50 protein-coding genes (1 of these 50 running past the window's edge) are annotated in these 57671 nt (G+C 41.1%); 17 read left to right on the plus strand and 33 right to left on the minus strand.

The genetic code is table 11. From position 1 onward, the window contains the following. A partial coding sequence (locus EP737_RS26020) for a hypothetical protein (RefSeq protein WP_205650936.1) occupies positions 1–235 on the plus strand: 235 nt, incomplete at its 5' end. A 108-nt stretch (positions 236–343) separates the two neighbouring features. On the opposite strand, the gene pstA is transcribed toward EP737_RS26020, so the two are convergent. The 3 genes from pstA to EP737_RS12885 all read right to left on the minus strand — a co-directional run bounded on the left by pstA (position 344) and on the right by EP737_RS12885 (position 3125). After that, the gene (gene pstA, locus EP737_RS12875; RefSeq protein WP_129728381.1) at positions 344–1255 is read right to left on the minus strand and encodes a phosphate ABC transporter permease PstA; all 912 of its coding nucleotides are present in this window, start codon (positions 1253–1255) and stop codon (positions 344–346) included. A 3-nt stretch (positions 1256–1258) separates the two neighbouring features. Further along, the gene (gene pstC / locus EP737_RS12880) at positions 1259–2149 is read right to left on the minus strand and encodes a phosphate ABC transporter permease subunit PstC (protein WP_129728382.1); all 891 of its coding nucleotides are present in this window, start codon (positions 2147–2149) and stop codon (positions 1259–1261) included. Positions 2150–2231: 82 nt separating this feature from the next. Further along, on the minus strand, positions 2232–3125 hold the full coding sequence (locus EP737_RS12885; RefSeq protein WP_129728383.1) for a phosphate ABC transporter substrate-binding protein PstS family protein: 894 nt from the start codon (positions 3123–3125) through the stop codon (positions 2232–2234). 481 nt (positions 3126–3606) lie between these two features. Between EP737_RS12885 and EP737_RS12890 the strand changes: the two genes are divergently transcribed. The 3 genes from EP737_RS12890 to EP737_RS12900 are packed head-to-tail and all read left to right on the plus strand — an operon-like array spanning position 3607 to position 5960. Further along, positions 3607–3867 (plus strand): FeoA family protein, encoded by a 261-nt coding sequence (locus tag EP737_RS12890; protein WP_129728384.1) that lies wholly within the window; start codon positions 3607–3609, stop codon positions 3865–3867. Further along, positions 3860–4582: a FeoB small GTPase domain-containing protein gene (locus EP737_RS12895; RefSeq protein ID WP_129728385.1), complete on the plus strand. Its 723-nt coding sequence runs from the start codon at positions 3860–3862 to the stop codon at positions 4580–4582. Before EP737_RS12890 ends, EP737_RS12895 begins: the two co-directional genes overlap by 8 nt. After that, on the plus strand, positions 4560–5960 hold the full coding sequence (locus EP737_RS12900; protein ID WP_129728386.1) for a nucleoside recognition domain-containing protein: 1401 nt from the start codon (positions 4560–4562) through the stop codon (positions 5958–5960). The genes EP737_RS12895 and EP737_RS12900 overlap by 23 nt, the downstream gene beginning before the upstream one ends. A gap of 157 nt (positions 5961–6117) precedes the next feature. Here the strand turns inward: EP737_RS12900 and EP737_RS12905 are convergent, their stop codons facing one another. The 3 genes from EP737_RS12905 to EP737_RS12915 form a co-directional block, all read right to left on the minus strand. Beyond that, the gene (locus EP737_RS12905; protein ID WP_129728387.1) at positions 6118–6642 is read right to left on the minus strand and encodes a phosphatidylglycerophosphatase A family protein; all 525 of its coding nucleotides are present in this window, start codon (positions 6640–6642) and stop codon (positions 6118–6120) included. A gap of 392 nt (positions 6643–7034) precedes the next feature. Then, on the minus strand, positions 7035–8213 hold the full coding sequence (locus EP737_RS12910; protein WP_129728388.1) for a M20 family metallopeptidase: 1179 nt from the start codon (positions 8211–8213) through the stop codon (positions 7035–7037). Positions 8214–8396: 183 nt separating this feature from the next. Continuing rightward, the gene (locus tag EP737_RS12915; protein ID WP_246040250.1) at positions 8397–9065 is read right to left on the minus strand and encodes a C39 family peptidase; all 669 of its coding nucleotides are present in this window, start codon (positions 9063–9065) and stop codon (positions 8397–8399) included. Between the two features lie 669 nt (positions 9066–9734). Here EP737_RS12915 and qoxA point away from each other — a divergent pair. Genes qoxA through qoxD form a run of 4 tightly spaced genes read left to right on the plus strand, consistent with a single transcriptional unit; the run spans position 9735 to position 13516 of the window. Beyond that, positions 9735–10610: a cytochrome aa3 quinol oxidase subunit II gene (gene qoxA, locus EP737_RS12920; protein ID WP_129728390.1), complete on the plus strand. Its 876-nt coding sequence runs from the start codon at positions 9735–9737 to the stop codon at positions 10608–10610. Positions 10611–10640: 30 nt separating this feature from the next. Next, positions 10641–12575, plus strand: coding sequence for a cytochrome aa3 quinol oxidase subunit I (gene qoxB, locus EP737_RS12925; protein WP_129728391.1), 1935 nt, complete (start codon positions 10641–10643; stop codon positions 12573–12575). Between the two features lie 15 nt (positions 12576–12590). After that, the gene (gene qoxC / locus EP737_RS12930) at positions 12591–13202 is read left to right on the plus strand and encodes a cytochrome aa3 quinol oxidase subunit III (protein WP_129728392.1); all 612 of its coding nucleotides are present in this window, start codon (positions 12591–12593) and stop codon (positions 13200–13202) included. A gap of 2 nt (positions 13203–13204) precedes the next feature. Beyond that, positions 13205–13516, plus strand: coding sequence for a cytochrome aa3 quinol oxidase subunit IV (gene qoxD, locus EP737_RS12935; RefSeq protein ID WP_129728393.1), 312 nt, complete (start codon positions 13205–13207; stop codon positions 13514–13516). A gap of 219 nt (positions 13517–13735) precedes the next feature. On the opposite strand, the gene EP737_RS12940 is transcribed toward qoxD, so the two are convergent. From EP737_RS12940 to EP737_RS12955, 4 genes are all read right to left on the minus strand, one after another. Continuing rightward, complete coding sequence (locus tag EP737_RS12940) at positions 13736–14200, minus strand: DUF2178 domain-containing protein (protein WP_129728394.1); 465 nt, start codon at positions 14198–14200, stop codon at positions 13736–13738. Then, complete coding sequence (locus tag EP737_RS12945) at positions 14197–14421, minus strand: helix-turn-helix transcriptional regulator (RefSeq protein WP_129728395.1); 225 nt, start codon at positions 14419–14421, stop codon at positions 14197–14199. Before EP737_RS12945 ends, EP737_RS12940 begins: the two co-directional genes overlap by 4 nt. Before the next feature lie 301 nt (positions 14422–14722). Continuing rightward, on the minus strand, positions 14723–15973 hold the full coding sequence (locus EP737_RS12950) for a 3D domain-containing protein (RefSeq protein ID WP_129728396.1): 1251 nt from the start codon (positions 15971–15973) through the stop codon (positions 14723–14725). Positions 15974–16281: 308 nt separating this feature from the next. After that, positions 16282–17232 carry a DMT family transporter gene (locus tag EP737_RS12955; RefSeq protein ID WP_129728397.1) on the minus strand — a complete coding sequence of 317 codons (951 nt, stop codon included), beginning with the start codon at positions 17230–17232 and terminating at the stop codon, positions 16282–16284. Between the two features lie 146 nt (positions 17233–17378). Here EP737_RS12955 and EP737_RS12960 point away from each other — a divergent pair, with 146 nt between their 5' ends. From EP737_RS12960 to EP737_RS12970, 3 genes are all read left to right on the plus strand, one after another. Further along, complete coding sequence (locus EP737_RS12960; protein WP_129728398.1) at positions 17379–17849, plus strand: PH domain-containing protein; 471 nt, start codon at positions 17379–17381, stop codon at positions 17847–17849. Continuing rightward, positions 17842–19227: a PH domain-containing protein gene (locus tag EP737_RS12965; protein ID WP_129728399.1), complete on the plus strand. Its 1386-nt coding sequence runs from the start codon at positions 17842–17844 to the stop codon at positions 19225–19227. The genes EP737_RS12960 and EP737_RS12965 overlap by 8 nt, the downstream gene beginning before the upstream one ends. Positions 19228–19584: 357 nt before the next feature. Further along, positions 19585–19809: a YjcZ family sporulation protein gene (locus tag EP737_RS12970; protein ID WP_129728400.1), complete on the plus strand. Its 225-nt coding sequence runs from the start codon at positions 19585–19587 to the stop codon at positions 19807–19809. A gap of 295 nt (positions 19810–20104) precedes the next feature. Here the strand turns inward: EP737_RS12970 and EP737_RS12975 are convergent, their stop codons facing one another. Then, positions 20105–21736 (minus strand): PAS domain-containing sensor histidine kinase, encoded by a 1632-nt coding sequence (locus tag EP737_RS12975; protein ID WP_129728401.1) that lies wholly within the window; start codon positions 21734–21736, stop codon positions 20105–20107. 238 nt (positions 21737–21974) lie between these two features. On the opposite strand from EP737_RS12975, the gene EP737_RS12980 reads away from it, so the two are divergent. Further along, positions 21975–22487: a processed acidic surface protein gene (locus tag EP737_RS12980; protein WP_129728402.1), complete on the plus strand. Its 513-nt coding sequence runs from the start codon at positions 21975–21977 to the stop codon at positions 22485–22487. Next, positions 22484–23095 (plus strand): class D sortase, encoded by a 612-nt coding sequence (locus EP737_RS12985; protein ID WP_129728403.1) that lies wholly within the window; start codon positions 22484–22486, stop codon positions 23093–23095. Before EP737_RS12980 ends, EP737_RS12985 begins: the two co-directional genes overlap by 4 nt. A 206-nt stretch (positions 23096–23301) precedes the next feature. On the opposite strand, the gene EP737_RS12990 is transcribed toward EP737_RS12985, so the two are convergent. The 3 genes from EP737_RS12990 to EP737_RS13000 form a co-directional block, all read right to left on the minus strand. After that, positions 23302–25260 carry a beta-propeller fold lactonase family protein gene (locus EP737_RS12990; RefSeq protein ID WP_129728404.1) on the minus strand — a complete coding sequence of 653 codons (1959 nt, stop codon included), beginning with the start codon at positions 25258–25260 and terminating at the stop codon, positions 23302–23304. Between the two features lie 19 nt (positions 25261–25279). Then, positions 25280–27337 (minus strand): hypothetical protein, encoded by a 2058-nt coding sequence (locus tag EP737_RS12995; RefSeq protein WP_129728405.1) that lies wholly within the window; start codon positions 27335–27337, stop codon positions 25280–25282. A 334-nt stretch (positions 27338–27671) separates the two neighbouring features. Further along, a complete protein-coding gene (locus EP737_RS13000; protein WP_342772906.1) occupies positions 27672–28517 on the minus strand; it encodes a C39 family peptidase in 846 nt (281 codons plus the stop codon). A gap of 380 nt (positions 28518–28897) precedes the next feature. Between EP737_RS13000 and EP737_RS13005 the strand changes: the two genes are divergently transcribed. Beyond that, positions 28898–29398 (plus strand): PCYCGC motif-containing (lipo)protein, encoded by a 501-nt coding sequence (locus EP737_RS13005; protein WP_129728406.1) that lies wholly within the window; start codon positions 28898–28900, stop codon positions 29396–29398. 79 nt (positions 29399–29477) lie between these two features. Here EP737_RS13005 and fdhD read toward each other — a convergent pair whose 3' ends face one another. From fdhD to EP737_RS13075, 14 genes are all read right to left on the minus strand, one after another. Further along, positions 29478–30275 carry a formate dehydrogenase accessory sulfurtransferase FdhD gene (fdhD, locus tag EP737_RS13010; protein WP_246040255.1) on the minus strand — a complete coding sequence of 266 codons (798 nt, stop codon included), beginning with the start codon at positions 30273–30275 and terminating at the stop codon, positions 29478–29480. A gap of 34 nt (positions 30276–30309) precedes the next feature. Next, positions 30310–30672 carry a Na-translocating system protein MpsC family protein gene (locus EP737_RS13015; RefSeq protein ID WP_129728408.1) on the minus strand — a complete coding sequence of 121 codons (363 nt, stop codon included), beginning with the start codon at positions 30670–30672 and terminating at the stop codon, positions 30310–30312. Positions 30673–30761: 89 nt separating this feature from the next. Continuing rightward, positions 30762–31241, minus strand: a complete 480-nt coding sequence (locus EP737_RS13020) for a helical membrane plugin domain-containing protein (protein ID WP_129728409.1) — start codon at positions 31239–31241, stop codon at positions 30762–30764. Continuing rightward, positions 31241–34213 carry a formate dehydrogenase subunit alpha gene (gene fdhF, locus EP737_RS13025; RefSeq protein ID WP_129728410.1) on the minus strand — a complete coding sequence of 991 codons (2973 nt, stop codon included), beginning with the start codon at positions 34211–34213 and terminating at the stop codon, positions 31241–31243. The genes EP737_RS13020 and fdhF overlap by 1 nt, the downstream gene beginning before the upstream one ends. 550 nt (positions 34214–34763) lie before the next feature. Next, complete coding sequence (gene bcbE, locus EP737_RS13030; RefSeq protein ID WP_129728411.1) at positions 34764–36023, minus strand: bacillibactin exporter BcbE; 1260 nt, start codon at positions 36021–36023, stop codon at positions 34764–34766. Between the two features lie 371 nt (positions 36024–36394). Further along, entirely contained in the window at positions 36395–38269 is a 1875-nt protein-coding gene (locus tag EP737_RS13035; protein WP_129728412.1) for a PTS fructose transporter subunit IIABC, read from the minus strand. 12 nt (positions 38270–38281) lie between these two features. After that, complete coding sequence (gene pfkB / locus EP737_RS13040; protein WP_129728413.1) at positions 38282–39193, minus strand: 1-phosphofructokinase; 912 nt, start codon at positions 39191–39193, stop codon at positions 38282–38284. Continuing rightward, positions 39190–39942 carry a DeoR/GlpR family DNA-binding transcription regulator gene (locus tag EP737_RS13045; protein ID WP_129728414.1) on the minus strand — a complete coding sequence of 251 codons (753 nt, stop codon included), beginning with the start codon at positions 39940–39942 and terminating at the stop codon, positions 39190–39192. Before EP737_RS13045 ends, pfkB begins: the two co-directional genes overlap by 4 nt. Positions 39943–40334: 392 nt before the next feature. Continuing rightward, complete coding sequence (locus EP737_RS13050) at positions 40335–41723, minus strand: sensor histidine kinase (RefSeq protein ID WP_129728415.1); 1389 nt, start codon at positions 41721–41723, stop codon at positions 40335–40337. Next, positions 41713–42387 (minus strand): response regulator transcription factor, encoded by a 675-nt coding sequence (locus tag EP737_RS13055; RefSeq protein ID WP_129728416.1) that lies wholly within the window; start codon positions 42385–42387, stop codon positions 41713–41715. The genes EP737_RS13050 and EP737_RS13055 overlap by 11 nt, the downstream gene beginning before the upstream one ends. Before the next feature lie 319 nt (positions 42388–42706). Continuing rightward, on the minus strand, positions 42707–43495 hold the full coding sequence (locus EP737_RS13060) for a hypothetical protein (RefSeq protein ID WP_129728417.1): 789 nt from the start codon (positions 43493–43495) through the stop codon (positions 42707–42709). Positions 43496–43721: 226 nt separating this feature from the next. Continuing rightward, on the minus strand, positions 43722–44891 hold the full coding sequence (locus tag EP737_RS13065) for an ABC transporter permease (protein ID WP_246040251.1): 1170 nt from the start codon (positions 44889–44891) through the stop codon (positions 43722–43724). Next, positions 44839–45597: an ATP-binding cassette domain-containing protein gene (locus tag EP737_RS13070; RefSeq protein ID WP_129728502.1), complete on the minus strand. Its 759-nt coding sequence runs from the start codon at positions 45595–45597 to the stop codon at positions 44839–44841. The genes EP737_RS13065 and EP737_RS13070 overlap by 53 nt, the downstream gene beginning before the upstream one ends. 1 nt (position 45598) lies before the next feature. Continuing rightward, on the minus strand, positions 45599–46588 hold the full coding sequence (locus tag EP737_RS13075; RefSeq protein WP_129728418.1) for a biotin/lipoyl-containing protein: 990 nt from the start codon (positions 46586–46588) through the stop codon (positions 45599–45601). 215 nt (positions 46589–46803) lie between these two features. On the opposite strand from EP737_RS13075, the gene EP737_RS13080 reads away from it, so the two are divergent. Together EP737_RS13080 and EP737_RS13085 are read left to right on the plus strand one after the other, a co-directional pair. Then, complete coding sequence (locus EP737_RS13080; RefSeq protein WP_129728419.1) at positions 46804–48840, plus strand: molybdopterin-containing oxidoreductase family protein; 2037 nt, start codon at positions 46804–46806, stop codon at positions 48838–48840. A 256-nt stretch (positions 48841–49096) separates the two neighbouring features. Next, entirely contained in the window at positions 49097–50356 is a 1260-nt protein-coding gene (locus EP737_RS13085; RefSeq protein ID WP_129728420.1) for an S-adenosylmethionine decarboxylase related protein, read from the plus strand. Positions 50357–50511: 155 nt separating this feature from the next. On the opposite strand, the gene iolE is transcribed toward EP737_RS13085, so the two are convergent. The 3 genes from iolE to EP737_RS13100 form a co-directional block, all read right to left on the minus strand. Continuing rightward, positions 50512–51405 carry a myo-inosose-2 dehydratase gene (gene iolE / locus EP737_RS13090; protein WP_129728421.1) on the minus strand — a complete coding sequence of 298 codons (894 nt, stop codon included), beginning with the start codon at positions 51403–51405 and terminating at the stop codon, positions 50512–50514. A 172-nt stretch (positions 51406–51577) separates the two neighbouring features. Next, positions 51578–52600 carry an inositol 2-dehydrogenase gene (gene iolG / locus EP737_RS13095; RefSeq protein WP_129728422.1) on the minus strand — a complete coding sequence of 341 codons (1023 nt, stop codon included), beginning with the start codon at positions 52598–52600 and terminating at the stop codon, positions 51578–51580. 319 nt (positions 52601–52919) lie between these two features. Continuing rightward, positions 52920–54257 (minus strand): sugar porter family MFS transporter, encoded by a 1338-nt coding sequence (locus EP737_RS13100; RefSeq protein ID WP_129728423.1) that lies wholly within the window; start codon positions 54255–54257, stop codon positions 52920–52922. Positions 54258–55227: 970 nt separating this feature from the next. Between EP737_RS13100 and EP737_RS13105 the strand changes: the two genes are divergently transcribed. After that, positions 55228–55779, plus strand: a complete 552-nt coding sequence (locus EP737_RS13105; protein WP_129728424.1) for a DUF420 domain-containing protein — start codon at positions 55228–55230, stop codon at positions 55777–55779. A 217-nt stretch (positions 55780–55996) separates the two neighbouring features. Here the strand turns inward: EP737_RS13105 and EP737_RS13110 are convergent, their stop codons facing one another. Together EP737_RS13110 and EP737_RS13115 are read right to left on the minus strand one after the other, a co-directional pair. Continuing rightward, on the minus strand, positions 55997–56809 hold the full coding sequence (locus EP737_RS13110) for a BtpA/SgcQ family protein (protein WP_129728425.1): 813 nt from the start codon (positions 56807–56809) through the stop codon (positions 55997–55999). A gap of 77 nt (positions 56810–56886) precedes the next feature. Next, positions 56887–57671: the 3' portion of a GntP family permease gene (locus tag EP737_RS13115; RefSeq protein ID WP_129728426.1), read on the minus strand. Its footprint extends 541 nt past the window's final position; the window shows 785 of its 1326 coding nt (coding positions 542–1326); the start codon falls outside the window, past its right edge — the gene reads right to left on this strand; the stop codon is at positions 56887–56889.

Here is a 57671-nt window from a genome sequence, read left to right on the forward strand (position 1 = left end):
GTTTTGTGTTTTGTTCAGTTTTCAAAGAACTTGTCCATCGCCTGAAAGCGACTTTTACATCTTATCACTTTCAAAACTCATTGTCAATAACTTTTATCAAAAGTTATTTTTTATGTTTGCCGCTCACAGCAGCGAATATAAATATAACAACTTTAAACTTCAAATGCAACCCTTCTTTTTAATTTTTCTCCGGCTCTCTACTTTGCTAATATATTGGATGAAATATGATAAATAACTCCTGAAACAACTCTCACCCACCATATCAAATGATCTTCCAGATGAAAACTTATACTTTCTCAAAAGAAAAAAAGCCATTACCTTATGACAAGTAACGGCTTTTACATCAAGCAGCTTTTGTTTTCGTTTTACGTACCCTTGTTCCAGAAAAACGGCTGTGCAGCACACTAGCTAATAGACGAGCTAGTACATTAAACATAAGAACCATCACAATTAGAATTGCCGCAGATTTTGTTGCAATTAAACCTGCATCGGGTACAATCCCCTCAGAATTTAGCTTCCAAATATGAACCGCCAATGTTTCGGCAGGACGAAACGGATTAAGCGGATGCATTGGACTGCTAAAATCTGCTGCTGAGTTAAGAAACGGAGTTGTTAATCCTGCAGTAAAGATTAAGGCTGCCGCTTCACCGAAGATTCTTCCTGCTGCTAAAATAACACCTGTGATAATTTGAGGCACTGCAGAAGGGATCATAATTCTTACAATTGTCTGCCATTTTGTAGCACCAAGCCCTAAGCTTGCTTCTTTTACACTATTTGGAATATCTACAATCGCATTTTCACAAACACGTGTTAAGCTAGGGAGATTCAAAATCGTAAGCGCAAGCGCGCCGCCCATAACCGTATATCCCCAGCCTGTCAATGTAACAAACACTAGTAAGCCGAATAAGCCTACAACAATAGAAGGAAGTGAAGCCATCGTTTCGATACACAAACGGACAAAGTTTAAAAATCGTCCCCTCTTCGCATACTCTGCTAAATAAATGCCGGCTCCAAGTCCGAGCGGGATAGATATAAGCAGCGTGAGGAACAGCATGTAAAACGAGTTAAGCAATTGTGGGGCAATCCCCCCGCCAGCTCTTGTGTTGCTAGGCTGTCCAAATAAAAAGTCAGGATCCCAGAATCCCCAGCCTTTAGAGAGAATTTGATACATAAAAAAAACTAATAAAACGACAACTAGGGATGCTAAGACATATAAAATCCCTGTCCAAATATTATTGACTGTTCTTGCGTTCATAAGTTAGCGTCCACCTCTTTGACCGATCGCTCGAATGATTAAAATAAAGATAAAAGAAATTAGGAGCAGAATCATAGCTAATGTCCATAATGCATTATTCCATGGAGTACCGTTTAAAGTATTCGTCATATCCATTGTTAAAATGCCCGTCAGTGTTGATGTTGGACTATATAAGCTTGTTGGAAGCTTAATTGTATTTCCGATTACCATCTGTACAGCCAACGCCTCGCCAAATGCACGGGCTAATCCAAGCACAATTCCAGTTAAAATGCCGCTTTTTGCCGCCGGAACAATAGCGCGGCTAATAGCTTGCCATTTTGTAGAGCCAAGACCATAAGAAGCTTCTAAATATTCAAACGGAACAGAACGGACTGCATCAGACGCAATGCTAGCAATAGTTGGTAAAATCATAATGCTAAGCACCACAATTCCTGCCACTAAGCTAAAACCAACCCCCCCAAACGAATCGCGCAAAAGAGGAATAAGAATCGTAACCCCTAATAAACCATATACAACAGAAGGAATTCCAACTAAAAGCTCAAGAACAGGCTTTAGAACCCTGCTTCCAAACTTTGGTGAAATTAAATTCATGAAAATAGCAAGCCCGATTGCAATCGGTGCACTAATAAGAACAGCTCCAATTGATACAACCATAGAACCTACAATAAAAATCAAAGCGCCAAATGCTGGCTGCTCACTATTTGGATTCCATTTTGTAGACGTCAGCATCTCCCCAAAAGAAATACCGCTTTGGGTAAAAGATTGAATACCTTTTGCACAAATAAACCCAATGATTGCCAGTGTAATAGCTACTATTAATATTCCACAAAACGTAACAAGCGATCTTCCTATATACTCGCTTTTTATATAATTGATTTGTTTTTGCCCCTTCATCCTCTTTTATCACCCTATCTACACGATATAAAAATGAACAGGACTAGGACTGGCTTGGTAGCCAGCCCATCACCCGTTTGTATTATTTGTTAAGCTCTTTCATTGGGATATAACCCATTTCCTCTACTTTTGCCGCAAAATCTTCACCAGCAACAAAATCAATGTAAGCTTTTACTGCGTCTTTTGCTTCACCTTTTGTAATCATATACTCATAAGACCAGAACGGATATTTACCTGCAGCAATGTTTTCAGTAGTAGGTTCTGCACCGTCAATTTTCACTGTTTTTAATGCGTCTTTTTTCTCGCCAACCATATAAGACATTGCAAGGTAGCTGATAGCACCAGGAGTTGAGTTAACTGCTTGCTCTACCGCACCGTTAGAATCTTGTGTTGTACCAATGCTGTCGTTCGCTTTTGTGCCATTTAAAATCGTCTTTTCAAATGTTGCACGAGTACCAGAGGATGCAGGACGGTTGATTACGTTAATTTTCTCATCCTTGCCGCCTACTTCTTTCCAGTTTGTGATTTTACCTGAGAAGATATCCGTAATTTGTTGAACTGTTAAATTGTCAACCGTGATGTCTTTATTTACTACTACACCAAACGCGATACCTGCTACTTTATTATCAACAAGCTCTTTTGCCTGAGCCTCATCTTGAATTTTATCCTTAGCTGGAACATCTGAGTTACCGATTTGAACTGCACCAGATGCTACTTGGTTAATACCCGTTCCGCTTCCGCCACCTTGTACTGTAATAGATACCTTAGGGTTGTCTCCCATAAATTCAGTCGCAGCCTCTTCAGCAAGCGGTTGTAATGCTGTAGAACCAGCCGCCGTAATTGTTCCAGACACCTCTTGCTTAGCAGTATTATCAGTCGTTTTGTTGTTTGCTGTGTCTTCAGCTTTTCCGCATCCAGCAAGCGCGCCAGTAATAAGTAAAGCTGCAATCGTGAATTTAAAACCTTTTTTAGCCATGTTTTTTTGGACCCCCATTATTTGCTTTTTCATTTTTGACACTAACTCTTTCGTGCCATCCTCTTAAGCACAACCTCATTGTAGGACAACAATATTATGTTAGTGTTAAGCGTTTTTTAATTTTAAGTAAAGGTGTGTATGTACTGTATTCTTCGCACTACAGCCCATTATATACGCATGAAAATTAAGGATTTTTACGGATAATTCTTAGAAAAATAGACTTTTCTTTTCAAGGAAAAAACCTTTTGTAAACGGATTGTAAACGAAATGTGCTCTTCACGTTCTTTTTCTTTACAAAATTCTCTGCACAAAAAGTTTTGCCTTAGGGCAATTCAGTTAGCACAATTTCAAATTGTAGCGAATACGTTAGAAATATATCTTGACAACAAACGGCTGAATTAAATAATATTTTATTAACGAAAAGTTTCCCTAAGGCAAATTTTTAAGCTTATACTAAAAAAATAGAGGTGGGATAACTCTTATGGATTCAACTAAAAGTCAGCCCCTTTCTCAATTCACAACGGGGCATATCGTCAGATTAGAACGGATTGAGCTTCAAGGGACATTAAAACGTCGATTACTCGATCTAGGATTTATTCCAGGCGCTATTGTTAAGGTGCTTCAAAAAAGCCCGCTTGGAGATCCTGTTGCTTATCAAGTAAGCAGTACAACTATCGCGTTACGAAAAGAAGAAAGCTCCCTTATATTCTGCAAAAGTATAGGAGATGAACAGTATGAGTAAATATCGCATTGCCCTAGCAGGAAACCCGAACACCGGAAAAAGTACACTGTTTAATACATTAACGGGATTACGGCAGCATACGGGTAACTGGACAGGAAAAACTGTAGCAAAAGCAGAGGGAGAATATTTACACAATGAGCAAGGCTATATCATTGTTGACTTGCCCGGCACATACTCCCTTCACTCTAATTCTGCAGACGAAGAAATTGCACGCGATTATATTATTTTTGAAAAACCTGACGTGACCGTCGTAGTGCTCGACGCTACCGCAATGGAGAGAAATTTGAATCTTGCTCTTCAAGTGATGGAAATGACAAACAATGTTGTTGTATGTGTAAATTTAATAGATGAAGCAGAAAAAAAGGGAATTACGGTGGATGCAGGGAAGTTGTCTCACTCGCTTGGTGTGCCTGTTGTAAAAATCTCAGCTAGAAATAAAACGGGTCTGAAGCAGTTACTTGATACGATTGAACTCGTAGCAAAAGGGACATTAGAACCAAAGCCATATCAAGTAAGGTACAGTGATTCTATTGAAAAAATGATTACTGCGCTTGAACCCGAGGTAAAGAAACTATTTCAAGATGCATACCCAATCCGCTGGGTAGCACTGCGTATGCTCGATGGCGATAAAAGCTTGTTGGAAACCCTACAGCAAAACTATAAAACACCATCTATGAAGGAGGTTTTTGTTAATGGAGTATCGTTCAGCCAATGAAGCGCCTTCTCTTGAGCAGCTTGTTCAACATGCAAAACACTTAGCCGGAGAAAGTATCCATGATGATATTGTTGCAAGCATTTACCGCTCCTCGCATAGTATTTGCGAGACGGTTGTTTCTTATAAAGATCGGGAAAGGCTGCGCCGCTCTGAGAAACTCGATAATATTTTCACATCTCCTATCTGGGGATTCCCGATTATGCTTGCCATGCTTTCTGCTATTTTTTACTTAACAATTGCCGGGGCCAATATCCCTTCCTCTATGTTGGCTGAGTTTTTTGGCTGGATAGAGGGTTACTTAACAATTTGGTTCAAAGCTGTGCATGCGCCAGATTGGCTATACGGGGTGCTCGTTCTCGGCCTATTCCGTGGAACTGGTTGGGTAATTAGCGTTATGCTGCCTCCAATGGCCATATTCTTTCCTGCCTTTGCTCTGTTAGAAAACTATGGGTACCTGCCGCGGGTGGCTTTTAATATGGATCGACTCTTTAAAAGGGCCGGAGCTCACGGTAAGCAATCCTTAACAATGGCAATGGGTTTTGGTTGTAATGCCGCTGCGATTATGTCGACACGGATTATCGAATCGCCGCGCGAACGCATACTCGCTATTCTGACAAACAATTTCGTTCCTTGTAATGGTCGATGGCCGACGCTCATCCTTCTTGCTTCCTTGTTCATGGCGGCCGGCTATACAGGTGGTCTACAAACATTTGTCACATCGGCTGTCGTCGTTGGAATGGTTGTATTTGGCATAATTATCACTCTCACCGTATCATGGGTTCTTTCCAAAACTGCATTACGAGGAGTTCCTACTCAATACACACTAGAATTGCCGCCTTACCGTAAGCCGAAGTTTTGGAATACAATTATTCGGGCTACTCTCGATAAATCAGTATATGTATTGAAACGGGCCGTCATAGTAGCCGCACCCGCCGCTATATTAACATGGGTATTAGCTAATATTTATATCGGTGATACAAGTATTTTAATGTATATCGTGAACTTTCTTGATCCGTTTGCTCAGCTTCTTGGATTAGATGGCTTTATTTTAGCCGCCTTCATCCTTGGTCTTCCAGCAAATGAAATTGTCGTACCAATTTTGCTGATGGGCTACTTAGCAACAGGATCATTGACAGAAGTAGAGGATTTAACACAACTGAAGCAAATCTTTCTTGATCAGGGATGGACATGGCTAACCGCATTAAATATGATGTTATTTTCACTCCTCCACTTCCCTTGCGGTACAACATTAGTTAATATTTATAAAGAAACGAAAAGTATAAAATGGACATTTTTATCCTTCGCCATTCCGACAGTTCTTGCTATAGTGATAACATTCCTTGTTGCACAAATTGTAAGAGCGCTTGGACTTGTATAAAGAAAACTTCCTGATTGGCAAATCGCTAGGCGAAGACAAAAACATGGTTGCACTTACTCTTTATTCCTAAAATTTTCTACTACGTAGAATAAACTTCTCGTTAGAAGTTTATCTTCCTAAAAACAGGGACGGTTTAGTCTAGCCGTCCCTGTTTGCTTTAGGAAAGAAAGACGTCGCCTTCCAGTTTCACTCTGTAGCGATGAGCAAGTCGACTTGATGCCGCTGCTGCAATCGCTCCTACTAAGTCATCCAAAAACGCGTGAACCTTTCCAGATGACTTATCATTCAGCTCCTGCAAAACCCCTGTCTTCAACTTATCAATATACCCATAATTTGTAAAACTAATACTGCCGTACAAATTTAAAATAGAAAGAGCTAGTATTTCATCTATTCCATACAAGCTCTCATCTTGTTTAATCAACTGCTGAAGCGGTGCGGATAACTTACCATTTTCAGCCAATAGATCAAGCTCAATCCCTGTTAATAGCGCATGCTGTACCTCTCGCTTCTTTAATACGTGCTCAATGCTCTCTATACAATCCTGCATTGTCAAATCCGGAATATATGCCTTTTGCAAGAACATTGTTAATTCTGCAATATCCTCAATTCGAATCCCGCGCTCTTGTAAAGCCTGCATCGCAGCATTTTGCACCTCATTACTTGGAACAAAAGAATGATCCATATTAACAGCCTCCTTTTCCCTCGTGAATCATTGCTTATATTCTGCAATCAGATTCTCTTCTAGACGAGGAGAATATCTCCTGTGCTGATTCTCTCCCTCACTACGTTCTCCTCCTTTATCATTTTCTCGAAGAAGCCCCCCGCTTCAAGGAGCGGTAGCGAGTAAGCGGTGAGTAGTTCAAGGTATTATCAATATTCGATAATTAAAATTCATCGATAAATAAACCGTTAGGAAAGGACAGAGATGTAGTACTGTATTCCTTAAATTTCCGACTACGTCGAATTGTCTTCCAGCTAGAAATTTATACTTTCTTAAAGTGTAAAAAAAGAACCCTTCAAACGAAAGGTTCCGTAGTTATACATTTTACGTATCATGAAGCAAAGTTATTTCCCCTAGTCAGCATTTGCTTGGAGAAGGCTGAGTGCAGCTTCAACAAATAGAGCGGTTCCCATCGGAAGTCCGTCCTCGTCAATCGTAAACCGCGGATGATGATGAGGATACATAATACCCTTTTCCTCATTGCGAGCACCAATAAAGAAAAAGCAGCCCGGCGCCTTTTCCAAAAAGGCGGAAAAATCTTCGCCTGCCATCGTTGGAGCAAGCGAAACAACATGTTCTTTTCCGAACAGCTCTTGCGCAGTTTTCTCTATATGAGCTGTTACCTCATCGTTATTCACAACAGGACGATATCCATACTCATAAGCAAATGTGTAGGATGCCCCGTGAGCTTCCGTTACTCCCTTGACTATTTTCTCAATACGATTTGCTGTAATTCCCCTCAAATCATGGCGGAGACTCCGGACAGTTCCGGCAATTTCTGCTTTATCCGGAATGACATTATGTGTAGTACCAGCTTGAAATTGCGTTACAGAAACAACAAGAGGATCTAAAGGATTTGTGTGCCGGGACACGATTTGCTGTAATTGCGATACAATATTCATGCCAATCACAATGCTGTCAACCGTTTCATGAGGGATGCCTGCATGCCCGCCTTTTCCAAATACCGTAATTCGAAATACATCAGGTGATGCCATTGCAGAACCATAAACAATACCAATTTTCCCTACTGGAAGCGGAGACCAAAGATGCGCACCAATTACATAATCTACCCCATTCATCACACCGGCTTGTACCATTTCCTCTGCCCCGCCTGGAAAATCCTCCTCAGCATGCTGAAACAAAAAGCGAATCTCGCCGCAAACCTCATCCTTACGCTGCGAAAGCTCATATGCCACACCGAGGAGCATCGCAGTATGTCCATCATGCCCACATGCATGCATTTTACCTGGGTGCTTCGACGCGAACGCAAACTCATTTTCCTCTTGGATAGGCAATGCATCCATATCAGCGCGAATTGCAATCGTTTTCCCTGGCTTTTCCCCGATTAATCGAGCCATTACGCTGTATTTTGTAGGACGCGATACCTCTAAATGTGAGAAGGTACACAACGTATCAAATACAAATTGAGATGTTTTCTCCTCTTGAAAGGATAATTCTGGATACATATGTAGATATCTTCTCCACTGTATAAGCTGTTCCTTTGTCACAATTGCTTTCATGTCTGTTCCCATCCTCCTCATCCCCCTCTTTACCGTTTCCGGTGACAGCTATATTTCCTTTTATTGTACCAAAAAATAGTACACTCTTCTTTAAGAAATGCATAGAAAAAGTTGATACACTCCATCTTTCTAACGACAAGAGCGCTGAATAAATATTAAAAAGCAAAAGCCATCCTCTCTGCTACAGAAAAGTTGTTACTCCGGTAATAAAGAAATGGCTTGCTTTCCCATTTGCACCCACGCTTGTTCAAACTGCTTTCGTGGATGCGCTGTTCTAGGTCCGGTCTCTAATGGATCATTTACATATACATATGTTTCGTCATACCCGACAATTACCACGCTATGTTCATGGTATGTAATTTTCGCCTCTCCTGCACTTGTTTGCCATGTTTCAAATTTGCTATCTGGCAAAGACTGAAACGTAGCATTTGTAATAACCCAAACTGGCGACCCGAGGCCGATCATTTTATATACAGCCTCGATATCACGGCCTGTTAAATCTATCACCTTTCCAGGTGCATACCGTTGCGCGAGTTCATAGATCGGCTTATGATAGACCCCATATCCCGGTTGCGAAAACGTATATATATTCCCAACAAATCCTTCATTAGGATTGCCATGCTTGCCGGCTGTTTGAAATGGAACCTTTGCAATTTCCTGCGCAAGCGTCATTTTGTCAACATTCACGCCACCGTATTGTAACAGCATTGCCAGACTGGTCACCTCGCAGCCTCTCTGCAACTCCGGCAGCTGCTGCAAAAAAGGAACATGCTCAATTGTCGCTTGTTTCTTTAAATATAACTGCAGCTTTGTACCTAATTCCTCTGTTTCTTGAATTAACTTGTCCTTTTGTCTTTCTATCATATCTGGAAAATCAGAGGCACATGCGGAAGCAAAAAGCGCAAATGGCACAAAACTTATTGCATATTTCATCACTTTGAGCATATTGGATACTCCATTTAATTATTTTTCTTCTTATTGTACAAGAGGAAGGACTTCTCGAAAACTCATATTTTTTTCCTGATTGGACCTACAAAGGAATAGCATCTCTCTGCTCCTTTTTACCTGAAAAGAGATTTATGCGGCTTTGTTTTCTTAAAACATATCTCCTATTATAGATAGATATGGAGCAAAACAATTAGACTTCCGTTAAATTGCATTCTCTTAAGTTACAGTAAGGGAATATATTTAACATTATTTCACGAAAGAAGTTTTTAGAATATTAAAACTATTCAAAATAGTAATCTTATCTAAAACCTTCCCCTTAAATATCCAAATAAGAAACATATTATCTATTTTGCCATCACTTTATTCCGAAAGAAAATTTAGAATATGGAGATGCGGTGCTTAAAATAGTATACAATATGGCTGTGCTGCGGATTTAGCACACAGTCTGTAATAAGACTCACAAACAGGGGTTTATTTGTGTCTATTTTTCAACAATATTCGTCACACTATTGCTAATAAAAGATTCATAGGTTTATATTATTTTATTGGCATAGTGACAGTCAAAACAGAAAGGAGATTTATACCGTGCAATCTAAGAAAGCATTTTGGAAACTTGCTTCACTTCTTCCACTATCTTTTGTATTGTTCCTTAGTGGCTGCGATATGAAGATGGCCGTTTTGAACCCACAAGGTCCTAATGCGCAAAGCCTAAAGGACTTGATTAGTTGGTCATTTTGGCTAATGTTAGTGATCATTGTGGTAGTATTTGCATTATTCACGATTATCATCATTAAATATCGTGAGAAGCCTGAGAATATGGGGTATGAGCCTCCTGATCAGCATGGCAACACGCTGTTGGAAATCATTTGGACATTGGTTCCTGTCATTATTGTTATTGCCTTGGCAATTCCAACAGTAAAAACAACATATGCACTGGAGAAACCTCCAGAAAGTACGAAAGACAAAAAACCAATTGAAATTTATGTTACATCCGCAAACTGGAAATGGCTATTCAGCTATCCTGAAGAGGGAATTGAAACAGTCAACTACTTAAAGATTCCAGAAGATACTCCAATTAAGTTTAAACTTACTTCAGTTGGCCCAATGAATGCCTTCTGGGTACCAGAACTTGGCGGTATGAAATATACAATGGATGACATGGTTATGGATTTGTATTTACAAGCTGACCATCCTGGAGATTATTTAGGTCGCAGTGCTAACTTCTCTGGTAAAGGCTTCGCCGATATGGAATTTACAGTTGAAGCTGAAACACAAGAAGGCTATGAAAAATGGGTAAAAGAAGTAAAGGGAACTGCTTCTAAACTAACAAAAGAAAAATATAACGAAATTATTGAGCCTGGTGTAGTAGGTCGGATGACGTTCTCAAGCAACCATCTAAATTATGTAGATCCAGATTCTCTTGAGTATTGTGACTATAACTACTACAAGAACAAGAAATAATAACTTTCAATTAAGATTGGAGTGACTAAAGTGAAGCTTGACGAATTTTTTGTCACAGGTGACCCGATTATTTACGGTGCGGATGCTTCCATCGTTCTTGTAACACTCGGGGTCATTTATGTGCTGACAAAGTACAAAAAATGGAGATGGCTTTGGGACAATTGGTTAACAAGCGTTGATCATAAAAAAATTGGCGTTATGTATATTATCTCTGCCATATTAATGTTATTCCGTGGCGGTATGGACGGAATGATGATGCGTGCGCAATTAACATTTCCTGACTCACCGTATTTAAATTCACAGCACTATAATGAAATCTTTACAACGCACGGTACTGTTATGATTCTCTTTATGGCAATGCCGTTCGTAATCGGTTTAATGAATATCGCGGTTCCACTGCAAATTGGTGCTCGCGATGTAGCATTCCCATATTTGAATGCAGTTAGCTTTTGGTTGTTCTTTGTAGGTGCAATGCTATTTAACATTGCATTCGTTATCGGTGGTTCTCCAGATGCAGGCTGGACAATGTACTTCCCGCTTGCCAGTCCAGAGTTCACACCTGGCATCGGCAATAACTACTACGCAGTTTCACTGCAAATTGCCGGTATTGGTACATTGATGACAGGGGTTAACTTCCTTGTTACGATTTTAAAAATGAGAACACCTGGTATGACACTAATGAAAATGCCAATGTTCACATGGTCTATTTTAGTTACTTGTGTCATTATTATCTTTGCTTTCCCAGTATTAACAGTGGCACTTGCTTTAATGACATTTGACCGTTCATTCGGTACGCACTTCTTTACACTGGCAGACGGCGGTATGCCAATGCTTTGGGCGAACCTGTTCTGGGTTTGGGGTCATCCTGAAGTATATATCGTTATTTTACCAGCGTTCGGTATTTTCTCTGAAATAGTAAGTACATTCTCTCGTAAACGTCTATTCGGTTACAATGCGATGGTATACTCAATGATCGCAATCGCAGTTTTAAGTGCCCTTGTATGGCTGCATCACTTCTTTACAATGGGTAACAGCCCGGCGGTTAACTCGTTCTTCTCCATTTCAACAATGGCGATTTCGATTCCGACAGGTGTAAAAATCTTTAACTGGTTATTCACGCTTTATAAAGGGCGTATTCGCTTTACAACACCAATGCTTTGGACATTGGCATTTATTCCAAACTTCGTAATCGGCGGTGTGACAGGGGTAATGCTTGCGATGGCAGCAGCTGACTATCAATACCATAACAGCTACTTCCTAATCGCCCACTTCCACTACGTGTTAATCGCTGGTACAGTATTTGCAATGTTTGCAGGTTTAATTTATTGGTATCCAAAAATGTTCGGTCATATGCTAAACGAACGTTTAGGGAAATGGACGTTCTGGTTGTTCATGCTTGGCTTTAACGTTTGTTTCTTCCCGCAATTCTTCTTAGGTTTAGATGGTATGACTCGTCGTATGTACACATATGACTCAAGCATTCCTGGCTGGTTAGGTTTAAACCAACTATCCTCTGTTGGTGCGGTAATGATGGGTATCGGATTCTTAATTCTTTGCTATAACATCGTATGGAGCGCGCGTTACGGCGAGCGTGACCTAACAGGTGATCCATGGGATGGCAGAACGCTTGAATGGGCAACACAATCTCCTGTTCAGCATTATAACTTCGCTGCTCTTCCAGAAATCAAGCACTTAGATGCTTGGTGGCACATGAAGAAAAATGGCGAGTCCCATGTTGATGTGAAAAATATTAAACCAATTCACATGCCAAGCAACACAAACCTGGCATTCCCATTGGGAATTATCTTCTTTATCGCTGGGTTCGGTTTAATATTCCAGTGGATTCCAGTTGCAATCGTTGGCGGTGTTGGTATCGCAATCGGATTGTACCTGCGTTCGTTTGATTATGACAATGGATACTACATTGCCGTAGAAGAAATTAAAAAGACAGAAAAAGTAGCATAGAGAGGTGAAAGCACAATGGCAGCAGTGAGTGAAGAATACAAAAATGCTCCGCTGGAATATCAAGACGGCCAAGGCCGCTTGAATATCCTCGGGTTCTGGATTTTCCTTGGAGCGGAAATTGTTCTGTTTGCAACGCTTTTCGCTTCTTACTTGGTGTTGGCGGGCCGTACAGCAGACGGCCCAACACCGCTGCATCTTTTTGAACTAGGACCGTTGTTGGCACAAACACTCCTTCTTTTAACGAGTAGTTTCACTTGCGGTATCGCAGTTCATGAAATGCGCAAGCATAATTTAAAAGGTCTTATTGTTTGGTTTGTTATTACCTTACTTTTAGGCTTAGGCTTCTTAACCCTAGAAATCAATGAGTTTGCGACTTATGTGCATGAAGGCGCAACAATTCAAACAAGCGGCTTCTTATCAGGTTTCTTTACTCTTCTTGGAACGCACGGAGCCCACGTTACAGTCGGAACATTCTGGGCAATCGGAGTTATTATCCAGCTTGCGAAGCACGGCTTAACGCCAATTACAGCAAGAAAAGTGTTCATCATTTCATTATACTGGCACTTCCTTGACGTAGTTTGGATTTTCATCTACACATTTGTATACTTGAACGGGATGGTGGCGTAATTATGGCACAGCATAACACACAATCAGCTTCACACCATCATAAAGGGTTTCCTTGGTCACATGTTTTCGGATTTGTTTTATCCTTAGTACTAACATTTGCAGCATTATATTTAGCACTGTACACATCACTTCCTTTCTCTACAATTATTACAGTCATTGGGATTATGGCATTTTTACAAGCTGCTTTACAGCTTGTGATGTTCATGCATATGTCTGAAGGAGAAGGAATTACACAAACGATTACGATCATCTTCAGTTTCTTTATTGCTCTTGTTACTGTCGGTGGTACAATTTGGATTTTCTTTACAATGTAATGAAAATGGCAGTCTCTTCACAGAGACTGCCATTTTGTTATACTTTAAGAAAGGATAAATTTCTAGCTGGAAGATCATTCGACGTAGCAAGAAATTTTAGAAATAAAGTGTAAGTGCAACTACACCTTTGGCTTCGCCTAAGGACAGGGCTCGCCAATCGGCGAGTTTTCTTTATGTTTTCTGTATCTCTACTTAGTGTGATCAGTACACTTATTTGTTCTACATACGATTACGGTACAAAGAAATATGAAAAACAGTCATTTGAACAAGAAGGATAAATAGAAGCAGATAAATGGGATATTCAGGAAAGGATGAAGAAATAATAGGGTAAAACGGTAAAAGACATGCACAAAATGGGACAACCGTCCAAATGGCGATAAATGCGCTGCGACATGCTTTGGCAGTGATTTCCTGCTCCCTTTCATCAGCCTCTGGGAAAAACAAAGGAAACAGCCAAAAAGAAAGCTTTGTCTGCTTTTGCTTTCTCGATACATACATAATAATAAAGCTTAATAAGAATGCCAGTATAAACGGGCTAACATTCATCGTTATTCCCCAAAGTGGCGCTGGATTTTGCAAAATATAAGAGAATCGTACATTAGAACGATATAACTCCAATATCCCCCAACCAAATAAAAAAACGAATAAAATATTGAGTAAATAAGAACGAAGCACTGCATTCATACCCTTTCCTCCTTTTCCACTAACCAAAATACATCTTCCATTTTCATTTGAAATACATTACAAATTGTTAATGCAAGCAAAAGTGAAGGAACATAATCGCCTTTTTCAATAGCAGCTATCGTTTGTCTGGTAACGCCAGTTCGCTCCGCCAACACTCCTTGAGAGAACTGAAATCGTGCGCGCAATTCTCTAACCTTATTTTCAATACTCAAATACACCACCTCTATGAGCTATTGTATAATCGAATCAACAAAAAGTTAAGTATATTTAACAAAAAATAGATAAAATTGGTTTTTGAGGTATAAAAAGTAATGCCCTTTATAAGTTTTATGATAAAGGGTTTTGGATCTAGAAGTTATCCAGAAAACTCGTTGATTAGTGAGCCGTTAGACGAGGACAGAAGCGCAGTTGCAGCTTCACTTCATCCCCAAAATTTCCTGATACGTTGAGCTTGCTTCTAGCTGGAAATTTATACTTTCTTAAATAAAAAAAAGCATCGTCCAGAAGGACAATGCTTTTTTATTAATCAAACACAATAACTTTAACTTGTTTTACACCCCAGTTAGCTGCAGCTCCCTTAGATGGCAGAAGAACATCAATTCTATGACCTTTGATCTTTCCACCTGTATCCCCAGCTATCGCATAACCGTATCCTTCTACCCATACCTTCGTACCGAGCTTAATCACACTAGGATCTACTGCAATTAGCTTCATATTTGGATTTGCACCAATATCGTAGCCTGATGCTGTGATTTGTTCATGAGATGGACCGTCATACGGCGTGTACGCTGTTGCTGTTACATATAACTCGCGTCCGCCTGAAGAGTCTTTAGCAGAAGAGTCAGAGTTAGCAGCTGGCGTCTGTGCATTTGCCGCTTGCTGCGCTTGTGCCTTTTGCTGTGCTTGTGCTTCTTGCTGCGCTTTTGCCTCTTGCCGCGCTTGTGCTTCTTGCTGTGCTTGTGCTTCTTGCTGCGCTTGTGCTTCTTGCTGCGCTTTTGCAGCAGCCGCTGCAGCAGCCGCTTGTCGAGCTAATTCAGCCTCAATCGCTTTCATGCCTGCCTCTATATTCGCTTTTTCTTGTTGGGCAAGGGCAATAGAGTTATTAATGTCATTATACTTTGCTTGCACTGCCTGCAAAGCTTGCTGCTTTTTTGCTACATTGTTTTGAAGCTCCACCTGCTGTTTGCCCAATTTCTCTCTATCAGCCTCAAGAAGTTCCTCTTTTTGCTTAATAATTTCTTTATCATGTTCAATTTGCTCAAGGTCTTTTTGCTGAATCTGTAAAATGTCTTGGTCTGCATTTAGCAATGTTGAAACGGCCTGCATTCTCTCTAGCAGCTCTGCCAAATTATCAGAGTTAATAATAATATCAACAATTACATGCGTATTGTCATTTTCTTGAATAGATACAACACGATTACGCATAACATCCTTACGAGCAAGTACTTTATCCTCTAATTTAATAATTTCTGCTTTCTTCTGTTCAATAAGCTCATTCGTTTCCTTGATGCTTTGCTGAACTTTTGCTATTTCAGCCTCATTTTCTGCAACGATGCTGTTAATGCTCTGCAGGTCCTGCTGCAAGCCTTGTATTTCTGCTGAAACTGCTTGCTTTTCCTGCTCCTTTTGCTGAATGCTTGTATCACTTTGCTGCAATTGCTGCTGCAACTGACCCAATTGATCGCCGTTTTCCTCGGCACGGGCTGCAACTGTGCTCGAAATACATAGAGCACCTGTCAGTATAAGTCCTGCTATTCGCCTCATATACTTCATGCCTCTACCCCTCTCTCTGTACTATTTATAACATAAAAATGTTTCAATTCCTTTACAAACACTTTAAGAAATATAGAATTTCTCTATATATGAATAAAATTTTTGATTTTCTTTTGGTTTTTATTACAAATTATTACATAAAATCCAATTTACAACCAATTTCTTACAACTATAAATTACAATTTAGCTCATTAATTTTACTCATCTTAGAGAAACGAAATTTCAAAAATATGTTAGCAAAAAACAACAAATATAATATAGAAATAGAAAAAGTGCCGTAAATGGCACTTTTCTATTTCTATTCAGCATTAAGACGCTTTTAACTTGGTCTTTTGCCGCTTGTGAGAAGCAAAGCTATGTAAAATCATCCCCAGCATAACAAGCACCATACCAATGCAAGAAACACTGGATGGCAGCGGCGCAGATAACATCAGCATTTCTCCGCCCACAGCAAAGATAATCTCTCCGGATTGTGTCGCTTCAATTGCAGCTAGCTTTCGGACATCTCCCTTTGCTAAGTCTGTTGCAGCAAAAAATAAAACAGTAGCGATTACACCTGAGCTAATTGCCACAAAAAAGCATTGCAGCACCTGACTACTAGACGGTGCACCGGAGACGCTCCATTCATACGCACTTAATAGTAGCCAAACCGGCAGTGTCATAATCGTCATACCGAGCACACGCTCAAATGGCCCTATCCTTCCTTTGCATACCTCCATCATTTTCCGATTTCCAAGTGGATACGCAAAAGCAGCAATCATGACTGGCACAATACAGCCTAGCGCCTCCTTGATTCCTAATGCTGACGCATGCTCAACCTGCATGAACATAACACCTGTAAAAATAATAAGCGACATACTAAATCCCTTTAACGGCATTCGTTCGCGCACCCGTTCTCCATTCACACGCTTATAAAACAAGGGTGTGAGCAAAATACCAGCAATGATAGTCACTTGCCATGTAGATGCAATAAGCCATCCTGGTCCAAACGAAGCCGCAAAGCAAAGCGGTGCATAAAATAAAACAAAACCAATAAAGCTCCATATGAACCATTGAAAAGGCTGTTTTTTCATCGTAAGAAACAAGGATGTGAGCTTACCGCGTACCCCTACAATCACTAGAAGGAGAGGTATCATGAAGAAATAACGCAGTGCTGCGCTCCAAATCCAGCTCCCACCCTCTAAATCCATAGCCCTATTCAGGATAAATGTAAAAGCAAAAAAGAAGGATGCGAATAGTCCCAATGCAATCGCCTTCATGCCTTCCCTCCTCATATTTATTTTTAGCCTTATAAATTATACAAAAAATTTCTGCAACGTAATATAAATTTCATTAAAAATGCATTTTCTTCCTAGTGCCAATCTTATATGATAAAAATGGAATTATAGATACTGGAGGATTAGAAATGAAGGAATTCGAAAAGGTTCCGTACCGTGCAATCACTGTATGGAAACAGCGTGCCGCACTTATGCACGCTATCATTTGGATTGTATTTGGAGTCGGTTTTTTCTATGCGCAGCATTATAACATTCCCCTCTTTCCTCTTGCCATCATCGGAGGTTTGCTTCTCATATGGTCTATTTTACAAATAGGAATTTTACCGCGCTTACGCTGGCGATTTCATGGATACCGCATCACAGAACAGGATGTTTGGCTATATGATGGCGGCTGGTCACAGAAAACAACGGTTGTTCCCTTATTTCGTGTGCAGCATGTACAGCTTGGGCAGGATCCATTTTTACGGCGAGCAAATTTAGCTAATGTCGAGCTTGAAACTGCTGCAACAAAGCATCATATTCGCGGTCTTGACTTGTATCAAGCAGAAGAGCTCCGCGACTTACTTTTGCAGCGTCTAAAGGAGGAAAAACATGTATAACTACCGCCGCCATCCGCTCGTAATTCCTATGGGGGCAATTCGTTCTCTATGGGCGGCGATTTTACCGATTCTTTTTTCATTCGGACAAGCCATGCACAAAGGAGAAGGATTTTCATTTCTCACGAACTTTGGCATATTGATCGGCCTTATTCTCCTTCTCCTCATCTTTGAATTTTTAAAGTGGCGTTCATTTACATATGAATGGAATGACAAAGAAATTCGTATCGCAAGCGGAATATGGACAAAAACAAAAACAAGCGTTCCTAGAAGTGCTATTACAGCTGTTGACCGCAGTGCTAATCCAATTATGAAATTGTGCGGCCTTGTAACATTGAAGCTAGAAACCGCAGCTGGCGGCAAAGAGGCAGACGTTATACTTTCTTACATCCCAGATCATTTGGCAGAAGAATGGCTAGAAGAAGAGCAACATTCATACACGGCATATCGTTTTACTGGCAAAGAGCTTTTTCTATACGGCGCATCTTCTCCCGCAACGCTTGTTGCCATGGGTGCAGTCATTGGTCTCCTAAGTGACTTTTGGAGTCCAGACCACATTCTCGAAAAAAAGGAATGGTGGAAGCATCAAGAGCTCTGGTTATGGATTGCTGGACTAGCTGGGGCTGTGCTGCTTCTTTGGATCATCGCCTCCCTAGTTGTCGCAAGCAAATATTATGGTTTTACATTAGAACGAAACGAGGGTGTGCTCACAATCTCGAAAGGTCTTTGGAATCGCAGAACAATGCGGATCCGTGCAGGGCAAATACAAAGTCTCGTACTTATGCAACATCCGCTGCAAGCATTGTTCGGTTATGTGAGCGTACGTGCACATCTTACCTCATCGAGCGATGAAGACGGATCATTTGATAATGTTCTCTTTCCTCTCTTAAAGAAACGAGATTTAAACAGCTGGATAACCTACTACACCCCAGAATATACACTCCCTTTAGGAAAAACACCGCTTCCAAGACAGTTCCAGAGAGCTCCTATTTGGCGTAACATCATCATGACAGCTTGGACATTACTACTGTTCTTTTGGAAGGCATGGACGCTTTGGATTACCGTCCCGCTTATTTTGATAGCGGCAGGGCTCGGATATCTACAAGGTAAAACTGCTGCATGGGATGTAACAGACTATCATATCGCCTTCACATCGCAACGATTTGCGAAATGGACAGCCATTATCCCAATGTCACGCATTCAATGCGTAAAAATATATACAACACCTTTTGGAAGACAGCGCGGCTACAGCACCATTGCTGTCCACCATATATCTAGTTTTGTTGGTCATGCTGCTGAGCTTTCATATGTACCAACACCTGTTGCAAAGCGCATTGTATCTTTATATCAAATGAATAGAAGAAAAAAAGTCATATGTTAACACAAAACCATTCTTAATATGTCTAAGGTTGAGCTATCATAGCAATCTTAGGCATATTCTATTTACACAGTATTTGTATCAGAAGTGTGGATATCTGCAGCTTTTCCTATCCATACAGAAGACAAACCTTTGGGCGAAGCTATATTTCATGTTGCTTCCTGCAAAAAAAAAAAAAGAGGTGACTGTCATATGGACAATTCCCTCTTCCTCAATCAAGCTCCCTGTTCTTTTTTCCCATTATTCTTCTTCAGCCTATATATACACAAGCCCAATCAAAAATCGAATAGGCTCCTATCATCCTCCCAATGCATATTCTACATTGTATCTTTTATACTTACATCTGAGGAGGAATACTGTATGCATGAAATTGGAGAACCGTTTCGCCCATATAACAACGACCATACCGACCACAAAGACCACAAAGACCATAAAGAAGGCGGTAGTAGATTTTCAAAGGAGTTTGCGTTAATTATTGTGCTGTTTATTTTATTGATTATTATCGGTGCAACTTGGTGTGGCGGATTTGGCGGTCAAAGCTGCGCTCCTGTATACGGCTACGGCTACGGGCCTTACTACTGCTAAATCACTAGCCTCTCTCTAACAAGCCCTACCCTCTGCTCTTAAAAAAGCTCCTTGTGTTGGAGCTATTGTCTAGCGGACACTGCCGCTCCGTCCCTGAGCAAACCTACCATGCAAAAGACAAAAAATGCTTTGCACACAGGTTGTTCTTCCACAGGAGACGGGGCAAATAATGTCCGCTTTTCTTATTTCACTTTAAGAAGGTATAGGTTTCCAGCTAGAAATTCATTCGACGGAATGGGGAATTTTAGTAAAGAAAACTCGCCGATTGGCTTGCCCATCAGCTGAAACACCGCTACTAGGATTTATTATAAATTGGAAGCATAATTTCCACTTCTGTTCCCTGATTCACTTCACTTTTAAATACAATTCTCCCTTTATGAGACTCTACTATTCGATAGCTCACAGTCAACCCGAGACCGGTTCCTTTTTCCTTATAAGAAAAGAACGGCTCCCCAAGATGCTTAATGCGTTGCTCCGGAATTCCGCATCCATTATCCCTTACACGTACAAGCACCATATTCTCCTTCGTTCGGCTCAACGCAACTTGAATTTTTGTTGCTCCCGCTTCTACCGAGTTTTTAATAAGGTTAATAAACAACTGCTTTAACTGATTTGATTCGCATTCAATCAAAGGCAGATTTTGCTCAGCCTCAATATCAATTTCTGCACTGTATAGGTTGGTCTGTGATTCAAGAAGTGCTTTTACATCCTCCACGATAGAGATAATATTATCCTTCTTGAAATGCAATGTTTGCGGCTTTGCCAGAACGAGCAGCTCACCGACGATATGGTTAATCCTATCCAGCTCATTTAACATAATGTTGTAATAATGCGTATGTCCAGCATCTCCCTTTTGCAAAAGCTGTACAAATCCCTTTAACGAAGTAAGCGGGTTGCGAATTTCATGCGCAACACTTGCGGCTAATTCTCCGACTATGGAAAGCTTTTCTGCACGTCGCAGTCTTTCTTCTGTTTCTTTTATTTTCGTAACATCCTTCGCATATCCAGTAACACCAACAACTTTATTTTCAATAATAATGGGAACGGACGTACATTCAAAACTCATTTTCATGCCGTCCCTTCGCACAATCTCCAGTTCTTTACCTTTACTGCTTACTCCAGTTGCAATAATTCGTGAAAACTCATCGGTCACTCTTTCTTTATCCTTCTCAGAGATAAACGAAAGAATAGATGTTCCAATAACATCCTCCTTTTTATATCCTATCAAGTCTTCAAATATTGGATTCAGGTTCGTAATATTCCCTTGCAGATCAATCATATACACGAGATCCGGGTTATATTCAAACAGCGATTTATAACGCTGCTCACTTTCTTCTAGCTGCTTCTTCGCTTCCTTGCGCTCTGTAATATCCCGTCCAATTACAACCAGCCCTTTACGGCTGCCGTCTTCAAAAAACAAAGGAACCTTAATTGTATCAAATACCTTAAAGGTTCCGTCCGGAAGGGGAACACTCTCTTCACAATGTGTTAATTCACCCGCTTGCCATGTCTCTTCATCCGATATTTCACAATATTCTAAAGCTTCTTTATAGAAAGACGTATATTGGGCAAGCTCAGAATCCTTTTTCCCTCGGTAATCTACATGTTCTAAGTGAAACAGTTTCAAGCCGAATTCATTCGCCAGAATCCATCTTCCTTCTCCATCCTTAAAGTTGACAAAATCAACCATTGCATTAATCAACGTGGATAACCTTTGCTCCTCCTGCCTAACGTGCTGCAGTTTCTCCTCCTTTTTTAATAAAAAATAAATAAAGCCGCCTACTATGGCGATGTATATACTCCCTTTTACCCGCTGCCATAATGCAATGTCAAAAGTATCTATATAAGTCTCGAGTAAAGAATCTGTCGCATATAGCCAAATAACACTTAAAGTTATATATGCGATTAAAACCTTTTTCTTATTCAATACATTCTCACCCTTTTACGCTATACTTAGCTCCACATTTTTTGATTCTAACGCTCCTATACTAAATTTACAATGAAAAAGTAATGAATTCTTTTGAATTACTCTCCAAACATTTATATTTCCAAATTTACCTTTGGGTTTTTTCGGAATTCCTTCTAATTTTTCTCATTTTCCTCGTATGTTCGGAACTATTTGGAAAACAATAAAGGCATAATAAAAGAAATAGGAGGAAAAAACATTGTTGAAATCATTCATTGCTTCACTTTTTGCTGTCTTCATTTTCACCTTTGTTGCACCTTTTTCATCGCTTGCGGCTGTTCCAGAGGAAGAACTCAGTATCTATTTAGAGGATATTGGGTGGACAAGAGATATAATGGATATGTACGTGGAGCGCGCATCCCGTGGAACAAAAACATTAGCTTCCTTTGATTCTCTGGATGACCTAGCAGCCTACCTCGGACCACTCACAACGGAGGAGCAAGCACTGCAGGCTCTTTTGGATAAATACGGCTATACAAAGGCTGAAGCTAATAATCTGCTTCGTAAATATAACACTTCTGTAGATGAGTACACCTTTGTAACTGAATTAGATTTAGATCTTCTTGATATTCTAGCTAAACAACAGCAAACAGAAAATGGAGGACAATTGCCTGATACCGCGGGTAACTATACACTATATGCCCTATTTGGTATTGCCTTGGCAGCCTTCGGAAGCTTTTTTGTCTATAAGGGGCTTGTTGTAAAAAAATGAGAAAAATGGCTTTTTTCACTCTTGGTATCTTGCTTTGTACAATCGGAGGGTATCTTTTATATACGAATGGACAACAATTCACGAAAGGTAACACGCGGTCCCACTATAAACAAATACGAGTGCACACATTGCCCACTCTCGATTCTCAGCCTGTCTATCTAAGAGCACCCGCAAAGGGGGAAGTCCTCGGAACATTGGATATTCCTGCCCTGCATATGAGTCTACCTATTTATGAAGGGACGGATAAACAAGCGCTGCGAAAAGGTGTTGGCCACTATATAAGAAGTGTTCTGCCCGGCCAGACCGATAACTGTGTATTATCTGGGCATAATGACAGCGTGTTTCGCCGCTTGGACGAAATACAAAAAGGGGATGATTTTATCATTCAAACAAAGGCTGGCATCTTTACGTACCGTGTTACACATATGAAAATTACCGATCGAAACGATAAAACGGTTATTGTGCCAAAACCAAAGGCTTCACTTACCATCACGACATGCTATCCGTTCCGCTATATCGGCTACACATCAAAACGATATGTAGTAGAGGCAGCTCTTGTGGCACAGCATGTCCACGGTGATTCGAAGACCTCAAAAGCACCCGCATGAAAGAGGAAGGGGTCGATACTATACGTAAAATAAGCCTTAAGCAATTTGTACATGTGCTCAAGGCTTATTTCTCACTGTAGGAAATTATACATTTCCAACTAAAAGTTATTTACCGTAGTTAAAAGTTTTAGGAATACAGTGTAAGTGCAACTCCCCTTCTGTCTTCGCCTAACGGCTCACCAGTTGGCAAGCTTTCTTTAATTCGCTTATTCGATCGACTTAACATATCCAGCAATAGCCTTTATTTCCTGGGGGGATAGCGTATCCCGCTCTGGATATTGATGCTTCTCAATTGCTTCCTCAACCGTTTTCGCGCTTCCATCATGTAAGTAAGGCGCAGTCGCCCATACCCCCCTTAAGGTTGGCGGATCAAACTGGCCGGATGAACGCGGGTTCGTATAATCAGCTCTTGCATCTCCATTTGAATCCTTATCCAGTGGATTGGCAGTACCGATATTATATAAGAATTGCGTATTGCTTGTCGTTAACGTTCCCTTTCCATCAACCGCCTGCGTACTCGATGTAAAATACTCCCCTCCGTGACAGCTCAGGCAATTGGCTTTCCCCTGAAACAGCTCTTCCCCTTGCTTTGCTGTCGAAGTAAGCTCTCCGTGTGCATCACGGTAAGGACTTTTCGGGACAGGAAACGAGGTTGGTTCATTTAAATAGGCAAGCAATGCATCATACATATGCTGGACATCTGGCGAAATCGGCTTACTTGGGTCAACATCCATCATGCCGCCCATCTCATTCTGCACTGTATGGATATAATCTGTAAAATCATCTCGTGAGCCATCCCACATGAACAAGCCGGTTTTCGTTGCCAAAATATTGCTTGGCACGTTACGTGGTCCTTTTGCGCTCATAAGTGTTAACGAATTAATATCACCATCGCTATGGCATGACGCACAGCTCATCCAATTGTTTCCGGTAATTTCGTCGGCAAACTCATCGCTGTTCGCGCTATAAAAAATTGTTTTTCCTTCTCTCACAAGCGAGGAAAGCGAATCTTTGGCAATTAATTTTATCTTTGTATCTGTAGTTTTCACCTTGGCATAAGAGGATTCATCATTGGCTTGCAAAACAGCTAAATCATGACTCATCGCATTATGAACAAGAAGCTCTCCGCTTTCCTTCAAAAATACGAGTCCTCGCGGATTATTTCCAGGAATGCGTCTCACAACTTGGGAAGCCTTCCCTCCGCGCGCAAGATCAAATACGACAATATCTTCGCTTCCTGACATCACAACAAATGCTTTCGTTCCCTTTGAGTTGAAGGCCACATCATAAGGATTGGACACAATCATCGTATTGTTTTGATTGTCCTTCACGTTCATCTCCTCGAAGAGTTCCTTTCGCTGTTCGACGATTTCTTCGTCCTTCTCCATATCAATCACCGAAACAGCAGGAAAAATTGTTTCTTCAAAATGAATAACTGTATCTGTATTTGTCACTAAGTGCATAACCCAAGCTGTTTTTCCATCAGGCGCAATGACAAACTGCTCAATTGTATTTGGGGTCCCTTGGCTTTTTTTCCGATCTTCTTTATCGGGCGAAGCTGCAAGTGTAATTGTTTTTTGCACCTTATTTGTTTCTGTATCTACAACGCTGATAGTTCCATCCAAATAGTGCGGTACGTATAATTTTGTGCCATCAGCGGTAAGCGCTAATGTTCTAGGTCGATCTCCTATCTGAATAGAAGCTGTTTGCTTTTTTTTCTGTATATCAATGACAGAGACTGTTCCCGAGCGGAAATTGGCTACATATAGCTGCGTTCCATCTTGGCTTGTTACAAGCCCAAACGGTTCCTGCTCCGTCTTAATATGACTTACGACTTTGTTCTCTTTTAAAGAAACTATATCAATACGATTATCATACATACACGATACATATAAATACGCCTCGTCTGGGCTTAATGTCAGCTGGCGCGGTTCTTGACCGACTTTAATTTCTTTTTCCACCTTCTTAGAGGCAGTATTTACAATTGAAATGGTATTCACGTCAATATTTGCAATGTACGCCCATTTCCCATCCTTGCTCGTAACAATATTATCGCTATGAACTGCTGCATCCCTTATAACCTTATCTTTTGATGTAGCCATGCTACAACCTGCAAACGCTCCTATACAAAGGAGCGTCAGCAGGAAAAGAAAGAGCTTTTTCATCACTTAACCCTTCTTTTCATTATTTTTGTATTTCTACATTCACAAGTACCGGAGCAATCCCATATTTTCCATGTCCTGCTTGTAATTGCGGAACCATATCACCGTCTGTATTGCCGCTTTTGTCGCCTTCTTTATAAAAGTCTCCCGTATCCCAAAATTCGCTTGCTTGCATCCCTTCCTTGAGCGATGGACCGTCAATCACCTTATTATAAAAGTCAACATAGCGAGAAATGACCGTATCTTTTTCTAGAGAAGGATACTGCTCTTTATCGCTTTCCTCGTTGCCTAAGTTCAATAATGCGAGGCGGAGTGTTGCCGATAGACTACCGGCTGTAAATGGCGTATACTTCATTTCTCCTTTTGCTGTTTCATACACATGGAGATCCTTATTCCACATTTGCGTATCAACGGCATTGTACAAATTACGTGCTGCCTCACGGTATTTCTCGTCCTTCGTCGCTAAATAGACCGCTGTTAATCCGCGAATTGCACCAAGCTGTGCCTCAAGCGTGGCAGCCTTCTCATCCTGTCCTTTCCCGATTGTAAAGCCGTTTGCCACTAATCCAGAGTTTGTCATCATATTGGCAATCATAAAGTCTGCTTGTTTTTTCATCATTTCCAGCGCAAGCTTTCCTTCTTCCGTCTGCAATCCCTTTGCATCCTCACCGCTTGCATACCCAACTGGCAGCCCATCAATCGCACGTTCAAAAATACGTAACGCTTCTAGTGTATAGCCCGCATCAAACGTATCAACATAATCACCCTGCTTTACACCATCATGGGAACTGACAAATGCTCCAGCCTCTTTGTTAAAATGCATAGCTTCAAGATTTTTAAAGACTTGCAGAAGTACATCACGGTTTACGGAGTACGGATCATCTGCTTTTACATCATTACTGCTTGAGCCATCAATATTTTCCTTTGCGGCAGCCGCAAATGGAGCACCATCAAACGCAGCGCGAAACGCTGGATTTACTGCACCATTTTCTGGACGCTGATCCGTCATACCGTAAAACTCAGAAGATGGCCATAGCATAAGCCATTGATCACGAAGCAAGCTTCGTGCATCCGTCACTTCAAGCTTAGAAGCCTTCGCCGCTTCTGCTCCCTCCTCTGTCACCTTTATTTCATGAGGCAAATACACAAGCCCTTCCGAAGGGTTATACTTGCTTCCTGTACCGCTTGTCAGCTGTTTCGTAGATGAATTATAAAATAAGCCGTCACGAATATACGCTAGCTTATTCCAAATTTCTTCCGTTAAAACAACCCCTTGAAAACCATCAGCTGAACTAACACCAAGACGAACATTTGGATCGCTGTCCTGCGTAGAGGATGTAGCTTCTAGCTCCTCATCCTTATCAACCGTATGGAAGCCGCCCAAGAAATCTCCTGCCCAAAGCGATTGCTTGAGAAATGCTCCTCCATAAGCAGACGGCGTCAATGTCTTGCCCATTTTATCTCGGTCCCAGCGTAATGTTTTGAAGTCTACTTGATACACTGGAACATACGTCTTATCTTCATTTTTCGCATACACAGATGTATCAAGCTTTTGTGTATAATGCGGATCTCCGCTGCTGTACTCAATAAATGTCGGGTACATATTACGGAAAATCTCCTCTTTTGGATAACCAACGCTGTCAGCTAATGCATAAAACCGATCTTCCAATAACGCTGGACTTTGTTTTCCTGCTTCCTTTGCCATTTTCTCGACAACAGGTCCATTTAGAAGATGAAGACCTAGTCCAGACTTCTCTACCACTTCATACATCGCCTCTTCTGAGTATTCGTACGACTCAATTCCAGCAATATAATCAAACTCTGTAGGCTTGTTTACTTTTTTGGCATCCAACAAATCCAGATCAAGGCCGAGAGATTCAGCCAACGGCTCCCCTGATAATTCAAATTCCGCATACGCAAACATATTGGCTGCTGTATCAAATGTATAATCTGTAACAGGAGCCTTATATTCGCTGCTTTTCTCGTCTTCCTTTACAGTCGACTTTTGCGTGCAGCCCACTGAGATCAGAAGAGCAGCCGCTACAGAAACAGTAGACATGACTTTCCACGGTCGTTTCATGATAAACACCTCTTATACTCTACGAAAATGATAATTATTATCAAATAGTCCGAAACTATTATAATATGTATTTCCTGCCATGTAAACCTTACTCATGGTATTTCCATTGTAAGTATGTGGTAACAAGGTATAATAGCAGCATTAAAGAAAACTCGCCGATTGGCGAGCCCTGCCCTTGGGTAAAGACAGAGGCGTAGTTGCCCTTATACTTTATTCCTAAAATTCCATGCTACGCCGAATGAACTTCTATCTGAAATTTTATACTTTTTTCAAATGCAATGAAAACTGCCCCGCCTTGAATAGACGGAGCAGCTCTTGGTAAAATTATAATTCTCTAGTTTACAACTGGAGCATATGTCACAGCTTGGCTTCCCATTTGTACCCAAGCGGCTTCAAATTCCGCTTTCGATACTTTCGTGCCTGCCTGTTCAGCAAGCGGATCGTTCATATATACATAGTCTTTATCGTAGCCAGTAACTAGCACACTATGCTCACGATAGGTAATTCGGACAGGACCGGAAGCAGTTTGCCATGTATGAAGCTCACTCTCAGCCAGTGTTCTAAAGGTAGAGTTCGTAATCACAAATACCGGAGTACCGGCTTGTAATGCTTCATACACACTCTCTATGCTAAGCCCGCTTAAATCCTTGATTCTCCCTGGCAAATATTGCTCTGCTAAACTGGCGATAGGACCATGATACACTCCATAGCCATTCTCCGAGAACGTATATATATTTCCTACAAATCCATCATTTGGGTTTCCTCGTATACCGTTACTTAAAAACGGGACTTTTGTAATCGCTGCAGCCAAGGCCATTTTATCAATTTGGACTCCCGCATATTGCAGCATCATAGCCAAGCTCGTTACTTCGCAGCCGCGTGCTAGCTCAGGCATTTGTTGAATAAATGGAACGTTCTGTAATAACACTGTCTCCTGCTGCAATGCAGCACTTTGCATTTCTACTGGCTGTGGAGTAGCAGCAGCTTCTATTGTAGTAGCACCCGCGTTATTTTCAGCTTGCTGTTCCTCCTCTTTTTGTTCACTCTCTTTCTCATCAGTATTCTCTATAATCGCCACTGTATTGCCAGAAAAGTTGAGGTCATACACAGTACGTATATATACTATAAAAAGAATTGCAACTGCAAGAACATAAATAGGCCATCTCGTTCGTCTGTTCATATGTTCTTCTCCCACTCTCCCAACTGTCTATTTCTCAACATACAAACCTTAGCATGCTAGGATGAAAGTATAGTGAAATTGAACGAATCACCATCTACTTGCTAATGCTTGAAGTGAACCTTCTGTTGGAACATGATAAAAGGGTATGAAGTAAGAAGCAGAATAATTCTCCTAAAGCATTGAAGAGTTGTCATATTTCACAATCTTCACATACCATTTAAAGTTTCTTCATAAAATGATTATCTTCCTTTTTTATGGGAAATGATAAAAATCTTGTTACAATAGAGCTAAGCTTTAGAATAGAAATGACTGCACAAAAGAATTCACATACAAAAGGTATATAATATGAAAGAATAAAAACATTTGTTAGGAGTATGCATATGAAAAAACGCTTATATGTCCCATTGCTGCTTACTGCTTCTCTAGCCCTCAGCGGTTGCGGCACAAAAGAAGAGGCTCAGGAAAAAAAGGAAGCAACTGAACATACCCATGCCCATGGAGTCACTGGTGATATAACAGAAATAACAAAGAATGCCGATACACTTCCATCATTTCTTTCCTCGCAGTCGGAGCAGGTACAGCAAATCTATCATATAGCTGCTCAAAACCATGAACTCCTAAGCTGGATCCCATGCTATTGCGGCTGCGGAGATAGCGTTGGGCATAAAAGCAATAAAAACTGCTTTATCCGAGAGATAAGAGAGACAGGGGAAATTGTCTGGGACTCACATGCAACAACATGTGTAAATTGCCTAGAAATCGCCTTGGAGTCCGCTTCCTTAAAACAAAAAGGAAAGTCAACAATAGAAATTCGCAATTATATTGATACAAAATATAAAGAAGGATTTGCAAAGCCAACTCCGACACCAATGCCGCAATAAAGAAAACTCGCCGTGATTGGCGAGTTTTCTTAAAAGTGTCAACCAAAAAACACCGCTCTGTCATACAAAGCAGTGTGCTTTATCCATTGAATTGCGGCGTTATAATCCGCTCTGGATGTGTATAAATATTTAATGCTTGATTGCGAATGAAGCCAACAGCGGTAATCCCAAGCTCTTCCGCTAAACGCAGCGCTAGCTCAGTTGGCGCCGATTTAGAAAGAACAATACCACACTTAATTTTTGCCACCTTCAGCAGCACTTCAGAGGAAATACGCCCGCTAAATACAATCACTTTATCTTCTAACGAGATAGCGTGTTTCAGACAATATCCATATATTTTATCAAGTGCATTATGTCGGCCGATATCTGTTCTTGCGACAATGATCCCATTACTATCACATAAAGCAGCATTATGCACACCGCCTGTATCCTGAAAAATAGTTGATGACATCTGCATCATCTGCATCAGCCGAAAGCAATCCTCAACAGAAATCCTTGCAGCGGTCTTTTGAATTGGCTTCACCGTCCTTGCATCATTGTAAAAATAAAAACTTTGGCGGCTTTTTCCGCAGCAGGATGTGACATATCGTTTAGAATGAAACATCTCATTTAGCTTATTTACTTGATACGTAGTTACAAATGCTTTCCCCGTCGTTTCAATCACCTGCAGTTCCTTTATATCCTCATAACGGCTGATAACACCTTCTGATGCTAAAAAGCCGATGACAAGCTCCTCAATATGCTCTGGACTGCAAACTAACGTCGCAAATTCCTGTTCATTTAAGATAATCGTAATCGGATATTCCGTTACAATTAAGTCCTCTATAACTTGCAGCGTTCCATTTTCATACCGCAATACTTGATTGGTAACTTGCATTTGCTGATCCACAGCGCTCTTCTCCCTCATCTATTTATTTTCCTTTTGACTCAATGGATTGCTCGAACACGAAGACAGTCATAGCGATATCTTCATCAATATTAATATCAGAAAACATCCGCAGCACCTTCGCCCCCATTAATGCTTCAAATTTGTTTACTACCTCATCTTTTTTATAAATTTGCTTCACCATCTTTGTACGAGCTTCGTGTACCATTTGCTTCCCTTGCTCCGAGCTGATCATAAACTTTTCAACGTTCGTCAAATTCCCCTTCATCTCGCTAATCGCCCAATTACCAACAAAGCGGGTGCTAATTTCCTTCGGTCCGTTTCCGACAAACTCCTTCCGTACCTCCCTAACGAGCATGCTGAATTGGTGTTCTAAGTTTTTCGACATCGTCTTCCTCCCCTATCTTTCGAAATAGTTGTCGTTAAGGTAAGAAAACCCATTTGTACGACAACGGACAAATGGATTTCCTCTCTTCACTATTCCTTTAATCCCTCACCGATACCTTTTAGTAGGTTCAACCCGAAGCCAATCGCCCGATTTATATCAGGATCCTTCAATACCTTCATTAAGTCCAATATACCAACCTTTTCACCCGATTGAAGCCCCTGCTCTGCCTTTTGTAAACCATTCGCTACACTCGTCATCAGCTTTTGTGTCATCTCGGGATCAATGGCTGTTAATGCTCCACCCGCGGCCATTGCATTGTTAATCATGTTCGTCACAGGCGGGCGCGTTAACTGTCCTACCGCAATTTTTGCTACACTCTCCTTTGCCTTTACAAGACTGCCTAACGCTTCAAGAATACCGCTATCATGTAATTCTTGCAGCAAATGGAGTGTTTCAAGCAATGAATCTTTATTTTGTGCAACCTCAGAAAGAAGATTCTCCAAGGATTGCACTTTTTTTTGTTCTTCCGTAAGCTCGGTTTTCTTAATAGTTTGAATTGGCTGTGCCATTATGCATTCCTCCTGTCATAGAAACCAGGTTGTACATGTTCGTTCATGCTTGCGATGGCAACATAGTCGCCGCGCTCCCATTTACGGTAGATCTCAAGACCCATTTGCGGCGTACGAGTTGCATTACGCGGATTAAATTTCGGAAGCGGATTTTCTCCCTCTAATTCAAGAATCTCCATACGAACCTTCGCTTGCTTATAAGCAGGTGTATGTGTCACAACATCTACTGCACCGCCTGTTAATAGGTTAACCGCGCTTTCGTGGCTAGAGGAGTGCATTGGCACGTATACTGTTTTACCTTCTACCCGATCTGTTACAAGAACCGGCAATCGAATTGCACCGTATGGTGATACAAGGCGTACAAGCGTTCCATTCTTCACGCCGCGCTCTTTTGCAAGCTCAGGTGATACTTCAACAAATACTCTCGGAAACTTATATTGTAGTCCTTCTGCTTTATGCGTCATGTTTCCTTCATGGAAGTGCTCAAGCAGACGTCCGTTATCAAGTGACAGGTCGAACTCTTCTGGGAATTCTACCGGCGGCACATAGTCAAACAATCCGAAGCGGGCCTTCTTGTCAGGGAAGTTAAAGCCGTTCATGTGCAGAACTGGTGTGTTTGTTCCGTCTGGTGAGCCCCATAGGAAGCTGTTCCAGCCCTCAAGCACATCATAGTTACAATGTGTGAAGAACGGTGTTAAGCTTGCCATTTCAGCAAAGATTTCACTTGGATGCTCATAGCTCCAGTGGAAGCCCATGCGATTTGCTACCTGCTGAAGAATCCACCAATCTGGCTTGCTGCTGCCAGTAACCTCTAACGCTTTGTATAGACGCTGTACGCGGCGTTCTGTATTTGTAAATGTTCCGTCTTTTTCAAGTGACGGCGCACCCGGCAGGATGACATCAGCAAATTGAGCAGTTGTTGATAAGAAGATTTCTTGTACAACAAGGAAATCAAGCTTAGAAAGCATATCTTGTGTATGATTAGAATCAGCATCTACCCATGCCATATCTTCACCGACAATGTACATTCCTTTCAATTTGCCTTTGTCAATTGCCTCAAGCATTTCAATGTTGTCAAGCCCCGGCTGTGCAGGAAGTGTTACGCCGTAAGCCTTCTCGAATTTCGCGCGAAGTTCATCATTAGCAACCGGCTGATATCCAGGGAAGATGTTTGGCATAGTCCCCATGTCAGCTGCGCCCTGTACATTGTTATGTCCGCGAAGCGGAAACGCACCTGCATTTTTGCGCATCATATTTCCTGTTGCAAGAAGAAGGTTTGCAATTGCAACAGATGTATGAGAGCCGGCAATGTTTTGGGTAACACCCATCCCCCAGCAAATTGCAGTGCCATCAGCATCACGAATCATTTCAGCCATTTGGATTAATGCTGCTTGAGAAATACCCGTAATCTTCTCTGCTTCTTCAAGCGTATAAGGAGATACCATCTTTAAGAATTCATCGTATTGGTTGACATGCTTTTGGATAAATGCTTCATCGTGCCAGCCTTGGTCGATCATATATTTTGTAACTGCAGAAAGCCATGCATAATCCGTTCCTTGCTTTGGACGAACGAACAAATCAGCACGGTCTGCCATTTCATGTCTGCGCACGTCAACTGTAATCAATTTTTGTCCATAAAGCTTGTGCGCGCGCTTAATGCGTGATGCGATAACAGGATGTCCTTCTGCTGGAGCACATCCTACTAAGATAACAAGTCCTGCGCCCATGATGTCATAAACTGTGCCAGAGTCGCCGCCGATGCCGCCTGTTTGCTGCAAGCCCCAAGAAGCAGGGGATTGGCAATAACGGGAGCAGTTGTCAACGTTATTTGTTCCAAATACTTGACGAGATAGCTTTTGAACTAAATAGTTTTCTTCATTTGTGATTTTAGAAGATGAGATAAAGCCAAGTGCATCGCTTCCGTACGTATCTCTAATGCCACCTAGCTTTGTTGCAACAAGATCGATTGCCTCTTCCCATGTTGCTTCTATAAATACATCGCCTTTACGAATTAACGGTGTTGTAATACGTTCTGGTGAATTTACGTAATCCCAGCCGAACTTTCCTTTTACACATGTAGATACACTATTGACAGGTGCATGTTCAGAAGGTTCAATTTTAAGAATTTGGTGGTCTTTTGTCCAAACCTCAAAGGTGCAGCCTACACCGCAGAAGGTACAAACTGTTTTTGTCTTTTTTGTGCGTGTATCGCGCATTGCTGCCTCAACCTCAGACACTGCAAAGATTGTTTGATAATCCGGTTCTACCTCTTTTACAAGATCGATCATAGGATTAAGTAAATCCTCTTTAATTCCTGTCATAAACCCAGCATTTCCAAGCATGGATTTTTCCATTAATGCATTACAAGGACACACTGTTACACACTGTCCGCAAGAAACACAGGAGGATTCGTTAATACTTTTTCCTCCATCCCATAAAACACGTGGCTGGCTGCTCTCCCAGTTAATCGTCAATGTTTCATTTACTTGCAAGTCTTGACATGTTTCAACGCAGCGACCACACAAAATACATTGATCTGGATCATAACGATAAAACGGATGAGACATATCTACTTCATAGCCCTTAGAACGATGCGGACGTGTTTGATGTTCTACCCCCATCATTTCAGCTGTATTATGCACACGGCAATTACCGTTGTTATTATCACAAACTGTACAATACAATAAATGATTTTCTAAAATCCGATCCATTGCTTCTTCTTGCGCTTTCTTTGCAAGCTCAGAAGCTGTTAAAATATTCATGTCAGCCTCTACAACAGTAGAACACGCACGCATAATGCTGCCATTTACTTCACACATACATGTATCGCAGCTTTGAACCGGACCAAGAATCTCTGAATAACAAATATGTGGGTGTTGTATCTCCTGGGAAAGCAGATAATCTAAAATACGTGTTCCTTGTTCTACTTCATGTGCTGCTCCATTAATAAGAACATTCACTTTTTCCGACAATATAAGTCCCCCCTATAAATAAAAAACCCCCATAAAACAGTTGCCATACCTAAATGGCACAAACCGTTTCATGGGGGGAGAATATCTGAGCATATTAAATACTAGCGATCATTCCCGCCATATCATGTGTGAGGAGAGCAGGATGTCACAGCAATACATATTACTTGACCTCAATGCATCCTTCACATTTTTGTTAACTCTATTAATAAATATACCACATTTTTTAAATTTTTGTGAACAAAAACCAGTTATAACCAGAAAACTTTTCTATCCAAAGCATCTCTCTTTACGCAGAGAATTATTTAACGTAAATAGATTCAGCTACATTGCCTTTTTTAATTTTTTATTCGGTGCAGAAGCAACGTTTTCGATTGCATCCTTTTATTTTTTGTGAATATTGTGTGACTATCTTTTAGCTTGTAAAATTTCCGACTACGTCGAATTCGCTTCTAGATGGAAATCTATACTTTCTTAAAGTTTAAAAACACTGCTCTCTTCTTTAGAGCAGTGCCATTCTTCCAACCCTCTCTTGAATGAATAGGAGGAATATTTATACCGGATGCCTTTTTATTTTAGCAGGTAAAGGACGTACACTACCAGCCTTCCCTTCCTTCGATTTATTTTCGTTTGGTTTGATAAAGAGCATCACTAAAGCTGCCCCAGCTAATCCGAGTAAACCGGACACATAGAAAATTTTAGAATCCGAGCCCTTCATCAGGAAAGCATAAATCGGAGGTCCAGCTGCGACTCCAACAAATCTCATTGAGCTGTATAAGGAAGTAACCGTCCCGCGCTCCTCCTTTTCAATTCCTTCTGTGATCATGGCATCTAAGCTTGGTAAAGAAAGCCCAATTCCAATTCCCGCTATTACGAGTGTAGCTACCAGCATATAAATACTATGGAAAAACAAAGGAATTACAAATGCTCCTCCCAGCATTGCAAATCCAATAAGTGTACACCGCTTCATTGTCTTCTTTTGGTCACCAATTTTCTTCCCTGTAATATAAGAACATAACGATAGCGCTGTGAGCGGAATAGCAAGAACAACACCTTTCCAAATGCCATCAACACTATATTTTTCCTCTAACAATGTAGACAGGTAAAATTGAACGCCAAATAAGACAAACATAATAATCGCACCTAGTATGAAAATTGTGAGCAGCCATCTTTCCTTTTGACGAATTGTTTCCATCACAGTGTGGACAAATTCTTTAACAGGTACCTTCTTTGGCTCTTGTTTAGGCGGTTTAACGAGAAACGCAATAAGCAGAATAGCAGCTGCACATAGGATTGGAATAAACCAAAACGGGAGAAACCAAACTACGGCCGCAAGTATAGATCCTAGAATTGGACTTAATACCTTCCCAAAGGTATTGGATGTTTCAATCATCCCTAGTCCGCAGCTCACGTCTTTTTCATCCTTAAATATGTCACCAACGCACGGCATGACAACTGGCATAGCACCAGCCGAACCAATTCCCTGTACAACGCGTCCCGCCAAAATCCACCAGTAAGGGTTCTCAAGTTTCCATGAAGCCCAGCCAGTGATCACTCCCCCAATTCCAGCTAGAATCAAACTAGGGATAATCACTTTCTTTCTCCCCCATCGGTCAGATAAATAACCTGCTACAGGGATAAGAAAAATAGCAAAGATGGAGTACACCGTAATAATCATTGAAACCTGAAACGCAGTAATATCGAGCTTTCTTTCAATGACCGGAAGAACAGGAATAAGCATCGAATTCCCTAAAGTCATGACAAGAGGTACAGATGAAAGTGCCCATAGACAATATTTTTGTTTTTTCTGCATAACATTCTCCAGCCTTTATAATGTACAAAACGAAATACACTGCTTATTACAAGGGGGAAAGCAAGATATCCTTGAATAGCTTGTTCCGGATTCCCCCTAAAAATCCCTACAGTTCTGATCACAATATTATAATGATGTGAAGCATCCCTCACATAATTAAGCTTCCCCTCCTATTGCATTTTTACCCGTCTCAATCCTTTGTATATATAAGGTAAAGACAATTCGCCAATTGGCGAAGATAGCTACGGAGTTGCACTTATACTTTATTCCTAAAATTTCTCACTACGTCGAATGATCCTCCAGCTGGAAATTTATACCCTCTTAAAGTATAAAAAAAGCATACACGTAAATGTGTATGCTTCTTCCTTTTACTATGCCTGTTCTTGTACTGGTTTCTTCCAGAAGCCAACGATTAATGCTGTTACAATAGAACCGACTAAGATTGCTAACAAGTATAAGAATGGGTTTCCTTTTACAACTGGGATAACGAAAACACCGCCGTGTGGTGCAGGAAGACCGATATGGAACATCATTGTCAATGCACCTGCAACTGCAGAACCAATGACAGCAGCTGGAATTACACGACCTGGGTCAGCTGCTGCAAATGGAATTGCACCTTCCGTAATAAAAGATAGACCCATAACATAGTTAGTTTTTCCTGCTTCGCGCTCTGCTTTTGTAAATTTGTTTTTGAAGAATGTTGTTGCAATTGCAAGTCCTAATGGAGGAACCATACCACCAGCCATGATTGCTGCATGCGGAGCAAAGTTTCCTGCCGCGATTGCTGCAATACCGAATGTATAAGCTGCTTTGTTGATTGGGCCACCCATATCAATTGCCATCATACCGCCAAGAATAATGCCAAGTAATACTAAGTTTCCAGTTCCAAGACCATTTAACCAATCTGTTAAGCCTGTATTTAAAGCTTTTACTGGGCCGATAATAACATAAAGCATAATTGCACCAGTGATAAAAATACCAAATAATGGATATAATAATACTGGTTTAATACCTTCTAATGATTGCGGTAAACTGCTGAATACTTTTTTCAATAGAACTACTACGTAACCTGCTAAGAAACCTGCAATCAAACCACCTAAGAAGCCTGCGCCGCCGCTTGCAGCTAATACCCCACCAACCATACCAGGAGCAAAACCAGGACGATCGGCAATACTCATTGCAATAAATCCTGCTAAAACTGGAACTAAAAGACCAAATGCACCGCTGCCGCCACCGATATCCATTAATAATTTTGCAAATGGATGGAACGCAGGGTCTTTTGGATCAAATGCTTTAATACCAAACATGAAACTAATTGCGATTAAGATACCGCCGCCCACAACAAACGGAAGCATGCTGGATACACCGCTCATTAAATGCTTATAGAAGCCTGCACGCTCAGTTTTCGCTGCGCCGCCGCCTTGATTAGAGCCACTGCTTTTATAAATAGGAGCATCCTGCTTCACCGCACGATCAAGCAGCTCTTGCGGCTTACGGATACCTTGTGCAACCGGAACTTGAATAACGTGCTTACCATCGAAGCGGTTCATTTCAACTTGTTTATCAGCAGCTACGATAATAGCAGTTGCTTCCTGAATTTCCTGTGCTGTTAGTGCGTTTTTCACACCGCTGGAACCATTTGTTTCAACTTTAAGATCAATGCCCATTTCTTTTGCTTTTGCTTTTAAAGCATCAGCAGCCATATATGTGTGTGCAATTCCTGTTGGGCAAGCTGTTACAGCTAATACCTTTTGGCCAGAACCAGAAGAAACTGTTTCTTCCTCTGCTGCTTCGCTCTCTTGCTCGTCAATTGCTGCTAATACATCATTTATTGTTGCAGCGTTCTCAATTTTGCTGCGGAATGCAGGGTTCATCAGCATAGAGGATAAACGCGATAATGTTTCTAAGTGTGCGTTGTTTGCCCCTTCTGGCGCAGCAATCATGAAGAACAAGTGGCTTGGTTGGCCATCTAATGCCTCGTAATCAACGCCTTCCTTAGAACGTCCGAATGCGATTGCTGGTACTTTTACTGCACTTGTTTTTGCATGAGGAATTGCAATTCCTTCACCAATACCTGTTGTGCTTTGTGCTTCACGCGCCAAGATCGCTTCCTTAAATTTTGCTTTATCTGTTAATTTTCCAGCTTCATTCAGCTTATTTACAAGCTCATCGATTGCTGCTGCTTTCGTTTTCGCCTGCAGATTCAAAATTACTGTGCTGCTCGTTAAAAGCTCTGTAATCTTCATGTGAATCCCCCTTTATACTTGAGTAATCGTGATTTCCGGTAATAGTTTTTCTACTTCTTCTTTTGTGCATAAGTCGCTTGAGAAAGCTGTAGCGCTGCCGCTTGCCACACCATATCGGAAGCATTCCTCCAAAGCCTTTCCTTTTGTGTATGCTGCTAAAAATCCACCGATCGTAGAATCTCCGGCTCCTACCGAGTTCTTGACTGTTCCTTTTGGCGCATTTGCGTATAAAATTTTATGATTTGTAATTAAAAGTGCACCTGCTCCCGCCATGGATACAATCACATTCTGGATACCTGATTCCACAAGTCTTTTTGCATATGCAATCGACTCTTCCTTACTTGTGATCGTAGTTTCAAACAGTTCTCCTAGCTCATGATGATTAGGCTTTATAAGAAACAGCTTTTCTTCAATGATTTCCTGCAAAGCTGGCCCACTCGTGTCCGCTACAATCTTTACTCCACGCGCTCTTGCTGCTGCCGCTAATGTTTTGTAGAAATCTGCCGGAACAGAAGATGGAAGACTTCCCGCTAATACGAAGATATCTCCCTCGTTCATAGCTTCCACTTTCTGCAATAATTCATTAATCTGTTCTATTTCAATAGTTGGACCTTGTCCATTAATTTCTGTCTCATCTCCGGACTTTAGTTTCACATTAATACGTGTAGTTCCATTTGCTTTTACAAAATCATGATTTACTAGTTCTTTACTTAATTCTTCGCGAATGAATTCGCCAGTAAATCCGCCGATAAATCCAAGAGCTGTATTTTCAACCCCTAAGCGCTTCAATACCCTTGAAACGTTAATCCCTTTGCCTCCTGGATATTGCTCTGTACGTTTTGCACGGTTTAAATCTCCTAACCGGATAGAATCCAGTTCGACAATGTAGTCTATGGAAGGATTTAGTGTACATGTATAAATCATTTTTTCACAACCTCTATAAATGTTTTCTCTTTATATAGTTTCCACAGTTCTTCATCACATTCACTTGTGATGATAGCTGCTTCATGCAAATCCGCAATTTTGGAGAATGTGCTTTCGTTCCATTTCGTATGATCAGCCAACATATAAGCCTGCTGTGAAAGCTGAATAGCCAAACGCTTTACGAATGCCTCTTCAGGGTCTGGTGTTGTATAACCATAAGTAAGATGAATGCCATTTACACCAATAAAGCTTTTATCAAAGCTGTACTGTTCCATCCCCATCACAGCACCTCGTCCTACTAACGCGCGTGTTCTTTGCTTGACAAAGCCGCCCGTCAAATAGGTAGGAATGCTATTCTCCAGCAACGCCTCCAGATGGGTGATACCATTTGTAACGACAACCACATCTTTGGCTTCTATATAAGGAATCATTTGCAAGGTTGTTGTACCTGCATCTAAAAAGATGCAATCACCATCTCGAATTAAACTCGCTGCATGCTTAGCAATCTCTAATTTTTCTTGCAAATTCTTTGTCGATTTCTCAGACACACTAGGTTCTTCCCTTTTCTGCTGAAGCAGTGCAGCGCCACCATGAACGCGTTTGAGCTTCCTTTGGCTTTCAAGCTGACTTAAATCCCTTCGAATTGTCGATTCAGATGAAGAAGTCACATCTACAAACTCCTGCAGCTTAACAACTTCTTGCTTCTCCAACAAATCGAGGATGATACGATGTCTTTCTGCTGTCAGCACGTTCTCACCCCCTAAGTAAACCATTTATTGTTTACGCTTTCATCATACACTATAAATAAATCAAAATCAATCATAAACGTTCAAAAACAACCAATATTTTTTTAAGAAAATATCGAATTTTATCTAAAAATGTCAAACGAGAGCAAAAATAATCATAAATAACCATTTCCCAGATGTTTTATTAAAGAAAACTCGCCGATTGGCAAGTCCTACTCTTGGGCGAAGGCAGCGGCGTAAGTTGCACTTACACTTTTCCCTCTAAAATTTCCTGCTTCGCTGAATTTTCTCCCGTCTGGAAATTTACACCTTATAAAAATGTAAAAACTCTCCAACTGAATTGTTGGAGAGTTTATGTCCTACCATATTGTTGTATCGTAACTATCGAGCTCCGTTTACTTCACAGGGATTCGAACGATAAATGTACTTCCTTCGTTTAACTTGCTTGTTACATGAATTGTTCCTTGATGGGCATCCACAATCCATTTTGCAATGGATAATCCGAGTCCGTGTCCGCCCATTTGCCTTGCGCGCGATTTATCGACTCGATAAAAGCGATCAAATACCTTGTCACAATCCTCTGGCGGAATCCCTACTCCTGTATCCCGAACCTGCATAATAAACATTTTATTTTGCTCCGTGCCTTCCGTAGATAAGCTTAATTGTACCAAACCATTATTTGGCGTGTATTTAATCGCGTTATCCAACAAAATGTAAAGCAGCTGCTTCAATTTTTCCAAGTCTGCATATAAATGGATATCAGAAAACGCATGAAATTGAAGACTGATATTTTTAGCTGCAGCAATCGGCTCTAATGATTTAACAATCGTGTCGGCATGTGTACGAAACTCAAACGAATCCCGACGTACTTCTAGCGTACCTGAATCCGATCGCGCCAATGTAAGCAAATCACCAATTAGGTTGGCCATTCGTTTTACTTCATCCTTCATATTTCCTAAAACATTACGAGAAAACGGATCTTCTTCAATTGTCTCCTCCATCTCCAATGTATCAATAGATGATAACAAAACACTTAAAGGCGTGCGCAACTCATGCGAAGCATCCGCCACAAACTCCCTTTGCCTTGCGAAAGCATTCGCAATTGGAATCATCGTTCGTTTTGATAAAAAATGACTAATAGCTAAAGCAACGATAAAAAATAAAAGACCAATTCCTCCAAGAACAAAGATGACCCACTGGAATATTTTTTGTTGCACCGATACATCTTTTCCAATATAAAGCCTTCCTACAACTTCATTTTCATAATAGACAGGACGCCCTACCATCATAATGTGCATCGTACGATTTTTCTCAAATTCGATATGTCGTTCTTTTCCCACTTCCGGAAGGTTTACCTTTACATCTGTATAGCGAACCTCTTCTTTGGACGGCTCCCAGTTTCGCAAGGTTTCCAGCAAATTGGACTGCATCCAACGTATCGACTCATCTCCGACCAAAACTTCATCATTTTTGCCTACTACATAATAAAACAACAGGCTGTCATTCGAAATAATCACATTCTCATCAACTGAACCAGGTCTTGAAGCTTTCTTCTTTTGAATAAATTCATCTTGAATAACATTAATCTCTCTTTTGGCCAGTTCTTTCATTTGCCTTTCTTGCTGTGTGAATATGATGTTATATAATAGTGCGTACACCACCGCAATGAATAGAACGAGAAACAGCACTAGAACCCCGCTGTATAGCAGTGTGAGGCGATTTTGGGTTTGGGAGAATACATCCTTTCCCGAAAGAAACTTTTGAAAATAGCTTTTAATCTTCAATTTTGTACCCCACCCCGCGGATGCTTTGAATTACATCCTGTTGTCCAAACACATCAAGCTTTTTTCTCAGCAATTTCACGGTAGCATCCACAATCTTCAATGATACATCCGCATCATATCCCCATACACGATCTAAAATGAGTTCACGAGGCAATACTTGTCCTTTATTCTGCACTAGCAAATCAAGCAAACCAAATTCACGAGGGCTAAGCAAGATTTCTTCTTCTCTCTGACGAATCACACGGTTTGTTCGATCCAACTCAAACGAACCAAGAGAAACACAGTCGCCTACAATCGGCACATACGCTCTACGCGTTAACGCTCGAAGTCGTGCCAACAGCTCAGCAAGTTCAAATGGCTTTACTAAATAATCGTCAGCACCGGCATCCAACCCCTCTACACGATCCTCCACCGTATCCTTTGCCGTGAGCATTAAAATAGCCCCTGAATAACCGTCTTTACGTAAGCGACGACATACATCTGTACCATCTCCGCCCGGCATCATCCAATCTAAAATCAATATATCATAATGAGAAGATTTCGCGTAATCATAAGCATCTCCGCCCTCTTGCACCCAATCTACTTGATAGCCGCCTTTTTTCTTTAACATATGAACAACAAGTTCACCAAGACGCACATCATCTTCTGCCAAAAGTATATTCATCCAAAATCTCTCCTTTTTAGACGTACATTCTTTCATTATACTAACAAGTTTTAATGAAAAAAAGGTGAAAGACCTGTTATGCTTATACAGAATTGTCTAAAAAGAGGAGAAGAGTATCCTTAGAGTTGGAGGAATAGCGATCTAATCACTTTACGTTAAAGAAAACTCGCTGATTAGCGAGCTCTGCTCTTGGGCGAAGACAGAGACGTAAGTTATGCTTACAATGTATTCCCAAAATTTTTGACTACGTGGAATTCGCCTCTAACTGGACCTTATCCTTTCTTAACGTGAGAGTAACGGGCGTATGTATCTGCTCCTTTTATTGCACATACACATTTCCATCCAGAAGCCACGGTACAAACTCTACATTTTTTGCTTGATCAGGAAACTGCTCTTTAATCGCCTTTGCAAGTTCCTCCGTACTGCTTCCCTCTTTGTAAATACCTAGTTGCTTGGCTACGCTCTTTATTTTCGCTTCTTGTACCTCATTGAAGAGCTGAAACAGTCCTTTTCCATACATTGAAACACCAAGTTCTTGTGCCTGCGCAATCATTTTTGCTTCAGACACTTCCTGTGCGATGGTCTCTAATTCTTTATTAGCTGTCTCAATTCCTAATGACTTAGCCTCGTTCATTATCCTCGTACGATACAACTCCTTAGCGTCAGCACTGGCATCACTATCTGCGGCAGCAACCCCGAATACTTCCTGTATCATTCTTTTCTCCGCTAATTCTTGTGTTAACGTAGAAACGGTTTTTCCTTCTGTAGAAATTCCTATCGCTTCTGCTTCCTGCTTCAGCTGCTTTGTATAAATTTCCTCAGACAGCTCCCCTGTTCCTTTCCCATCAGTTTCAATACCAAGACTTTCCGCTTCTGTTCGCAGTTCCTTATCCTGAATCTCCTTCTCTAAAATAAGAGCATCCTTTCCCTCCGTGCTAATTCCAAGTTTTGCTGCTTCTTCCTTTACTGCATCTTCATCTACAGTATGGGTATCCTCCATGTCCATTTCAACAGCCCGTGTATCTTCTTTCTGCTCAGTCAAACCGACATTCCCACCAGCACTTCCAAGTGTAAGAGCTGTACTTATAGCAAGCAGCAATCCTTTCATATTCATCGATCTCCTTTTCTAATCATGTTCTATCCCTGTTTATCTAACCCCCGCCATCCGGCGAAGACAGAGGCGTAGTTGCCCTTATCCTGTATTCCTAACATTTCCAAATACGTCGAATTCGCTTCTAGCTAGACATTTATCCTTTCCTACAGTGTAAAAAATCGTTGTCTAGCAAAAGCAAGAAAACGAAGTAATGCACCGGCAAATACTTCGTTTTTCTTAGTTATCCATGTCGAAGCGCTTGAATTGGATGCAGCTTCGATGCTTTATTCGCTGGGAATACTCCAAAAATAACTCCCACAACAAGAGAGAATAAAAAGGCTAGCAGCATTACATTTGTAGAGTAAACAACTGTCATGCTTGCGGCAGCAGCGAGAATCTTTGTAATGAGAAGTCCTAATCCCACTCCGATTAAGCCTCCCATTGCGCTTAATACAACTGCTTCAATTAAAAACTGCAGCAAAATGTGCTTTCGCTTCGCACCAATTGCTTTTCGAATCCCAATTTCCTTCGTTCTCTCAGAAACGGATACGAGCATAATGTTCATAATGCCAATACCGCCTACTAACAAGGAGATACTTGCAATCCCTCCGAGCAGCAGCGTCATTGTGCCTGATACGGAGCTCATCGTATTCATAACATCCTGTTGATTCACTACACTGTAGCTGTCAGATTTATCAGGAAACAGATTCGCTAATAATCGATTTGTTTGCATTTGAGCGAATGTAAGTGTGTCTGCATCCGTTGCTTGTATATATACTGTTTGAATCGATGTACTTTGAGTCACACGCTGCGCCGTGCTAATCGGCATGATAATCGTAGAGTCTCCCGATTGGCCAAGCGAGCTGCCTTTTGACTCAAGAACACCGACAACCTTGTAGGATGTTCCATTTACCTTGATTGACTGCCCGACTGGTTCAGAAGCCCCGAACAGCGTTTGTGCTGTCGTTGCCCCAAGTACAACAATTTTCTGTCTGTACTCCACATCCATATCTGTTACAAAGCGTCCTTGGCTCACTGTCAGATCGCGAATCGTTTGATACGCCTCCGTTGTTCCTGTTAACGACACTTGTGTGGATGTTTTCCCATTTTTCACTGTTACACGCCCTGATACAGCTGGGGCAGCAGCTGAAACACCGTTTAGCCCCGCAAACTGATCTACATCATCTAACTTGAGCTTGACCTCATCTGTGCTAATAATATTGACAGTAAGTAAATTTGTTCCAAGACTATTAATTTGATCTGTTACTGATTTACTCGATCCCTGCCCAATCGCAACGAGTACAATTACAGAAGAAACACCAATAATAATACCGAGCATTGTAAGAAAGGCGCGCAGCTTATTGCTCTTGATACTGCGCATTGCCATTTTGATAGATTGTGTCAAACCCAAGTAACTCACCTCCAACCTCTGCTAGCCGCTTTTCTTCAAATAGCTGTCCATCTTGGATACGAACTCTGCGCTTTGCCTGCAGCGCAACCTCGGGGTCATGCGTAATTAATACAATCGTGTGGCCTTGTTCATTTAAATCCTGCATAACCTTCATAATTTCCTTGCTCGTTTTGCTATCTAATGCACCAGTCGGCTCATCGGCAAGCAAAATCGGCGGATTGCCAGCAAGCGCGCGGGCAATTGCCACACGCTGCTGCTGTCCTCCTGATAATTGTGTTGGTAAATGATGTGCACGATCACGCAAGCCAACCTTATCTAAACATTCATAAATTATATTTTGTCTTTCCTTCGTTGAAACACCGCGATATAAAAGCGGTAGCTCTACATTTTCAAACGCTGTAAGTTTTGTTAACAGGTTGAAGTTTTGAAAGATAAAGCCAATTTTGTTGTTTCGTACCTCGGCCAGTTGACTATCATTCATTTTCTCAACCTCTTCTCCGTCAAGAAAATAATGTCCTGAGTCAGGTCGGTCTAGGCAGCCAATCATATTCATAAATGTTGATTTCCCTGAACCGGACGGACCCATGATCGATACGAAATCACCCTTTTGAACCGTGAGTGACGCTTCATTTAGCGCCATCACGATCTCCCCACCTAGCTCATACTTTTTGATCATTTTTTCGATTCTAATAATAGGCTGTGTCACGTTATCTCGTTCCCCCCCCGTTTGTGCCTTGTTGTCTGTTAAATCCTCCCATGCCGCTACCCATATTACCGTTACCTCCAAAGCCGCCCATCATCATACCTTGGCCTTGCTGCGCATTTGTTGAAGAAGATGATCTAACTGCAGGCAATTGCACGGTTTCACCTTCTGTTAAGCCTTCTGTAATCTCCACATATGTGTCGTTGCTAATACCTGTTTGCACTGTTTTTTGAGAAGCAGCTGCTTGTGTATTTGCATTACCAGATGATTCAGAAGCTGTTGTTGATGCTTCACCCATTAAAACAAATTTTTGATCTCCTCGGGTGCGTACTGCTTCAATTGGTACGTATAATACGCCATCTTTGCTTTGTGTTAAAATGCTCGCTTCTGCTGTCATACCGATTTTCAGATTGTCGGATTTGTCTAAATGCACGGTTACGTTAAATGTTGATACACCATTAGAAGCTGTTCCTTCATTCGCTACTGCTGTTACTGTTCCTGTATAGTCTGTATCCTCAAATGCACTTACGGCTACTGTTGCTGTTTGTCCAACTGCAACCTTAGAAATATCAAGCTCATCTACACCAACTACGACCTGTAAATCATTATAATTTGTAATATGTGCTACAACTTTTCCTTCTTGTACTTTGTCGCCGGCTGCCACATTTATAGCGGTAATCGTACCTGCTGCTGGAGCTGTAATTGGATCTGTATCACCTGTAAATGTGACAAGCTCTTGTCCCGCAGCTACTACATCTCCTGCAGATACAAGCACTTCATCAACTGTATCACTTGCCGCTGCTGTAATGTCTGCGTTTGTTACAGATTCAAGCGAACCAGAGCCGCTTACATGCACCTCCATTTTTCCTTTTTGTACAGTTGCTGTTGACGCTTGTACAGCTTGTACCGGTGTTGAACTTCCCTTTAAGAAGTACCACGTACCACCTCCGACTGCACCAACTAATAGAATGATAATAACAATCCACTTTTTCAAAATCCCTTCTCCCTTCTGTCCTTCACTTTTTTGTTTTATTGTTATTGCCTTGCTCACATATTTGCTGCCTTTCCATTCACCCTCCTGCTTCAAACCTTTTGGAAACGCGCTTCTTGCTATTTCCTAAAAGTACCTTTCTCATAGACATCTAAAATATTTCGTTTCCTTCCACTCTGCTTTATAATGTTGTTACACATTGCTGCTGAGGAGGAGAAATATTGAGTAACATAGAACGGCTCGTATCTGTCTGTTCTCTTGACTGTCCCGATACGTGCAGTCTTATTGTAGAAAAGATTGATGAAAAAATAGTGAAAGTTACAGGAAATCCTGAGCATCCTGTTACAAAGGGTGTGATTTGCCATAAAGTGCGCCATACACCGGACAAAGTTCACCATCCTGACCGCTTGTTATATCCATTAAAACGGGTTGGAGCAAAAGGAGAGGGGACATTCAAACGAATTTCCTGGGAAGAAGCGTACGCAGAAATAAAAGAAAAATTCACTGCCATTATCGATGAATATGGAGCAGAAGCAATATTGCCATACAGCTTCTACGGCAATATGGGAGTCATTAATACAGAAGGAATGGATCGCCGGTTCTTTCACCGTCTTGGTGCGAGTCAGCTAGAACGGAGTATTTGCAATGCCGCCGGGTCTACAGGGTATGTGTATACAATGGGGAAAAGCGCAGGGGTTGACCCAGAAGATACGGTTCACAGCAAGCTTATCATCATTTGGGGCTGCAACTTGCTCAGCACAAATATGCATCAAGCCATGTTCCTAACTGAGGCACGAAAAAACGGCGCAAAAATTGTTGTGATTGATGTGCACGAAAATCGAACTGCTAAATGGGGAGATTGGTTTATCCCAATTCTGCCAGGAACAGATGCAGCACTGGCGCTCGGCATCATGCACATCTTAATAGAAGAAAATCTATTAGACAAGGCCTTCATTGATGCCTACACAGTCGGATTTGAACAGCTCCGTGAACAAGCTCGGGACTATACACCAGAAAAGGTAAGTGCTCTGACTGGCGTTAGCGTAGATGATATAAAAAAGCTCGCCCGTCTATACGGAACAACGACACCATCTTTCATCCGGATTGGTAATGGATTGCAGCATCACGATAACGGCGGAATGATTGTTCGTGCAATTTCCTGCCTTCCTGCTTTAACAGGACAGTGGGCTCATCTAGGCGGCGGTGCAGTAAAGGGGAATAGTTCATTCAGCTCCTTTAACAGCTTTCTGCTAGAGCGGCCGGATTTAATGCCCCAGCCAGCACCTCGCATAATCAATATGAATCAGCTAGGCCGTGCACTTTTAGAGATAGCCGAACCCCCTGTGAAGGCGCTGTTCATCTATAATTGTAATCCCGCACAGGTTGCGCCCGAGCAAACAAAGGTCCGGAACGGCTTGCTGCGTGATGATTTATTCACCGTTGTACATGAGCTCTTTATGACGGATACAGCCAAATATGCTGATCTTGTATTACCGGCGACGAGCTCGTTTGAAAATCTGGATTTATATTCATCCTACTGGCATTTATACATTATGTTAAATGAACCTGTGTTACAGCCGCAGGGTGAAGCAAAATCAAACTTTACATTATTTAAAGAGTTAGCAGCACTTATGGACTTTGAAGAAGCCTGCTTTCAAGACTCGGAGGAGGATATGATTCGTCAGGCGCTGGACAATCCACGCAACCCGCATTTGCTTGGCATTACGTACGAAGGTTTGCGTCAAAATAAATGGCTGCGTGCCCAAACGAACCAGATCGCGCCAGCTTATCAAAATCCGCCAACCCCATCCGGAAAAATTGAATTATTTTCAGAGTCGTTAGAACAGCAAGGTCTTTCCCCTCTCCCTGCTCACGTTCCATTGCAGGATTCCAAATATCCGCTTCGCTTCGTGCCGGGACCAAATCATCAATTTTTAAATACGAGTTTGGCAAACCTGCCGAAGCTACAAAAACTGGAAGGACGGCCTGTTGTCTACTTAAATGTAGAAGATGCACAATCACGCGGCATCCAAAACGGAGACATCGTAAAGATATGGAACGACCGCGGCTCCTGCAGGCTCTTTGCAAGTGTTGGCCAAGCAGTTCTGCCAGGAGTAGCTGTCACACAAGGTCTTTGGTGGGAGGATGAAGAGCTCGGCTATATTTCTGTCAACGCTCTAACACCTGATGCACTTTCTGATATTGCCAATGGGGCTACGTTCTTTTCTGGGACGGTAGAGGTGGAAAAAGCATAGTTTCAAAACGAGTGATAACTCTATTGATAGAACTGCTAGATTTCTTTATAGCATGTACATGACATTTTAAGCCTGCATTCAAAAGGTACACAGCCCCTTTTGGATGCGGGCTTCTTATTTTTATAAAGCTAGTTCCTCGAATTGCTTCTTAGCTGAAAATACCTTCTTAAAAATTTTAAAAGTAGAGTTAGTATAAACGAACAAGCACTTTCTCTTCTATCGAATATATATATAGAAAATAGGAGGTGAAACAACAATGACACAATCTCAACTTACACTTTCATTGCTTGGAAGCGGCGGCGGGGCTGCAAAAGCAATTCTCTCCCTTTTAAATCAGGCCGCACAAGATGAACAGGATCCAATTCATTCTTATATCAAACATTGCAAGATTCATTTGATTGATATCAAACAAAAACCAAGAGCATATTACGAAGGCTTTTGCAGCACACTCTCGGACAAGCTCATTCTGCACGAGATTGATTTATCTGATTTAGCTGTATTCCGCAAGCATCTGCAAATCACTGGGCCAGCCATTGTAATAGACGCATCCAGAGCCGATACCGTTCAAATGCTATCTTGCTGTGATGAGTTCGGAGCTCACTATATTAGCACTGCTTTAGAATCTGCAGATGAAAATGAGGCAACTGCACGATTTGGACTCCTAGAACGCTACCGTAGTTTTATAGAAAAAAAGGAAGCCTTCCAAAACACAACAAGCATTATTGGCTCTGGCATGAACCCTGGAGTTGTACAATGGATGGCAGTGCATCTCATGGAGCAATCTCCTGAAGAAACTCCCCTCGCCTGCTACATCGTGGAACAAGATACAACCTTTTATAAAGATACAAACCTAGTTCAGGAACATACGATTTACACAACATGGTCTCCTGAAGGATTCCTTGATGAAGCAGTCCTCAATTACCCGCTCTTTATGAAACAGCAGATTCCCGTTATGCTGCATGACGATGTATATGCTCAAGAATTTAAAGTGACGTTAGGAAATATTCAATTTCATGGCTGCCTGATGCCGCATGAAGAGGTGATTAGCTTAGGTCAATGGTTCAATGGAGAGGTTGGCTTTCTTTATAGAATAAATGACCATACAACGAATATTGTTCGGAGCAATCTAAGAAACACTGACGCCCTATGGAGCTACCCGCGTAAAATGCTTCTGCCGGACCAGAACGAATTAGCCGGTGCTGATCTCGTCGGTGTTTTGCTCGTATACAATGATAAAGAACGTTTTATGTACAATATGCTTAACAGCAGTGCGATATATGAGCGCTATCACACAAACGCCACGTACTTTCAAGTTGCATGCGGTGTTTACGGAGCAATCTCCTCATTAATGCTCGATTCATTACCAACCGGCTGTTACGCTGTAGATGAGCTGCTTCGTCACACTTCTTCCCGTTACGGTCAGTACGTCTCCTATTACATGAAGGATTTTGTCCTTGGGGAAAACCCAAGCACGGACGGGCTGTTATTTGATCGTATGAAAAGAATGGAGCCATAAGCTCGCCTTAACAATTTAAATTTTAGTACCTAAAAGAACGTGCGCAAGCTTTAGCCGCGTTTCTTTTATTTCACTGTAAGAAAGATAGTCCATAAAAATCCTAATTTCGGGATTTTTATGGACTACTTCATTTCTCAACAACGTGAGTACTGTGATTACAATCCTGTTTTTTCGCTAATATAGCGGCGAGCCTTTAACGCATATGCAAGAGGATTTGCTAATGCTGGATCCTGTTCAGCCTCAACAACAAACCAGCCTTTATAAGCAGAAGCTGCAAGTGTTGTAAACACTTCCGCAAACTCGATACCACCGTCGCCTGGAACAGTGAAAGCCCCTGCCTTTACTGCCTGCAAAAAGCTTAAATCCTCTTCCTTCACACGAGCCACCACTTCTGGGCGGATGTCTTTTAAATGAACGTGCTTAATGCGAGGAAGGTGTTTTTTCAATACATGAATTGGATTCTCTCCTGAGAATACGAGATGTCCTGTATCAAACAACAAGGAAACAAGCTTTGGATCTGTTAGCTCCATCAGCTTATCAATTTCTTCTGTTGTTTGAATCCCTGTTCCCATATGGTGGTGGAATACAATATCCATATCCTTCTCTGCAGCCAGCTCACCAAGGCGATGCAAGCCATCTACCAACAGCTTCCACTCTTCTTCTGTAAATACAGGCTTTGCTTTGTAAACAGGCACCGCTTGACCTTGCACGCTTTTGCCTTGCTCCGATACAACAATAACCTTCGCATCCATCGCATGTAAGAAATCACGGTGCTCGATGAATGCCTCTACCGTTTCCTCTAGAGGTTTTGTTGTCAAAAATGCACTGAACCAAGCGCTTGCGATTTGCAATCCCCGAAGTGATAACGCCTGTTTCAATATCTCTGTATCACGTGGATACTTATTTCCTACTTCGCTGCCAGTAAATCCTGCTAGCGCCATTTCACTTACGCATTGCTCAAATGTATTCTCGCCGCCAAGCTCTGGAAGATCATCATTTGTCCACGCAATTGGAGCGATTCCTAGTTTGATTGTATTTTCTTTAAACATATCCATTTCCTCTCCCTAGCAGCGTCTCGCTTTTTGTTTGTTGCTTTCTTTATACGCATGAGCAGCTTGGATACTTTCGCTCTTCAGCACTTCCATAATCCCTGCATGCCGCCATGCGTTATTGTTTTGGGCAATTAACTCATTTTCTCAAAAGCGGCACTATCAAATTTGTTTACTGGCTGATTACTATTTCATGCTCAATTTTAACAGGACGTCCCGTTAGGAAAGATTCCCTTGCAGCCTTTGCAATTCGCTCTGCCTGCAAGCCATCATTACCAGTGCAAAGCACCTTTTCACCTGCTAGGATCGTCTTTGCAAATTGTGTAACTTCTGCGATATATGCTTGTGTATAACGCTCAAGGAAGAAGTACAACGGCTTGTCTTTAACAGTGCCATCTACTGTTGATACTTCCACCGTTGTTGGGCGGCAGTTGTCAGCTACTGCTACTCCCTTTTCACCAAACACCTCTACACGCTGATCATAGCCGTAAACAGCTTGGCGGCTATTATCAATCACACCTAGTGAACCGTTTGCAAATTTCAAGGTAACAATGGCAGTATCAATATCTCCAGCTTCACCAATCGCAGGATCAACTAAAACCGTGCCTTGGGCAGATACCTCTACTACTTCACTATTCATTACATAACGTGCCATATCAAAATCATGAATCATCATGTCCATGAACAGGCCGCCTGAAGTCAGAATATAATCAACGCTTGGTGGCTGCGGATCTCTAGATGTGATTTTCAAAATATGAGGCTGCCCCACTTCTCCTTGCTGCACAAGATCACGTACCTTTTTAAAGTTTGGATCAAAGCGGCGGTTAAAGCCAACCTGCAGCTGCACGTCCTCTTCTGCTACTACACGCAGCGCTTCGATTGTTTGCTCTGCAGAGAAGCTAACCGGCTTTTCGCAGAAGATATGCTTCTTCGCACGTGCTGCCTCTTGAATAATTTGTGCATGTGTGCTTGTTGGAGAGCAAATAAATACTGCATCGATTTCAGGATCTGCCAATAAATCCTGGTAATTTGTTGTGAGAACAGAAATTCCTTTGCTAGCAGCCCATGCCTGTAAGTGATCTACCACCACATCTGATACCGCTTTAATTTTCACTTGTGGAATTGTTAAAAGGTTATCTACATGTAATCTTCCAATACGTCCTGCGCCAATAATTCCTAATGTAACTGTGTTCATACTCTTACCCCTTTTCGATTTTTAAATATGTTCTTGAAATCTACTATTCTCCTACAAAAGCTCGTAATCCCTAAGCTATTACTATATTTTGCAATTTTCTTCAACAGGAACTCCTTACTTTACCTCCTCCCCATTCATGATTCGGCATTTCATTACCTCAACTTATATATGAATAAGTTTCTTTATAAACCGTCCAAGTCTTAAAGCGTTTCCAAAATACCTATTGGTAATTTACGTATTTGCTACTTCTACCATAAGTCACCCTTCGCAGTCACAACCGTCCAGTTTATAGAAAAACTTTACTCTCGAAATAGTATTATCATGCAATTGATTTTTTTGCTGTTATCTCTGCCTCAATTTCCTCTAATGACTTCCCTTTTGTTTCCGGGACAAATTTAAGGACAAAGAGAAATGCTGCTATACCAATTACCGCATAAAAGAGGAACAATACACTAGATCCTAAACTCTCCAATAACACTGGGAAGGACAGCGATACAGCAATATTAGCTAACCACAAGCATGTACTTGCAAATCCAATAGCAGTTCCCCTTATTTTTAATGGGAATATTTCAGCAAGGACAACCCATGCAACCATTCCCCAGCTCGCTGAATACGCTACCATAAATAAGCATAAACAACCTAATAGCAACCAACTCGGAGCCTGAAAAAATAATGTACTGACTCCCAATACTCCTAACGCCAAAGACATTCCGATATTTCCAATAAGCATCAACATTTTGCGACCTAATCTATCTATTAATACAGTTCCAATTATGGTGAACAGTACATTAATTATACCTATCCCAATTGTTCCAGCGATTGCACTGGATGCTCCAATACCCGAATCTATCAAAATAGTAGGTGTATAATAAATAATTGTGTTTGTTCCTATCACTTGCTGAAAGATTGCTACACCTACTCCAACCAACAGAATCGGACGCATGAGTGGAGAAAACAGCTCGGATAATGGTGCTTTTTCTTCTGTCTTTAATGCTTTTATACTTTTTATTTCCAAATCTATTTCAGCAGAATCTCTTGTTAAGAGCAGTACTCTGCGTGCTTCTTCTTCTCTTTCGTTTTGTAATAGCCAACGAGGACTTTCTGGCATAAATAACATCCCAATCATTAGAAGAAGAGATGGAACAACAGCTAATAGTAACATCCAATCCCAACGGCCAGATGAAGAGAACACATAATTAATCACATAAGCCATCAGAATTCCTAATGCGTTCATTAATGTATTTAGAGAAGCTACCCTGCCACGAATTGCAGCAGGAGCCATTTCAGATAAATATAATGGAACAATTGCGGATGCTCCCCCCACAGCAACACCTAATACGATTCTAAATAGCACCAAGCTCTCTACATTCGGCGAAAATCCTGTTCCAATTGCTCCAATGGAAAACAGTGCGCCTAACCAAATAATTAATTTCTTTCTGCCAATACGATCTGACAAAGTCCCGCCAAATGCAGCCCCTGCTAATGCCCCTATCAGCACTCCACTTACCACTAACCCTTCCATGAAAGGAGTTAGCCCCAAATCTTCCTTTATGAAAATTAAAGCACCCGAAATTACCCCTGTATCATAGCCGAAAAGCAATCCACCTAAAGCTCCAAAAAAATAGATTACATTAATATAGACTTTTTTTGATTTCATAATGGAACCCCTTGCCGAATATTTATTTTCCACCCTATCATTGCATTCTTATAAGACCGTGTTTTATAACGCTTTCACTTTTTCCATCACTCACCCCTTCTATCTGCCCACGCTTTAATATAAAAGAAAGAACTTTCCCAAATAAAAGATTAATACTGAACCTATATTTGCTTAAAATCCTTTAACATCAACAAATTAAACAATTAAATCATTGTTAAAGTACGATTAACAATATTCAACTTAAAATGTATCCGTTTTCTACAGGAAAGAACTTTCCTTAATGTGAGTTTATCTTTAAAAGTACCCATTGTCAATATTTTTTAAAAAATTCCATAAATATAAATAAAAATCTTATAAACCTATGTTTTTTATAGATCTGATCATTCGTAATCCTTTATAATTTCACTGAATTATTTTATTCATCGCTATACTTCAACAGAAATAAAAGAAAGGACTTTCCTTTTTATTCATTTTAGATATTTCATAGTAGTTTCTTAAAGTAAAACTAAAATAAGCTTAGGAAAAACCCAAGCTCTACTTTTATGCTGATTTAACAGCCAATTATTTTTCTACATACAATGCTATTCTTTATGAATATTATCCCTCAAGCCCCCTCTTCATCTTTCCTATCCTTTTTTAGCATATGATAGTATGTAAACAACAGACAAGCTACCGCAAGACCGCTACATATATATTGAAAAATCCTCATCATATCCATAAGAACGCCTCCGTTATTCAGTAATAATATATCCTTATTTTCCTTATTTTTGAAAACATTATACAGACTGCACCGTTCAAATTCTGAATGTTCACAAGTTGTTCATATAAAAGGAATATCCGATTTCACTTTTGCAAAATCAATCTTGTATAATGAAAACGATAGATGCTCGTTTTGCTCCTCTGGCTTGAGGTTCGAATAACTTGTGTGTATTCTAGATAAAGACAAATATAGCGAAGGAGACTATTGCTCATGAACAGCACAAACAATCGCCCGACAACTAGCAAGAATTACACAGCTATTGTTGTTACCCTATCAATTGTCGTAAACGCATTAATTCTATTGCTATTCTTCTCACCCCTTGGATACCAGGGAAAAGTAACCTTTGACATTAAGATTTTCCCGCGCTTAAATGCTATTTTTAACAGCTTTACATTCATTTTTTTACTTGTAGCCTTGTACGCCATAAAAAAACGGAATATAACACTTCATAAACGCTTTGTTTTAGCCGCCTTTACAACAACCATTTTGTTCGCTGTTTCCTATTTGACGTATCATTACTTATCAGTTGAAACAACTCATTACGGCGGAGAGGGATTTATGCGTTACTTCTATTTCTTTATTCTAATTACACATAGCGTTTTGGCAGCTATTATCGTTCCGCTTGCGCTTTTCTCCCTTATTTGGGGCTGGACAAACCAGCTTGACAAGCATCGAAAAATCGTACGCTGGAGCATGCCGATTTGGTTGTATGTTAGCTCCACCGGTGTACTTGTATACCTTTTAATTTCTCCCTATTATTAATGTTAAGACAGTGCTTACGTACGGGAATGTTGACAAAAGGGGGAAGTGCTCTGCACTTCCCCCTCTTTTCTATGTCTTTTCTTTTTTCTGCATTCTTGCTCGGTTAGTGCCAACTCAAAGAGCTTGTTAACATCTCCTATAGTTAGCCGTCTTTTTGGATAAGAATGTAATGGTAAAGTTAACCTTACAGCACCCCTTGGGTCATAAGATACAAGGCTTAAAGCTTATTGCGAAAAGCCTTTACTTTATCCATAAATTCTTTCACTCGTCTAACATCCACATGATTCTCAAATTTCCCATCTTGTTTAAAAGTAGTTCCAACGACTGCCCCATCAGCAATGGACAATTGCTCTTCAAGATTACTTAGTCTTACACCTGTGTTTGCTAACACAACCGTTTCGGACACTACTTCTTTCACACGTCTTAATAGCTGTGCATCGGTTTGAGCTCCTGCTGTCAAGCCTGATACACATAAAGCATCTGGTTTGTTGTTAAAAACTGTTGACTTAGCAATGCTTTCGATATCCCGATCAGCCAAATATTTAGCAGCTTCTGGTACGATGTTAAATAACAGCTTTACATTTTCTGCACCAATGCTGTACTGATGTCTAATGGTTTCACCTACATTTGTATCCCATATTCCAAAGTCACTTGCATATACACCTGTGAAAATTTCCCTCACAAACTTCGCCCCTGTAGCGGCGGCCAAATCCAGTGATTTTTTTGCATCCCATAATACATTCACACCAAATGGTACTTTAATATCCGACATTAACTCCCCAATAATACGAGCCATCGCAGCAACAGTTTCCGTTTTCACATCTGTTAAATATGGCAAACTAAACTCATTTGAAAACATAACTGCATCCACGCCTCCCTCTTGCAGAGCCTGCAGATCTTTTCTTGCCATGTCTACAACATAATCCATACTCTTTTCCTTGTTAAAATAAGGATCTCCCGGCAGCGGCAATAAATGACACATTGCAATAATCGCCTTTTCAGTTCCAATCACATCTTTTAACCAAGTCATATTTATCCCTCCTAATATTATTTTATATATCTATTTAAATAAATTCATTTTGTATCTACGCAGAAGGAGCTTTGTCTTTACACGAACATACTAAACAGCAAAGCAGTTCCAAATGCGATAAATGAAAGCAATGTTTCGAGCACCGTCCATGTTTTAAATGTTTCTTTTACGGTTAATCCCAAGTATTCTTTTACCATCCAAAATCCAGCATCGTTCACGTGTGAAAACATAAGCGACCCTGCACCTGTCGCGATAACGAGCAATTCCAGGTTCACACCTGACATGTGCTGTACAATCGGTGCGACAATACCAGCAGCTGTTGTTAATGCGACCGTCGCTGAGCCCGTCGCGATTCGAATCAATCCGGCTACCATGAACGCTAAAACAAGTGGGGATAAGGATAAATGCTCAGACATTTGCGCAATAGACGTGCCCACACCGCTTTCGATAAGAATCTGTTTGAATCCACCACCGGCGCCAATAATTAAAATAATCGAACTAACCGGCAATAGACATTCTTCCGTTAACTTCTTGATCACATTTTTATCCATGCCTTGACGGATACCAAGGAAATAGAATGCCGCAAAGCAAGCGATAAGAAGCGCAATTACAGGGCTACCAATGAATACAAAAAATTTCGGCAATACACCAGGCAGTGACATATAAGGTGTAAGAACAGATACTATCATTAATAAGACAGGTAATAAGATAATGAAAAATGAAATTCCTGTGCCAGGCAATTTTTGTGATGCCGTGCTCACACGGATCAACTGCGGTTCCCCTTTAGGAATCACGCGTTTATGCACGAACTTCGCAAATAACGGTCCCGCGATGATGGCTGCAGGCAGCGAAATGATGAGAG

This window comes from Ectobacillus funiculus (genome assembly GCF_004138295.1).
GTDB lineage: Bacteria > Bacillota > Bacilli > Bacillales > Bacillaceae_G > Ectobacillus > Ectobacillus funiculus.

Bases quoted from the DNA above. Each gene is read 5' to 3' on its own strand.
- pstC (WP_129728382.1), bottom strand. From the start codon at position 2,149: ATGAAGGGGCAAAAACAAATCAATTATATAAAAAGCGAGTATATAGGA.
- iolG (WP_129728422.1), bottom strand. From the start codon at position 52,600: ATGAACACAGTTACATTAGGAATTATTGGCGCAGGACGTATTGGAAGA.
- EP737_RS12885 (WP_129728383.1), bottom strand. From the start codon at position 3,125: ATGGCTAAAAAAGGTTTTAAATTCACGATTGCAGCTTTACTTATTACT.
- EP737_RS13035 (WP_129728412.1), bottom strand. From the start codon at position 38,269: ATGAAGATTACAGAGCTTTTAACGAGCAGCACAGTAATTTTGAATCTG.
- EP737_RS12905 (WP_129728387.1), bottom strand. From the start codon at position 6,642: ATGGATCATTCTTTTGTTCCAAGTAATGAGGTGCAAAATGCTGCGATG.
- EP737_RS12895 (WP_129728385.1), top strand. From the start codon at position 3,860: ATGAGTAAATATCGCATTGCCCTAGCAGGAAACCCGAACACCGGAAAA.
- EP737_RS13060 (WP_129728417.1), bottom strand. From the start codon at position 43,495: ATGAAAGGATTGCTGCTTGCTATAAGTACAGCTCTTACACTTGGAAGT.
- EP737_RS13085 (WP_129728420.1), top strand. From the start codon at position 49,097: ATGACACAATCTCAACTTACACTTTCATTGCTTGGAAGCGGCGGCGGG.
- bcbE (WP_129728411.1), bottom strand. From the start codon at position 36,023: ATGCAGAAAAAACAAAAATATTGTCTATGGGCACTTTCATCTGTACCT.
- EP737_RS13015 (WP_129728408.1), bottom strand. From the start codon at position 30,672: ATGTCGAAAAACTTAGAACACCAATTCAGCATGCTCGTTAGGGAGGTA.
- EP737_RS12900 (WP_129728386.1), top strand. From the start codon at position 4,560: ATGGAGTATCGTTCAGCCAATGAAGCGCCTTCTCTTGAGCAGCTTGTT.
- EP737_RS13055 (WP_129728416.1), bottom strand. From the start codon at position 42,387: ATGAATATACTTTTGGCAGAAGATGATGTGCGTCTTGGTGAACTTGTT.
- EP737_RS12915 (WP_246040250.1), bottom strand. From the start codon at position 9,065: ATGATAGAAAGACAAAAGGACAAGTTAATTCAAGAAACAGAGGAATTA.
- EP737_RS12955 (WP_129728397.1), bottom strand. From the start codon at position 17,232: ATGAAGGCGATTGCATTGGGACTATTCGCATCCTTCTTTTTTGCTTTT.
- EP737_RS13000 (WP_342772906.1), bottom strand. From the start codon at position 28,517: ATGAACAGACGAACGAGATGGCCTATTTATGTTCTTGCAGTTGCAATT.
- EP737_RS13005 (WP_129728406.1), top strand. From the start codon at position 28,898: ATGAAAAAACGCTTATATGTCCCATTGCTGCTTACTGCTTCTCTAGCC.
- EP737_RS13105 (WP_129728424.1), top strand. From the start codon at position 55,228: ATGAACAGCACAAACAATCGCCCGACAACTAGCAAGAATTACACAGCT.
- fdhD (WP_246040255.1), bottom strand. From the start codon at position 30,275: ATGCAAGTTACCAATCAAGTATTGCGGTATGAAAATGGAACGCTGCAA.
- EP737_RS12995 (WP_129728405.1), bottom strand. From the start codon at position 27,337: ATGAAACGACCGTGGAAAGTCATGTCTACTGTTTCTGTAGCGGCTGCT.
- EP737_RS12965 (WP_129728399.1), top strand. From the start codon at position 17,842: ATGTATAACTACCGCCGCCATCCGCTCGTAATTCCTATGGGGGCAATT.
- EP737_RS13110 (WP_129728425.1), bottom strand. From the start codon at position 56,809: ATGACTTGGTTAAAAGATGTGATTGGAACTGAAAAGGCGATTATTGCA.
- EP737_RS12950 (WP_129728396.1), bottom strand. From the start codon at position 15,973: ATGAAGTATATGAGGCGAATAGCAGGACTTATACTGACAGGTGCTCTA.
- EP737_RS12985 (WP_129728403.1), top strand. From the start codon at position 22,484: ATGAGAAAAATGGCTTTTTTCACTCTTGGTATCTTGCTTTGTACAATC.
- qoxC (WP_129728392.1), top strand. From the start codon at position 12,591: ATGGCAGCAGTGAGTGAAGAATACAAAAATGCTCCGCTGGAATATCAA.
- EP737_RS12910 (WP_129728388.1), bottom strand. From the start codon at position 8,213: ATGGGAACAGACATGAAAGCAATTGTGACAAAGGAACAGCTTATACAG.
- EP737_RS12990 (WP_129728404.1), bottom strand. From the start codon at position 25,260: ATGAAAAAGCTCTTTCTTTTCCTGCTGACGCTCCTTTGTATAGGAGCG.
- pfkB (WP_129728413.1), bottom strand. From the start codon at position 39,193: ATGATTTATACATGTACACTAAATCCTTCCATAGACTACATTGTCGAA.
- EP737_RS12940 (WP_129728394.1), bottom strand. From the start codon at position 14,200: ATGAATGCAGTGCTTCGTTCTTATTTACTCAATATTTTATTCGTTTTT.
- pstA (WP_129728381.1), bottom strand. From the start codon at position 1,255: ATGAACGCAAGAACAGTCAATAATATTTGGACAGGGATTTTATATGTC.
- EP737_RS13100 (WP_129728423.1), bottom strand. From the start codon at position 54,257: ATGAAATCAAAAAAAGTCTATATTAATGTAATCTATTTTTTTGGAGCT.
- EP737_RS13020 (WP_129728409.1), bottom strand. From the start codon at position 31,241: ATGGCACAGCCAATTCAAACTATTAAGAAAACCGAGCTTACGGAAGAA.
- EP737_RS12970 (WP_129728400.1), top strand. From the start codon at position 19,585: ATGCATGAAATTGGAGAACCGTTTCGCCCATATAACAACGACCATACC.
- qoxD (WP_129728393.1), top strand. From the start codon at position 13,205: ATGGCACAGCATAACACACAATCAGCTTCACACCATCATAAAGGGTTT.
- iolE (WP_129728421.1), bottom strand. From the start codon at position 51,405: ATGTTTAAAGAAAATACAATCAAACTAGGAATCGCTCCAATTGCGTGG.
- EP737_RS12890 (WP_129728384.1), top strand. From the start codon at position 3,607: ATGGATTCAACTAAAAGTCAGCCCCTTTCTCAATTCACAACGGGGCAT.
- EP737_RS12960 (WP_129728398.1), top strand. From the start codon at position 17,379: ATGAAGGAATTCGAAAAGGTTCCGTACCGTGCAATCACTGTATGGAAA.